The sequence below is a fragment of the Kitasatospora sp. NPDC086801 genome, from assembly GCF_044745805.1.
GTDB lineage: Bacteria > Actinomycetota > Actinomycetes > Streptomycetales > Streptomycetaceae > Kitasatospora.
The window spans coordinates 57,672-109,010 of record NZ_JBIVAX010000027.1 but is presented as its reverse complement, the minus strand read 5'-3'; the positions used below and the strand labels follow the sequence as shown (position 1 = coordinate 109,010).

The following is a 51,339-nucleotide window of genomic DNA, read 5'->3' as shown; positions in this document are numbered from 1 at the left end:
GCCTCCCCGCCGAGGCCGGCGATCCGGTCGCCCTCGACGGCCAGGCGGCCGCCCTCGACGACGCCGCCGGGCAGGACCAGCCGGGCGCCGGCCAGGAACATGCGGTCCGCAGTCACGCGGTCACCTCCGGCGCTGCTCCAGGCAGCCGCAGAACTGAGTGAAGTTGATTGTTTCCAGGCCATGATAGTCATATTCGAGCGGACGACCAGGCCTCTCGCCGGCCCTCCGAACAACCCGACACGGCGCCACCCAGGGAGTTGACTCCCGACCGGGCTAGAATCGCGTCATGCTCAAAGCTGATCGCGCCACCCGGATCCTCTCGCACGTCACCGAAGCGGGGAGCGCCGATGTGCACGCGCTCGCCGAGCTCCTGGACGTCTCGACCGCGACCGTGCGCCGCGATCTCCAGGAGCTCCACGAGCAGGGGCTGCTGCACCGCACCCGGGGCGGCGCGGTGACCGGCTCGGTCAACCTCGAACTGCCGCTGCGCCACCGCGGCGAGAAGCAGCGGGAGGAGAAGCGCCGGATCGCCCTGGCCGCGGCCGAACTGGTGCCGGAGGGCGCGGTGGTGGGCCTCAGCGGCGGCACCACCACCAGCGAGCTGGCCCGGGTGCTCGCCGAGCGCACCGGCATCACCGTCGTGACCAACGCGGTGAACATCGCGGCCGACCTGATCGTCCGCCCCGAGGTGCGCCTCGTGGTGATCGGCGGCATCGCCCGTACCGCCAGCTACGAACTGGTCGGTCCGGCGGCCGACCGGATGCTCTCGCAGTACCACCTGGACATCTCCTTCATCGGGGTGGACGGCCTGACGGCGCAGGACGGCTGCACCACGCACGACGAGATGGAGGCCCAGACCGACCGGGCGTTCCTGCGCAGCAGCGCGCGCTCGGTCGTGCTGGCCGACAGCACCAAGATCGGCAAGGTCACCTTCGCCCGGATCTGCCCGCTCTCCGACGTCCACGACCTGGTGACGGACGACGGTCTGACGGACGCCCAGCAGCGGGCCGTCACCGGCTGCGGCGTCCGGGTCCGCCGGGCCTGAGCGCCGACGGGCCGCAGGGCGTGGCCTGCGGATCAGGCCACGCCCTGCGGCTCCGGTTCAGGCCACGCCCCGGGGCTCCGGTTCAGGCCTTGACGCCGCCCGCCGTCAGGTCGGTGCGCCAGAACCGCTGCAACAGCAGGAAGGCCGCGACCAGCGGGAGGACCGAGACCAGCGAGCCCGTGACGACCAGGTTGTACGGGGTGTGGTCCCGGAGGCCGTTCCAGTAGTAGAGGCCGAGGTTGACCGGCCAGAGCTTCTGGTCGGAGAGCGTGACCAGCGGCAGGAAGAAGTTGTTCCAGATGGTGGTGAACTGGAACAGGAAGATCGTCACCAGCGCCGGTGAGAAGATCCGCAGGACCACCGTGAAGAAGATCCGGAACTCCCCCGCGCCGTCCATCCGGGCGGCCTCCAGGATCTCGTCCGGGACGGACGCGGTCGCGTAGATCCGGCTGAGGTAGACGCCGAACGGGCTGACCATGCTGGGCAGCAGGACCGCCCAGACGGTGTTGACCAGGTGGGCCTTGGACAGCAGCAGGTAGACCGGCAGGGCGAGGAGCGGCGCGGGGACGAGCACCGCGGCGAGGATCGTGTTGAACACCGCCTCGCGGCCCCGGAACCGGTACTTGGTGAGCGCGTAGCCGGCCATCGCCGCGAGCAGGGTGGCGGCCGCGGCACCGACACCGGCGTACAGCACGGTGTTGAGGAGCCAACGGAAGTAGAGGCCGCCGTTGGCGGTGGCCAGGTCGTGCAGGTTGTCGCCGAGGTGGAGGGTGGAGAACCAGAAGCCGCCGCTGCCGAACAGCTCGCTGCTGCTCTTGGTGGAGGCCACCAGCAGCCACCAGGCGGGCAGCAGGAAGTAGGCGGAGAGCACGAACAGGACGGCCGTGCCGAGGACGTTGGGCCGCTGGCGGCGGCGGAGGTCGGCGGTGCTCATGCGGTCACCCGGTTTCCGGTGATGCGCACCGAGAGGCGCAGGAAGGTGAAGGACAGGACGCAGGTGGCCAGGGCCAGCAGGACGGCGATCGCCGCCGCCTTGCCGTAGTCGTTGGTGCCGAACGCCGCGTTGTACGCCGCCATGTTGGGGGTGTAGTCGGCGGAGACGGTCGAGGCCAGCGAGTGCAGGACCATCGGCTCGGTGAAGAGCTGGAGGGTGCCGATGATGGAGAAGATGCCGGTCAGCACCAGGGCGGGGGCCACCAGCGGGATCTTGATGTGCCAGGCGGTCCGCCAGGGGCCGGCGCCGTCGAGGTCGGCGGCCTCGTAGAGCTCGCTGGGGATGGCTTGCAGGGCGGAGAGGATGACCAGCATGTTGTAGCCGGTCCAGGTCCAGGTGACGATGTTGGCCATCGACCACAGGACGGTGCCGGAGGAGAGGAAGTCGGCGTCGATGCCGATGTCCCTCAGTCCGGCGACGAGCGGGCTGGTGCCGGGCAGGTAGAGGAACGCCCAGAGGATGGTGGCCACGACGCCCGGGATCGCGTACGGGAGGAAGTAGGCGAGCCGGAAGAACTTCCGCAGCCGGGTGCCCTTGGCGTCGATCAGCAGGGCGAGGCCGAGGGCCAGTCCGAGCATCACCGGGACCTGCACCACGCCGAAGAGCAGTACCCGGCCGACGCCCGCGAGGAACGACCCGTCGCCCAGGGCCGCGGTGTAGTTGTCGATCCCCGCGAAGACCGTTCTGGCCGGGCCGAAGCCGAGGCCGGAGCGCTCCACGCGGTACAGGCTCTGCCAGACCGCGTACCCGATGGGCAGCAGGAACAGGACGGTGAACAGCAGGCCGAAGGGGAGCAGGAAGCCGAGGGCCGCGCGGTTGCGGGACGGCGTCCGTCGTGCGGTGGCGGCCTTCGGGCCGGTGCGGCCCGGCACCGCCGGGGTTGCTGCGCTCATCTGGGGTTCTCTCTCGTGCGGGCGGTGGTCGGTCCCTCGGGCGTGTCGGACGGGTCGGACGGGTCGGACGCGCCCGGGCCGGCGGACCGCGCGGGGTCCGCCGGCGGGCCGGTCAGCCGGCGGTGACCGTCAGCCCCTTGGACTTCATCGCGTCGACGGTCTTGTTCTGCACCGTGCCCAGGGCCGCCGTCAGGTCGCCGTGGGCGGCGACGGCCGCGCCGAAGGCGTCGGTGAGGTCGCTGGAGGTCTGGGTCATGGTCGGGCCCCAGCTCCACTTGGGGGCCTGCGCGGCCGACTGCTTGAAGACGTCGAAGATCGGCTGGTCGCCGAAGTACGCGCTCGGCTTCGCCAGCGCCGGCGCCGACGTGCCGCTGGTGGAGGCGGGGTAGATGCCGGCCTTGTCCACGAGGGTGCCGACGGCGGCGGCGTCCGTGCTCATCCAGTTGGCGAACCGCAGCGCCGCGGCGGTGTTCTTGCAGCCCTTGACCACCGCGGTGGACGAACCGCCGTCGTTGCCGACCGACTTGGTGCCGTCCTGCCACTGCGGCATCGGGGCGACCGCCCACTTGCCGGACGCCTGCGCCGCGTTCTGTTCGAGGATGGAGGAGAACCAGACCGGGCCGGGGTAGGCGGCGAGCGTGCCGTCCTGGAGGTCCTTGTACAGGTCGGGGCTGAAGCCCTGCTCGGACTTGACCTGGCCCTGGTCGATCAGGCCCTGCCAGTACTTCGCGACCTTGGCGGTGCCCGGGTCGCTCGCGAGCGAGACCTTCCAGCCCTTGCTGTCGGTGCCGAACCAACTGCCGCCGGCCTGGGCGGACATGCCGGCGAACCACCACGGGTCGTCCGGGTTGAACACGCTCAGGTACCCGTTGGGGTTGGCGGCGTGCACCTTGGCGGCGTCGGCGGCGAACTCCTCCCAGGTGGCCTGCGGCTTCAGGCCGTACTGGGCGTACAGGTCGGTGCGGTAGTAGAGCGCCATCGGGCCCACGTCGACCGGGATGCCGTACACCTGGCCGCCGACCTTCACCGCGTTCCAGGCGGCGTCCCCGTACTGCGACTGGTACTGCCCGGCCTCGCCGCTGACGTCCTGGACGGCGCCCTCCACGACGAAGCTGGGCAGCGACTCGTAGCCGACCTGGGCCAGGCAGGGGGCGTTGCCGGCCTTGACGGCCGCGAAGATCTTGGCGTAGCCGCCCTTGCTGCCCGACACGATCTTCTCGAACTTGACCTTGGCGTCCGGGTGGGCCGCGTTGTACTGGGCCACCGCCTCCTCGTAGCCCGGCGCCCAGCCCCAGAACGTGACCTCGGCGGAGCCTCCGCCGCCCGATGCGCCGTCACCGCTCGATCCGCAGGCCGCGATGCCGGCGAGCAGCGGCAGCGTCGCGGCGGCGGCCAGCAGGCGGGTGCGGATTCGTGTCTTCGCCATGAGGATCTCGTCCTTTACGTGTACAGGCCCTCGGCCATCGCGGCGCGGCGTCGGGTGGACGGCGGCTGGCGCGAGCGGGTGCGGTGGGGGTCGGCAGGGGGTGCCGCCGGGTCCGAACGGCGGTGTGGTCGCGTGCCCGTCGGACCATCCCCTGCTCCATGGTGCGCAGTTCGGATGAGTATTGCTCAATATCGAGCATCTTCCTAGGGCTTCGGAGCACGAAGCGGTCTCGGTTTCGACACGGCCGGCCACCCGGCCGACCGGGTCGCGAGCGGTGTCAGCCCAGGTCGGGCCGGGCCACCAGGTGTACGGCGGGTTCGGCGGACCGGTCGAGTTCGAGGACGGTGAGCTCGTTCGTCCCGCTGCGCAGAACCGGCCAGGGCAGGTAGAGCGTGCGCTGCGGGCCGCGGTCCCAGTAGCGGCCCAGCAGGAAGCCGTTGACCCAGACGTAGCCCTTGCCCCAGCCCGGCAGCGCCAGGTAGCCGTCGGCCGGCTCCCCGACCTCGAAGACGCCGCGGTGGAAGGCCGCGCCGGGGCCTTCCACCGGGCCGCCGGCGGTGTCCCAGGGGAGCCGGTCCGGTGTGCCGTCGGCCAGCGGCATCGGGTCGGCGGTCCACCCGTGCAGGTACTGCTGGGTGTGCAGGGCCCCGGCGATCCCCTTGCGGTCGCCGATCCCGGCGCCGTAGTTGACCCGGCCCATCGACTCGACCAGCAGCTCCAGCCGGGCCCCCGCGCCGGGCACCGGGACGAGCAGGGGCTCGTGCTCGGCGTCGCGCTCCAGGGTGGCGAGGTGGGTGCCGTCGACGCGGACGTGGGCCCGGTCGGCGAGCCCCTCGACGGTCAGCGGGTACGCCGTGCGCGGGCCGGGGATGGTGGTCCGGTAGCGGACGAGGCCGTGCGGGAGGCCGAGTTCCTCGAAGGAGAGCGGGACGGCGGAGCGGACCTCGCCGGTGGACAGGTGGTCCACCACGTCCGCCAGCGGCAGGGACCGGCCGAGCTCCACCCGGCACTCCGGCAGCGTGGCCGGGAGCTCCTCGGGCTCCGGCACCGGGCCGTCCGCGTACGCCGCCAGGACCTCGCGGAAGGCCCGGAACTTGGCCGTGGGGGCGCCTCGTTCGTCCAGCGGGGCGTCGTAGTCGTAGGAGGTCACGGTCGGCTGGTAGCCCCGGCCGGTGCGCGGATCGGCGGTGTTGGCGCCAGCCCAGGTGCCGAAGTTGGTGCCGCCGTGGGCCATGTAGAGGTTGACGGAGGCCCCGGCCGCCAGGATCTCGCGGAGGGCCGCGGCGGCGTCCTCGGCCGGGCGGGTGGTGTGCGGCTCCCCCCAGTGGTCGAACCAGCCGTTCCAGAACTCCATGCACATCGGCGGGTCCTGGGGGCGGTGGCGGCGCAGCTCGGCGAAGGCCTCGGTGGCGCGGCTGCCGAAGTTGACGGTGGCGAGGTGGCCGGGGAGGGCGCCGCCGGTGAGGAAGAAGTCCTCCGGCCCGTCGGAGGTGCAGAGCGGGACGTCGATGCCGCGGGCGCGCAGGCCGTCGGCGAGGTGGGCGAGGTAGGCCCGGTCGGTGCCGTAGGAGCCGTACTCGTTCTCGATCTGGACCATCAGGACGTTTCCGCCGCGCGTGGTCTGGTGCGCCGCCAGGATCGGGATCAGCGTGTCGTACCAGCGGTCGACGTGGGCCAGGAAGCGCGGGTCGCTGGTGCGCAGCGCCAGGCCGCGACCGGCCGGGCCCGGTTCGGCCAGCAGCCACCAGGGCAGGCCGCCGTTCTCCCATTCGGCACAGATGTAGGGGCTCGGGCGGACGATCGCGTGCAGTCCGGCGTCCGCGGCGGCCCGCAGGAAGGCCTCCAGGTCGGCGATGCCGGTGAAGTCGTACTCACCGGGGCGCGGCTCGTGCAGGTTCCAGGGGACGTACGTCTCCACGGTGTTGAGCCCCATCGCCCGCAGCATCCGCAGGTGGCGCGGCCACTGCCCGGGCAGGCTGCGGAAGTAGTGCAGGGCGCCGGACAGCAGGCGCAGGGGGCGCCCGTCGAGCGTGAACCCGGTCCGGGAGATCTGGAGCATGGGTGGTCCTTGAGGAGGTGGTTCGAGGGACGGTATCGGCCGGGGCGGGGTCATCAGGCCGCCCCCGCGACGACCGGCAGGAGCCGGCCGACGGCCTCGGTGATCGCCCCGCGGCCTGCGGCCAGGTACGCGCGGGGGTCGACGGCCCGCTCGTCCGCCGCCAGGTGGGACCGGACGGCGGCCGTCATCGCGATGCTCAGGGCGGTGCCGATGTTGACCTTGGCTATGCCGCCGCGGACGGCGCGGCGCAGTTCGTCGTCGGGGACTCCGGAGGAGCCGTGCAGGACGAGCGGGACGTCGAGGGCCGCGTGCAGGGTGGCGAGCAGGGCGTGGTCGAGCCGGGCGTCGCGGGAGGTCATGGCGTGGGAGCTGCCGACGGCGACGGCGAGGGCGTCCACGCCGGTCTCCTCGACGAAGCGCCGCGCCTCACCGGGGTCGGTGCGGGCTCCCGGCGCGTGGGCGTCCAGCGGCCCCTGGCCGTCCTTGCCGCCGACCTCGCCGAGTTCGGCCTCCAGCCAGAGCCCGGCGCCGTGCGCCCAGACGGCGGCCTCGCGGGTGGCGGCGACGTTCTCCGCGTAGGGCAGGTGCGCGGCGTCGTACATCACCGAGCTGAACCCGCAGTCGGCGGCCTGGCGGAGCAGGACGCCGGTCTTCACGTGGTCCAGGTGGAGCGCCACCGGGACGGTGCTCGGCTCGGCGCAGCGCACGGCGGCCGCGGCGAGCGGGGCCAGCCGCCCGCCGTGGAACCGCACCGCGTTCTCGCTCACCTGGAGGATCACCGCGGTGCCGGCGGTCTCGGCGGCGGAGACGACGGCCTCGACGTGCTCCAGGGTGACGACGTTGAAGGCGGCGACGGCACCGTGCCGGGCCGCGGCCCGGGCGACGAGGCCGCCGGTGGCTGCCAGGGGCATGAACTCTCCTGTCGGGTGGGGCTGTTCAGTCGGAAGGTGCTGAACCGGCGCTAGGGCTTGTCCGGCGGATCTTGGCGGGCCCGCGACGCCGGACACGCCCTAGGCGCGGCCGGGGTGACCCGGACCAGGGAGAGGTGGCCGCGGTAGGCCTGCCGGTCGAACCGGCCGGCGTACGGGGCCTGGACGGCGGCGGCCGACAGGGCCACCACGTGGGCCAGCGCCGCCGGCCACGGCGTGCGGTCGGCGAGGGCCACGGCCAGCGCCGCGACCGCCGCGTCCCCCGCACCGGTCGGGTTCCCCCGCACGACGACCTCCGGGGGCAGGCGGGCCCGCCAGGTGCCGTCCGGGGTGACGGCGAGGAGCCCGTCGGGGCCGAGCGAGGCGACCACCGCGCGGGCGCCGCCGTCGACGAGGGCGCGGGCCGCGCACAGCGGGTCGGCGATGCCGGTGGCGTGCCGCAGTTCCACCGCGTTCGGCTTGACGACCGTGGGCCCGGCCGCCAGCGCCGCGGTGAGCGCGGCGCCGTCGGCGTCCAGGACGACCGGCACGCCCTGGTCGTGGGCGAGGCGGACCAGGTCCGCGTAGGCGTCGCCCCGCAGGCCCGGCGGCAGGCTCCCGGACAGCACCAGGGCCCGGGCGGTGGGGAGCAGGCTGCCGACTGCGGTGCGCAGGGCCGACCAGTCCTCGGCGGACAGCGCCGGTCCGGGCTCGTTCAGCACGGTGGCGTCGACGGCGTCGACCACGGCGACGGTGCGCCGGGTCGAGGCGCCGGCGGCCAGCGGAACGCCCAGGCAGGCGATGCCGGCCCGGTCGAGGTCGGCCCGCAGCACTCCTCCGGTCGGCCCGCCGAGCGGCAGGACGGCCGTGGTGGGCCGACCGAGGCCGTGCAGCACCCGGGCCACGTTCACGCCCTTGCCGCCGGCCTGTTCGTGGACGGAGGCCACCCGGTGGCTGGTGTGCGGGCGCAGCGCCGACACGCCGTAGGTGATGTCCAGGGCGGGGTTCGGGGTCACGGTGACGATCACGGCGCCGGGCTCCCGTCCGGCGCCGCGCGGCCGGCCGCCGCGTCCAGGGCGCGCAGTCCGGCTCCCAGGCAGCCGGCGCGGTCCCCGAGGACGGCGGGCGCCAGGCGCGGCGGGGCCTGGATCCGGGCCCGGGCGGCCAGGGCGGCGGCCAGCGGCGTGAGCAGCAGGTCGCCGGACTCGGCGAGGCCCCCGCCCAGGACGACCAGCGGCGGGTCCAGCACCAGGACGGCCGTCAGCAGGGCGTCGGCCAGGGCGTCGACCGCCTCCTGCCAGACCGCGCCGGCCGCCCGGTCCCCCTCGGCGGCCAGCCGCGCCACCTCCGGTGCCGGGGCCGGCCGCCCGGTGGCCTCGGTGAAGCGCCGCGCCACGGCGGCCGCCGAGGCGTAGGTCTCGGCGCAGCCCCGGGCCCCGCAGGCGCACGGTTCCCCGCCCGGGCGCACCACGAGGTGGCCGATCTCCCCGGCCCGGTGGTGCGCGCCGGGCAGGGCGCGGCCGCCGGTCATCACGGCGGCGGCGATGCTCGTGCCGACCGGGACGAACAGGAAGCGCTCCTCGCCGCGCCCGGCGCCGAGCCGGGCCTCGGCCACGCCGCCGGCCCGCACGTCGTGGGTGACGACCACGGGCAGGCCGGTGCGCTCGACGACGAGGTCCCGGAACGGGACGTCCCGCCAGCCGATCGTGGCGGAGTACTCGCCCGTCCCCGTGGCCTCGTCGACGATGCCGGGAACGGCCAGGCCGACGGCGTCGACCTCGGCGCCCTGTCCCTCGGCCTCCCGCTGCACGTCCGCGACCAGGTCGACGATGGTGGCCACCACGGCCTCGGGGCCCCGTTCGCGCCCGGTGGCGCGCCGCACCTGGTGCCGGACGGCCGCCTCCCGGTCCAGCAGGGCGGCCTTGATCCCGGTGCCGCCGACGTCCACGGCGACGACCCGACGCCGGTCGGTCGTGAGCGGACGCTGATCGGTCGTGAGCTGACGCCGGTCGGTCGTGAGCCAGGGTTGGTCGGTCATGAGCTGACGCCGGCCCGTCGTGAGCCGGGGTTGGTCGGTCATGAGCCGGCGAGCACCACGGATCGGGTCAGGTTGCGCGGCCGGTCCGGGTCCAGGCCCTTCGCGGCGGCCAGCGCGGCGGCCAGCCGGTGGACCCGTACGAGTTCCGCGAGCGGGTCGAGCCGGCCCTCGATCCAGCGGGCGCCGGTGCCCCGCACCTGCTCGGCCAGGCCCACCGGTGCGGCGCCCAGCATCCAGGTGGCGGTGGACGGCGCGGCGATGCTGATCGGTCCGTGCCGGTACTCCATCGCCGGGTACGCCTCGCTCCAGGCGAGCGCGGCCTCGCGCAGTTTGAGGCCGGCCTCGTTCGCCAGCCCGACCGTCCAGCCGGTGCCGAGGAAGGTGAACTGGGTGCAGTCCACCAGTCCTTCCGGCAGCGGCTCCGCCAGGGCCTGCCGGCCGTCGCGCTCCACCGCCTCGGTGTGCAGGCCCAGGTGGGCCCGCAGCAGGGTGAGCGCGGTGGTGGCGAACCTGGTCTGCACCACGGACCGCTCGTCGGCGAAGTCCAGCACGGCGATGTCGTCGGCCGCGGTCATCACCGGGGTCCGCGGGTCGGCGGTGACGGCCGCGGTGCGGACCTGTCCGCGCACCCGCTCCAGCAGGGCCAGGACCTCGGTCGTGGTGCCGGAGCGGGTCAGCGCGATCACGCGGTCGTACGAGCGGACGCCCGGGAACTCGGAGGCGGCGAAGGCGTCCGTGACGCCCTGTCCGCTCGACTCCCGGAGCGCGGCGTACGCCTGGCCCATGAACAGCGACGTCCCGCAGCCGATCACCGCGACGCGTTCACCGGCCTCCGGCAGCGCCGTGCACTCCGCCGCGGCGATCTCCGCCGCGCGGCGCCAGCAGTCCGGCTGGCTGGCGATCTCGGCCTCGACATGGGTCGCCATCGGCCACCTCCACATGTTTGTTGCTGATACCTGCTTCTTTCTGGCCAGATTCAAGCAGCTTCAAGCACTTCATGGAACCCATCTGCGCAATTTGTTGCGCAGAGGTGTTGACAGTTGCGCGCAAGAGAGCCGGATACTGCATGCCATCGCAGGCCTCGGCGGTCGCGCCCCCAACGACGACCGGCGGGCCCGAGAAGCACCGAACACCCCGCCCCCGACGGTGCAGCACCGAAGGAGACCTCGTGTCCGCCCCACCCCGCAGAGCACTCGCCGCCGTTCTCGCCCCCGCGCTCCTGGCGCTGAGCGCGGGCCTCGCCCCGTCCGCGTCCGCCGCCCCGTCCGCGTCCGCCGCGCCGGCCCCGTCAGCCGCGCCGGCCCCGTCAGCCGCCCCGGCCGACGCCCCGTACACCGTGAGCGTCGGGAAGCCGGTCGGCTACGCCCACCCCACCGACACTCCCGCCGTCCCGTACACCGACAAGGACGGCACGTTCTACTTCCAGCAGTCCGCCGCGCTCTACGGCGCGAACGACCCGCGCTACTGGGACTTCTTCACCGGCACGGACTTCGACTCCGCCACCCGGTCGAGCGCGCTCAGCGAGGCCGTCAACCCCGCCAACCCCAAGGACCGCAACAACGACACCACCTGGCGCTGCAACAACAGCCCCACCGGCCTCACCGCCACCTCCGCGCCCGCCGGCTCGGGCTACGCCCAGAAGAACTACTGCGACCTCTCCGGCGTCTGGGTCGACCCGGACACCGGCGACTGGTACGGGCTGGTGCACAACGAGTTCACCCCGCAACCCTTCGGCGACGGCCTCCACTTCGACGCCATCGACTACGCGGTCTCCAGCGACCAGGGCCGGACCTGGACCATCAGGGACCACGCCATCACCTCGCCGTACAGCACCCGGCGGGGCGACACCGCGGCCTTCCCGAACCAGACCTTCGACTACGGGGACGGCGACCAGCGGCTGTTCGTCGACACCGCCTCGGGCTACTTCTACGTCTTCTACGGCTCGCGGATCGTCGACAAGGGCGGCAGTTGGAAGGCCTTCCACGAACACGTGGCCCGGGCCCCGATCGCCGCGAAGATGGCCCCGGGCTCGTGGCAGAAGTGGTACGACGGCGCGTGGTCGCAGCCCGGCACGGGCGGCCAGGAGACCAACCTGGTGCCCGCCGACTCCGCCCACCCCACCGGTTACACCCCGGTCTCCGACGAGTACGACCCGGCGAACACCGGTACCGTCGCCCAGCAGGTCGCGGCCGGCACGATGCCCCCGACCTCGCCGCTGTTCGTCATGGACATCACCTACAACGCCTACCTCGGGCTGTACATCGCCGAGCCGCAGGCCGTCGACCAGAGCGGATCGGCGCCCCAGCAGTACTACGCCACCGCCGACCTCGCCAGCCAGAAGTGGGTGCCGATCGGCGACACCGGCGGCTACCACACCGCGTCCTGGTACCGCTGGTTCCTCGACAGCGCGAACCGCACCAACACCACGATCGTCGGCAAGAGCTTCCGCTCGTACTGCGCCTTCGGCTGCTCCAACGGCGCGTCCGGCGAGTACGTGGACGTGACGATCAACGGCTCCGCGCCCGCCGCTCCCCCCGTCGACCCCGGCAAGACCTACCGGATCGGCAACGCCGACGGCAGGGTCCTCGCCCAGGTCGCCGGCGGCCCCGCCACCACCTCGGTCGCGGCCGGCACCGGCTCCGCCCTGGAGGCCTGGAGCTTCACCGCCGACGGCGACGGGTCCTACCGGATCACCAACGCGGCCACCGGCCGGCTGCTCGGCGTCGACTCCAGCGCCACCGCCGGCCGCACCTGGGGCGCCCGCCCCACCGCGGCCGCCGCCGGCCCGGGCGGGCCCACCGTCGGCCAGCAGTGGTTCGTCATCCCCGGGAAGTCCGCCGACGGAACCGCCGACGGCACGTTCAAGCTCGTCAACCGCTACAGCGGCCTCGTCCTCGGCCTCTCCTCCACCGGTGGCCGGTCCACCGAGACCACCCCCACCCGCAGTTGGACCGACAGCACCGGCAACCCCGTCGGCGGCACCCGCAGCGCCGGCGAGCAGACGCTCACCCTGACCGCCACCGGCACCGCGCCCAACCCCCCGCTGGACGGCACCCACACCCTGGCCGCCTCCGGCAAGGCCCTCGACGACCCCGGTCACTCCACCGCCCAGGGCACCCAGTTGGTCACCTGGACCCCCAACGGCGGCCCGAACCAGACCTGGGCCCTCACCCGGCAGGCGGACGGCAGCTACCAGATCGCCAACGGCGAGTCACACCTGTGCCTGGACGTCGACGGCGGCTCCACCGCCGCCGGCGCCAAGGTGATCCAGTGGGCCTGCACCGGCGGCGGCAACCAGCGCTGGCAGCTCACCCCGGCCTCCGGCGGCTACCGGATCACCTCCCGGAAGAGCGGCCTGCTCCTCACCACCGCCTCCACCGCCGACGGCGCCCGGACCACCCAACAGCCCGACACCGGATCGCCCCTCCAGCTCTGGGCCGTCAACTGACCACCCGCCCGTCGCGCCCGGCCGCACCGCCCTCCGCTGCCACCCCGGCGCCGGAAGACGCGCGTCCAGCCACACCCTGAACGACCGAGAGCGGGTACCCGGCATCCCGGGTACCCGCTCTCGCGCGCTCCAGGACCACCAACCACCGAAGGGAGAGATCACCGGTCATCCCGGCGGCGCGAAGCATCATCCGGCCCTGGAAGAACAACGGCAACAACCGCCACAGCAGCCGGGCGAAAACCGTGCCGATCGACGTCGGCAGCACATACTTACCCCGTAGGATAAGGCACTTGTCAAGGCGCCGAGGTGCGCCAGTCGACAATGACTTCAGGACACTGTCAAGGTCTTGGTTTTCATCACCCCTCAGGTGACGGATGCTTATACGGACGGTCTCTGTGCATGGGGTGCTGCCGCGTTATTCGCAGGCCGGTCCACGGAGCGTGCAGCAGAGTGCGCTGCTCCAGACGACGACTTTCGGGGTCGATCGCGACATCGAGGAAACCTCAGGAATTCGATAGCCGCCCCTGTGGAGACGGCATCCGAACCGACCGTCCAAGGAAAAACTCGAGAGGGAACGAGGGTAAACGTGAAGGCGCTCCTCTACCACTTCCATGGAATCGACGACTTCGATTTCTCGAGTATCTCGCCCGAGGATCTCCCCGAGGTCCAGAAGGCTGCGGAATCCCGCGAGTACGGGATCCTGCCGACCGTCTACCTGAGGCGGGAGAACCTTTCCCGCCTGGTGGAGGTCCTCCAGGAGTACCACCGGCTCGCGCAGCAGAACGCCGTGCCCAACATCGCCGGTTTCGCGATCGAGGGGCCGCTGCTGGGCCCGCAGGGAGGAATACCGCGAGCCGGACGGTGGTTCCCGTCGGCGAAGGAGTGGGACGTCATCGCGTCCCTCGGCCCGCTGGGCCTGCGCTACATCGTGATGGCGCCCGACGCCATGGCGCTGGACGAGCGCATCGACGCCGGCCCCACCTTCGCCGACCTGCTCACCAGCTTCTACGAGCAGGGGCTCCGGATCGCCGTGGGGCACTTCCACCGCGACGCGCCCGAGCGCAGTGCCACTCGGCTGCGGGACGTGCTCGAATTCCTGCACGGCCGCTACGAGTCCTCGCCGTACCTGGTCCTGACCGACCATCTGTACAACGACACTCCGAGGAATTTCAAACACACCTGGCGTACGCCGGAGGAGCGGGTTCACCGCGAAGTCGAGCTGCGACGCGTGCTCGATCCCGACTGGAACAAGACCGACCTCCGTGAACTGCTCGGTCCCGTTCCGGCCGAAATGCTGCGCTCCGCACGTGAGTCGCTCCTTTATCCGTGCATCAACTTCGACGGGTACCACGTCGACCTCGAGATCTGCCGGCGCACGGTCGAATACCTGGGCGTGGACCGCCTCATCGCGCTGACCGACCACACCGAGGTCGCCACGATGGCTCAGGAGCCGCTGACCCGGAGTGACCACAATCCGCTGTGGCTGCGTGACGACGGGGCCGTGGCGGCGGGGTCGAGCGGTTATGAGAAGCAGCGGCAGAACATCCTCTCCATCGGATTCGACGATGCGGCGGTTCAGCGCATGTTCGTCGACAATCCCGTGACGGCGATCGACTACCGCATCAAGAAGGGCGCCGCGTAAGAACTCGGAGGGCCGAGCTCGGGAAGACGTCGCGAGCGGAACCCGTGGATTCACGGCCACCCGGCCTCCACCACGGGATTCCGCGGCGTCGAACGCCGCAGCGCTCCGCAGGGGGAGACGCACGCGGACACAGCTCCGGCGTGTTCCCGGCCACCTGAGAAAAGGCCGACAGCCGCACCACGAGGGGCTGCCGACAGCGGGTGGCGGAGTCGGCCGGCGGGGGCGTCGACCGTGTCGTGCGGGCCGGGGACACGGTCGACGCCGCCCCCGCGGCGCACCTGGTCGCGTCCCCGGCAGCCGCCGGCCCGTACATCCTCCAGGGCGACTTCCAGCTGCGGCGGGGCCACCCGGATCCGCCGCGTGATCCGGCGGCTCCGGATGTGAAACACATGGGCGAACCACGAGAGGGGACAAGACATGAGCAAGGTTGTCGTCACGGGTGGCGGCGGGTTCATCGGCTCGCACATCGTCGACCGGCTGTGTGCGCAAGGACACCGCGTCATGGTGGTGGACGACTTCTCCACCGGCGATCGGGCGAATCTCGCCGAGAGCGAGGCCCGCTGGCCCGAGTTGAGCGTTCTCACGGCCGACGTGGTCAACGAGTCCACCGCGGCCGCGGTGGAGGGCTTCGCGCCCGAGGTGATGCTGCTGCTGGCCGCGCAGTTCAGCGTGAAGGTGTCGATGCGGGACCCTCTGCTGGACGCCCAGGTCAATGTCATCGGCCTGGTGCGGATGCTCGAAGCGGCGCGGCGCAGCCGGAGCCGCAAGGTCGTGTTCGCCTCCAGCGGCGGGACGATCTACGGGCCCGCCGGTGAGGACGGGGTGCCCATCACGGAGTCCACGGGCCGGGTGCCCAGTTCCTTCTACGGGCTGACCAAGTCCGTCGCCGTCGACTATCTGCGCCTCTACCACGAGACCTACGGCCTGGACTACGTCGCGCTCGCCCTCGGCAATGTCTTCGGCCCCCGCCAAACTCCCTTCGGTGAGGCCGGAGTCGTGTCCATCTTCGCGCAGCGCATGCTGTCCGGGCAGACCTGTGTCATCAACGGGGACGGGCTGCAGACGCGCGACTACGTGCACGTGAGCGATGTGGCCGACGCGTTCGTGCGGGCCATGGACCAGGGCCACGGGCTGATCAACATCGGGAAGGGCCGGGAGAGCTCGGTCCTGGACATCCATGCGGCGGTCGAGAAGCGGATCGGCCGTTCGCTGCCGCCCCGCTTCGGACCGCCGCTGGCGGGGGAGGTGCGCAGGGGGTGCCTGGATCCCGCCCGCGCCCAGGCCCAACTGGGCTGGACCGCCGGGACGACGCTGGAGGACGGGGTCGACTCCGTCGTGTCCTGGCTGACCTCCCGCCCCTCGCCGACGCAGGCTTCCACCGAGGCGGGGCAGGCGGGATGAGGCTGGCGGGGATGATCCTGGCAGCCGGCCGCGGCAGCCGGATGGGAGCACTCACCGCCCGGACGCCCAAGCCGCTCCTGCCCCTGGCGGGCAGGCCGCTGCTGGGACACCTGCTGGACCGGTGTGCCGAGACCGACGTCACGGACCTCTACCTCAATCTGCACTATCAGGCCGAGCAGGTCCTTCGCTTCCTCGACGGCACCACGGCGAAGGTGCCCGTCCACGCCCGGACCGAGCCCCGCCTCACCGGGCCCGCCGGAGCGCTGCGGCTGTTCCACGAGGAGCTGGCCGCCTTCGACGCCGTGCTCGTCACGTCCTGCGACGTCATCATGGGCGAGCCGCTCCAGCGGCTCGTCGATGCGCACACGCGCGGAGGACACGCCCTGACGTTCGCCTGTACGCGGATCCGGCAGGCACGCCGCTACGGAGTGCTGGACATCGACCCCGGTGGTCGGATCCGCGGCTCACGGGAGAAACCCGACGTCCCCGACGACGAGACGCACTGGATCAGCGCCGGGGCCTACTGCCTCGACCCCCGCATCATCGAGCACATCCCCGAAGGCGTCGTCTACGACTACGCCAGCGAGCTCGCCCCTGCGCTGATGGCCGCCGGCGAACCCGTCGGGGCGCACAGGCTCACCGGCTACTGGCGGGACGTGGGCACTCCCGATTCACTGCGCGAGGCCGGCGAGGACGCCGGTCGTGGGCTGATTCCCTGGCTCACCGAAGGGGTGGAGCGATGAAGGTCCTGATGCTGACCTCCAGTTACGAACCCCTGCACGGCGGGGCCGAGACCTATGCGCGGCTGCTGTGCGAGGGGCTCGTGGCCGACGGCCACGAGGTCGTCATCGCGACCGACGGGTCATGGCTGGACGACCTGCCCGGGGAGCGCGAGGAGATCGCGGGGCGGGTCCTGCGGCTGCGCGACTTCGCGGGCCGTCTGGACGCGCGGGACAAGGTGAAATGGCGACAGATGCAGTACTCCGTCCTCGACGAACTGGGGACCGTGCTCCAGGGCGAGAGCTTCGACGTCGTCCACGCCAACAGCCATGAGGCGCTCATCCTGGCGAGCATCGTGGCGCTCGAAACGGACGCCGCACTGGTGTGCTCGCTGCACGAGCAGAGCCCCGACCTGGAGCGGTTCGGCCGTGGCCGGTGCCGCCTGTCGTTCCAGATCCTCCCCGTCGACATGTATTTCGCCCCCAGCCGTTTCTTCGCCGAGCGCGCTGCCCGCTTCGGCGCCCCCGACGACCGCGTCAGACTCGTCCACAACGGCGTTCCCGACGCGCCACCGGACCACGTGGCCCGGCACCTGCGCTCCGCACTGCGCACGGAACTCGGCGTCTCCCCCGACCAACGGCTGATCGTCCTCCCGGGCCGGGTGTCCGCCCGCAAGGCCCAGCTCGACCTGGCCGCGGCACTGCCCCTGGTCGCGGCGGAGCTGCCCGAGGTGCGGGTGCTCCTGTCGGGGAGGGTCTCGGACTACGCGTACGAGAAGAGCGTGTGGGACCGGCTCGAACGCGACGGTGTGACGGAACTGGTCGCTCTCCGCCAGGACTTCGGCGCCGAGGCGATGCCTGCCGTCTACGCCGCGGCGGATCTGGTGGTCCAGCCCTCCCTGGCGGAAGGGCTTCCGTTCAGCGTGGTCGAGGCGATGCGCGCCGGCAAGCCCGTCGTCGGCACCCGTGTCATCGGCATCAGCGACGTCATCACCGATGGCGTCGACGGCCTGCTCGTGCCGGCGACCGACCCGCCCGCACTGGCCGAAGGGATACTGCGGGTGCTCAAGAACGAGTCGTTGGCCGCCGAGCTGGCGGCCAACGCGTACACCACGGCGGAACGAGAGTTCAGCAGCCGGAAGATGGTCGCGGACACCCTGGACGGCTACCGGGTGGCCATGGCGCGTCGTCGGCGGTCGGCGTCCCTGGCCGGGTCGTCGTGAAGCCCGCCCCCACCGGGAGGGCGGCACGCCGCCCGCAGCCCCGGCCCACCCGGTCAGTCCACGCTCGACGCCCGACCTCGTGAAGGGGTGACCGTGTCCGACTACGCGCGGCTGGTCAAGGCCTACGACATCCGCGGGGAAGTCCCCGCCGAACTGAACGGTGAGGTCGCGGAACGCATCGGCGGCTTGTTCATACGGTTCACCGCCGCCCCGCGGGTGGTGGTGGCCAGGGACATGCGCCCCTCCTCCGCCATGCTCGCGCGGGCGTTCAGCGACGGCGCCCGCCGGGCCGGTGCCGACGTCATCGACGCCGGGCTCGGCTCCACCGACTACCTCTACTACGCCAGCGGATCGCTCGGACTTCCCGGCGCCATGATCACCGCCAGCCACAACCCCGCGAAGGACAACGGCATCAAGCTGTGCCTGAAGGGCGCGGCCCCCCTGGGGGAGAACACCGGCCTCGGCCGGATCCGCGACTGGCTCGTGGCGGGGGAATCCGCCGGACCGGCCGCGTCCCGCGGCACCCGGACGGAGAAACCGCTCCTCAAGGAGTACGCGGCACACCTGCGTCAGCTCGTCGATCTCACCGGGATCCGTCCCCTCAAGGTCGTCGCCGACGCGGGCAACGGCATGGCCGGCCTGACCGCCCCGGAGGTCTTCGCGGGCCTGCCCGTCGACCTCGTCCCGCTCTACTTCGAACTCGACGGCACGTTTCCCCACCACGAGGCCAACCCCATCGACCCCAGGAACCTCGTCGACCTCCAGGCCGAGGTCCGCAGGCAGGGCGCCGACCTCGGGCTCGCCTTCGACGGTGACGCCGACCGCTGCTTCTTCGTCGACGAAGGCGGTCGGCCGATCTCACCGTCCGCCGTCATCAGCCTGATCGCAGGCCGGGAGCTGGCACGGCACCCCGGCTCGGCCATCGTGTACAACCTGATCACCGCGGAGGCCACCGTGCGGAGCATCCGCCGCCGCGGCGGACGCCCTTTCCGCTCCCGCGTGGGGCACTCCCACGTCAAGGCGCTGATGGCAGAGCACGACGCGGTGTTCGGCGGAGAGCACTCCGGGCACTACTTCTTCAGGGACTTCTGGCGCGCCGACAGCGGCATGCTCGCCGCGCTCCACATGTTGGCCGCCCTCGGTGAACAGGACCGGCCGCTGTCCGCCGTGATCGCCGCGCACAGTCACTTCGCCCTGTCCGGTGAACTCAACTGTGTCGTCGATGACGTTGCGGCCACGATCCGGGACGTGGAGGAGCGCTATCGACACCGGGCCGGGGCGAGCACGGACCGGCTCGACGGTCTGATGGTCGCCCTGCCGGGCGGAAGTCGGTTCAACCTGCGCCCCTCGAACACCGAACCGGTCCTTCGGGTCAACGTGGAGGCGGACGACCAGGAGACCATGGAGCGCCTTCGGGACGAGGTCCTCGCGTTGATCCGGTCCTGACGCCGACGTCGTCACGTTACTGTGTGTGTGGGGGTGCCTGACGGTGCGTCGAGGCGTGGTGGCGACCTGATCCAGCCTCGGCCCACCCCTGCCTACGGCACTTCGAAGAAGGGCATCCCATGGGCTTGGCCCCCTCCTGCGACCAGGTCGTCATCGGCGCCGGAACAGCCGGCTCCCTCCTGTCCGCACGCCTGAACCGGAGCCCCGACCGCTCGGTGCCGATCCTGGAGCCGGCCGTCGACGAAGGCGCGGGGGTGTCGCGATGACGGCGCCCGTCCCCCCGGGCACCGCGCGGCTGTTGACCGTGTGCGTCGCCTCCGTCGGGGGGCTGCTGTTCGGCTACGGAATCGGTGTGATCGCCGGAGTCCTGCGGCTGGTCGCCGAGACCTTCGCCCTGTCGTCGTGGCAGCAGGGGGCGGTCGTCTCGGCCGCCCTCCTCGGCGCGGCGCTCACCGCTCTCACCAGCGGGCGGCCGGCCGACAGGTTCGGACGCCGGCCGGTCATCGGCGCCGCCGCAGCCGTGTACGCCCTCGGAACGGCGGTTTCGGCGGCGGCCTCGGACTCCACCGCGCTCCTCGCCGGGCGGTTCCTCGTCGGACTCGCCCTGGGCGCCACCTCGTTCGCCGTCCCGCTGTACATCTCCGAGATCTCTCCGCCCGCCCAGCGCGGCGCGCTCGTCACACTGAACCAGCTCATGATCACGGTCGGGCTCCTGCTGTCCTACGTGGTGGCCTACCTCCTGGAACCCGCGGGGGCCTGGCGCTGGATGCTCGCTCTCGGGCTCCTGCCCGCGTGCGTGCTGCTGGCCGGCATGTGCCTGGTGCCCGAATCACCGGACTGGCTGCACACCAGGGGAGACGCCGCCCGGGCGGCGAGCGCCGCCCGGCGCCTGTCCCTGCCCGACCCGGGCGGCCCAGCCGACTCCCCCGGTGACCGCCCCGAGACGCACCCGGGCGCCCGGGTGCGGACCCACCAGCGCGCCTCCCCCGGTGTCCGCCCCGCGACGGCGACCGCCACCCGGCCCGCCGCCGGCCGCGCCGTGAGCCTCAGGCAGGCCTGCGCGCTGGCCGGTCCCCGCTGGGTGGCCCTGGGACTGGCGATCGCCGTCCTGGTCCATCTGACCGGTCTGAACACCGCGATCTACTACGTGCCGACCATCCTGGGGGGCAGTGGCGTGACCGCTGCCGGAGGCATCCTGGGAGCCGTCCTGGTGGGCTTGTGCAACGTGGCCGCCACCATCGTCACCATCGCCCTGCTCGACCGGGTCGGCCGCCGGAAGACGATGATCGGCGGGCTGCTGGTCATGGCGGTCGCGGCCGTCGGTATCGCGGTGGCGCAGCCGTTCGGGCTCACGGGGGCGCCGACCGCAGCACTGCTGTGCTTCTTCATCATGGCGGGAGCGGTGGGCCCTGCTGCCGTCTTCTGGGTCTACATCGCCGAGATCTACCCGGCAGGTGCCCGCGGAGTCCTGATGAGTCTGGCCACCGCGGCCCACTGGGCGACCGACTTCGTCGTGGCGACCACGTTCCTCCCCCTCGTGCAGGAGCTGTCGCTCGGCGGGGCGTTCGGTGTGTACGCGACGATCAGCGCGGCCTCCGCCCTGGCCCTGTCCCGCTGGATGCCCGAGACCCGTGGCCGGTTGCTGCTGTGAGTGCGCGTGCTGGTGATGTCGGGTGGGTGTCAGCAGGGCGGGGGTGGTGAGTGCCCGGGCCAGGGCCCCGTGGGCGGGGCCGTCCGCTCGCGCCCGGGCTGAGCTTCGCCCACCGGGACCGGACGATGCGCCAGACTTGCCGTCAGCCGAGCAATCTGCCGCGCGTCCCCGAAGGTAGGCATCATGACCCGCTACAGCGTCGACCCGAACCGGCACGAGCTCATCGCCACGTGGGGAACCGGCGAAGGCGACCTCGCCACCCGCATCACGGCCCTGCCGGCCGACGCGCCCACCGCCATGCTCCTGCGCCTGGCCGGCGCGCTGACCCGGCTGTCGGAGGCGGCCTGGCGGACCTACACCCACCCCGCCAGCGCCGCCGGCTCCCTGGACCCCGACACCGAGGGCTGGCGCCGTGAACAGGAACGCGACGGTTTCAGCGACGTCGCCGAGGCCGTGGCCGCACCGAACCTGCCCCACGGCGGCCTGCTCACCGTCTCCTACAGCCCCCTGCTGGAATCCGCCCACCAGGCCGGCCGCGCCCTGCACGCCCTCGGCGAACCCGAGTTGACGAAGGCCGTCCTCGCCGAGACCGTCACCGAACTCGCCGCCGTCGAGAGCGCCGAACTCGGCAGCCTCACCGGCCGCGCCCAGCAGGCCGTCCTGCTCAGCCGCGAGGACGCCTCCCCCGTCCAGGTCGCCGCCGCCGACCACCTGCTGGAGCAGAACCCCTTCGGCTCCGTCGCCCTCTTCTCCGACATCGACCCGACCGCCGCCGCCGTCGCGGCCGCGCACTGGCTCGCCGCCGCGGCCGAGGTCACCGCCGACGCCTCCGGCCACGACGCCACCGCCGTCCTCCTCGAAGCCGACGGCATCGAGAACCTCCCGCACGAGACCCCCACCCTCGTCCTCGAACTCCTCGACGTCGGCCACACCCCCCACGACGCCGTCACCGGCCTCGTCCGCCACGCACTCCACATCGCCGACGGCCTCCTCCCCGACCCCGCCGGCCTGCGCGAACAGCTCGAAGACCTCGACGAGGCCCTCGACGACTACGCCGACGACTACACCGACGACGAGGAGGCCGACCCGGAGGACACCGGTCTGCGCCTCACCCCCCTCGACCCCAAGCGCCCCGCCCGCGACCTCCTCGAAGACCTCCTCGCCGGCATCCACGGCTGCTGGCTCCTCCACACCGAGTACGACGACCTCGACGAAGCGCACCTCGACACCGGCGACGAGGACCCGGACGGCGAGGACCCGGACGGCGAACGGGCCGAACAGCAGCGGCACCGCAGCCGCGAAGGCTTCGCCCGCCTGGTCCGCGAAGCCGCCGCCCGCCACCGCGACCGGCTCCTCTGACCCCACCGCGCCACCCACGGGGAACGGCGAGCGACCGCCCGGCCACCGACCGCCCCCCACCGCCCTCCGACCGCCGGACATGCTCCGTGCCGTCCGGACGGCCCAGCACCGCTCGTCGTCCGGACGTGCAGAACAAAGCATGGAGAGCACGAACCGGGCGGCTGCGGGTCTGCATGTGTCCACCGACGGCCGGCCGGATGACCGGAGGGTTGTGCGTGATGCGTACGCTGTACACCAGCCAGGGCGGCGGCCCCCGGCTGCCGCGAAGGGTCGCCGCCCTCGCCGCGGCATCAGGAATGGTCGTACTCCTCGTGGCGTCGTGCTCATCCGGGGGTTCATCCGGGCCCGCGACGCCGACGAACGCGGCGGGGACGACGCTGTCGGAGGCACCCAACCCGTCGAGCTTCTCCGGGGAACCGCCCTCCGCCTTCGCTTCCGCGCTGGAGTCGGCCTCGGCCTCGGTGTCCGCACGCTCGGCCTCGGCGGCGGCTGCCGCCTCGGCGTTCGAGGCATCGGTGGACGCCCAGGCCGCGCAGAACCGGGCGAAGGCGGCCGAGGTGCTCAAGACCGTGGAGGGCCCCGGGAACGCCACCTCCGACGTCACCCTGACCGGCGTGCCGCGATCCACCACCGGCGGCCTCCACGCCGTCGTCGTGACCATCGTCAACGGCACCCGCGAGAGCGCGTCCTACGCGGTCCAGGTGGACTTCACCGATGCCTCGGGCCACGCCGTCGACACGGCGGTCGTCGGTGCCGAGAACGTGGCCCCGGGCGGGAAGGCCACGCCGATCGCCTTCAGCCGACAGCCGGCCGATCTGGCCCTGGTCCCGGTCGTGGTGAAGGCCCAGCGCTACTGAGCGCACCTCGACCGGACGACGCTCGACGACCCGCACCCCGGGCTCGGCTCCGAGGCGGTTCCGGTCGGTGACCGGCTCCGGCTCGAAAGCCTGCACCGGGGCGCGGGAAGTCAGCGGGAGGTCAGCGGGCGGTCAACGCCCCTGGAGGGACTTGACGTTGTCGCCGAAGGTCCAGCCCTTCGAGCCGTCCCAGTTGGCCGACCACGTCATGAGCCCCTTCAGCGCGCCGCCGAACGCGTTCCACGACTGGCTGACCAGGCCCGGGTCCAGGTAGCCACCACCCGCACCGGGCTGGGCCGGCAGGCCGGGCACCTGCTTGTCGTAGGGCACCTTGACGGTGGTGCCCTGGATGGTCAGGCCGTTGTTCAGGCACGTGGTCTGCACGGTGAAGCCCTGCACGGTACCGGCCTGGTAGGAGTCGCCGGAGCAGCCGTACATGCTGCCGTTGTAGTACTGCATGTTCAGCCACCACAGCTGCCCGTTGTCGGCGTACTTCTTGATGATCGGCAGGTAGGCGCCCCAGATCGACCCGTAGGTGACGCTTCCGCCGGTCACGTACGCGGTCTCGGGGGCCATCGTCAGGCCGAAGCCCGCGGGCATCTGGGCCAGCACGCCGTCGATGATGCGCACCAGGTTGGCCTGGGAGGCGGACAGCGTGCCGATGCTGCCGCTTCCGGACAGGCCGGTCTCGATGTCGATGTCGATTCCGTCGAAGTTGTACTTCTTGAGGATCGGGACGACGGTCGCCACGAACCGGTCGGCGACGGTGCTGGAGCTCAGGTCGATCCCTGCGGCGGCACCGCCGATCGACATCAGGATCGTCGCCCCGGCCGCCTTGGCCTGGCACATCTCGGCGGGGGTCGAGACCTTGACGTTGGCGTCCATGCCGTCCTGCCACAGGGCGGTGCCGTCCGAGAGGATCACCGGGAAGGCGGCGTTGATGACGTTGTAGCCGTGCGCGGCCATCCGGCTGTCCGTGATGGGGACCCAGCCCATGCCGGGGTGGACGCCGTTCGCGGCGCCGTCCCAGTTCTCCCAGTACCCCTGGAGGACCTTGCCCGACGGCCTGGGCTTCGTGGGGCAGGTGTCGCCCGACGGGGTGGTCGGCGGCGGAGTCGTGGGCGGCGGGGTAGTCGGCGGCGCAGTCGTGGGCGGCGGAGTCGTCGGCGGCGGAGTCGTCGGCGGCGCAGTGGTCGGCGGCGCAGTGGTCGGCGTGGGGCTGCTGCCGCCGGGGCCGGTGAGCGACACGTCGTCCGCGTAGTACGCGGGCTGCCCGTACCAGCCGTGCAGGTAGACCGTCACCGAGGTGGTGCTGGGCCCGGTGGTGAAGCCGACACTGAGCTGGCCGTACGACGAGTTGCCCGGTGTCCAGGTGGACGGGTCACTGGCGGCGCCGGTGCCGGTGGCGCCCAGGTAGACGTAGCTGCCCTGGACGTAGGCGCTCAGCGTGTACTGGGAGTTGGGCTGCACACTGACGGTCTGGGTGCACTGGGCGCTGTCTGGGCCGGTCGGCGTGGCCTTGAGCGCGGAAGCGCCGGAGTGGACCGGACTGGCGACGACCGCGCCGGAGCCGCTGGAGCAGGTCCAGTCGGAGAGTCCGTTCTCGAATCCGGGGTTGGCCACCAGGTTGGTGGTGGCGGCCCCGGCCGTGACGGAACCGGCCACGGCGACGCCGGCAGCGATGACGGCGGCGGCGCTCACCCCGGCGAGGGAGCGCCGCAGGACGGTCGGTCCGTGCTGGGCGCGGCTGGTCCGGTTCACCTGCGCTGCGCGTTCCACGGCCGCCCTCTGCGGGCGAGGAGCTCGGAACGGCTCGCTCCCGGCCTGGTCGCCTTCGAGGCGGCAAGGGTCCGGACTGGGGCGGAAGTCGCCCGACGGACGTGGAGGACGCGACCTTCGTCGGAACATGCTGTGCTCCCTTCCGGCCGGGCGTCATGGACATGACCGACGCGTGGGGGCGTGACGCCCGGCTGTGGATGAGGTGGGGACATGTGGGGCTGTGCCGGACCGGATCGTAGGAGGGGTGGCACGGCCCGTCAATAGGTCTGGACCAATAGCGAAGGGTGCGACTCGGTCGGGCGACGCCGGAACCCGGCGTCAGGCATTCGTCGACGTCCCGTCGGGGCGCGCCGCCTCGGGGCTCACCGGGCGCCAGGCGTCAACGCGGCGTTCGCGCCGCTCACCTGGGAGGGTGGATCGCCCCGCGTGTCCGTCGGTACGCCAACAGCCTGCTCCCCCGCGCTGCTACGAAGGTGCGCGGCTGCTCCGGTCGGGGCGGGTGTGCGCGGGGCCGATGCGGTGCGAGGCAGGAGCGGATGAAGGCTGACGACGAGGTCCGGACCGTTGCCGTCGCCGGGGTGGAGTTCGGGTGGGGCAGCTCCGGGAAGGTCAGTGCGGTGCTGTCCGCACTGCGGGGGCACCGGGGCGGGGGGTTGAGGTTCGTCGGGCTGGCTTCGGGGTTGGGGCGGCCGGTGCTGGCCGGTCAGCCGGTGGAGCGCTGGATCGACCTGCCGGACGGGGAGTTGGACGAGGCGGTCGCCGAGGCCGTCCGGGCGGAGCGGGTGCGGGCGGCGCTGGTGGTGCTGGACGGGCGGCTCGCGAAGGCGCTGCGTTCCTGCGGCGTGCCGGTGGTGTTCGTCGACAGCCTGCCGTTCCTGTGGACGGACGGGGACCGCGACGACCTGCCGCTGGACGCCGACGTCTACTGCGCCCAGCGGTGCGTCGAACTGCCGCCCGAGTGCGCCGGGGTGCTGGCGGACGTCCACCGGCTCCGCTGGGTGGACGCGGTGATCGCGAACGGCACGGCCACCGGACGTGCCACGCCGGCCCGTCCGCCCCGGCGGGCGCTGCTCAACCTGGGCGGGCTGCGAGCCCCGCACCTCACCGACTGGTCGGGCTATCCGCGGATCGTGCTGCCCGCCGCCCTGGAGGCGCTGACGGCGTACGGGGTCGACGAGGTGCACATCGCGGGCAACCTGCCGGCCGCGCTCACCGGGCGGCTGGTGGACGCCTGCTCGACGCCCGCCAGGACGACCGCCGGCGCACTGACCCACGAGGAGTTCCTCGACCGGCTCGGCACGTGCGACCTGCTGCTCACCTCGCCCGGGCTGACCACACTGCTGGAGGCGGGCCAGCTCGGGGTGCCGACGGTCTGCCTGCCGCCGCAGAACCTCAGCCAGATCTTCAACGGCCGCTTCCACAGCCGGGCGCTGGGCACCGACGTCCGCGTCGCCTGGCCCAAGACCGTCTTCACCGAGGAGGACGCGCTGACGCTGCGCTCCGACGGCGAGGGGCGTGCACTCGACCTGATCTACGGCGGGATCTCCCGCGCCGCCGAGCAGTACCGCCGTGAGACCGCAACGGCCGTCCGGCAGGCCCTCCTCGGCGTACTGCGCCGCCTGGAGGCGGACCCCGGCGTCGACTGGGGCGCACTGACCACCGCCGTCGGCACCGGGGGCGCGGCGCAGGTCGCCGACGCCCTGGTCGAACTCCTGGGGGCCGCCGCCCCCGTCCGTTGATCCCCCCGTCGAACCACGAGCCAGGAACGGTCCCGGGTGTCCTCCACCACGCGTACGCGCTCTCGCTACCTGTTCATCCGCATCCTCGAAGCCTGCAACGCCGACTGCTTCATGTGTGACTTCGCGCTCTCCCGCGACACCTTCCGCTTCCCGCTCGCCGACTTCGCCGACCTGCTGCCGAAGGCCCGCGCCGCCGGGGTGGACTACGTCCGGTTCACCGGCGGCGAGCCGCTGATGCACCCGGACGTCGTGGAGCTGGTGCGGTGCGGCGCGGCGGCCGGCATGAAGATGTCGATCATCACCAACGGATCGCTGCTCCCCAAGCTCGCACCGGAGTTGGCGGCGGCCGGGCTGGCCCAGGTGATCGTCAGCCTGGACGGCGCCTCGGCGGCCACCCACGACACCTACCGGCGCTCGCCCGGGATGTTCGACGGCGGGCTGCGCGGGCTGCGGCTCGCCGGGGAGCTGGGCGTGCTGCCGCGCGTCAACACCGTCGTCGGCCCGCACAACTACACCGAGATGCCGGAGCTCCAGCGGGTGTTGACCGAGGCCGGGGTCCAGCAGTGGGAGCTGTCGGCGCTCAAGCTGGACCGGACGATCCGCTACCCGGACCCGGACCACGTGCGCGCGGTCTGCGACCCGCTCTACGCGGCCGACCCGGACGCCGTGCTGATCCCGATGGGCAAGCGCTTCTACGGGGACACCCCGGAGGAGCAGGCCCGCTACTTCGAGGACTCGACCCCGCCCCGGGCCTCGCTGCCGCTCTGCCACGTCGCGGACGACGTGATCTACATCGACGGCAAGGGCGGCCGGATGCACGCCTGCAGCTGCATCCCGCACCGCGACGGCGCCGCCGGGCCGGGCGGCGCGCCGGTGCGCGAGAACGGGGTGCTGCTGCTGGACACGCCCGCCTTCCGGGCGCACGCGGACTACTTCCGCGAGCGCGGCCCGCAGGTGTGCGGCGGCTGCTCGACCACGGCGGCCGGGTACAGCGACGACGTCGCCCGGCTCGGGTCGGTGGCGCCGTGGCGGTACTGAACCCCCACGCCGGGCGGCAGCCGGCGCTGCTCCTGGCCTGCCGCGAAGGGCAGTTGGACTCGCTGCTGGCGCTGCGCCGGGTGGCCGCACACCTCGGCGACCTGCCCCGGACCGTGCTCACCTCCGAGGAGCCGCTGCCGCGCGCGGCGCTGGTCTGCGACGAGGGGGCCACCACCGCGCGGCTCACCGCGCTCGGCGTCCCGGTGCTGCACCTGGTCTCCGCGCCGGCCGCCGCCCCCGCTCCAGCCCCCGCCGCGCTCGTCCCCGTCTCCACCGACCGGCTGCTGTCCCGCGCGCACTGGCCCGGCTGGCTGGAGCACCGGGGCGGCGCACGGCCCACCGGGCTGCTCGCGCCCGCCCGGCTGGCCCGCGGCCGCAACCGCCGGGGGACACTGCTGCTGCTCTCGCTCTGGCAGGTGCCGCAGCCGGCGGCCGAGGCCTTCACCACCGACCGACTCCCGCTGCTCGCACGGGAGTCCGTCCGCCGCACCGGCTCCTGCACGGTGGTCTGCGACACCGCGACCGACCTGGTCCGCGCGGCCGTCTCCGGTCTGGCGGACGTGACGGCCGACCGCGCCGCCGACGTGGACGTGGACGCCCTGCACGCCCGCGCCGAACTGCTGATCGCCTCACCGACCCTGGCCGCCGTCGCGCTCGCCCAGGCCCGCCGGGCCCCGCTGGTCTTCCTCCCGCCGCTCGGCGCCGCCCAGCACGAGCTGGCCGAGCAGATCACCCGGCTCGTCCCGGTGCCGTCGGCGGCCGACCCCGCCGACCCGGCCGTCTGGCAGCCGCCGCCGGCGGACGCCCAGTGGGCCGCGACCGGCCCGGAGCTCGACGACCTGCGCGGCGCCCAGCACGTCGCCCGGACCGTCCGCCAACTGCTGCTCGCGCCGCTGTAAACGTCCCCCCACCTCGTACGGAGCCGCCATGTCCCCCGCCCCCACCGAACCAGGCCGGACCACCGAACCGAGCGAGAGCACCGAACCGAGCGAGAGCACCGAACCGGGCGGGACCACCGATCCGGGAGAGAGCACTGGGCCGGGTGGTGAGAGCGCTGGCCCGGCGGCCCGCGCCGGCGCCTCCGCCGCCGAGTGGGCCGACTGGCGCTGGCACATGCGCAAGCGCATCAACACCGCCGACAAGGCCCGGCAGTGGATCAACCTCACCGCCGACGAGGAGGAGGCCATCGTCGGGGTGGCCGGCCGCTACCGCTGGAGCGTCACCCCGTACTACGCCTCCCTCATGGACCCGGACGACCCGCTCTGCCCGGTCCGCCAGCAGGCCGTCCCGGCGGCCCAGGAGCTGGTGGAGTTCCCGGGCGCCGAGGTCGACCCGGTCGGGGACACCCTCTACCGCCGGACCAACCGGGTGGTGCACAAGTACCCGGACCGGGTGATCATGCTGATCACCGAGACCTGCCCGGTCTACTGCCGGCACTGCACCCGCAAGTTCCACACCACCGACCTCCAGGGCAGCTACTTCCGGGACGACGAGGGCGGCGCCTACGACGAGGACTTCCGCTACATCGCCGAACACCCGGAGATCCGGGACGTGCTGCTCACCGGCGGCGACCCGCTCTCCTACCAGGACGGCCGGCTGGAGGAGATCGTCGCCGGGCTCCGGGCGATCCCCAGCGTCGAGATCATCCGGATCGGCTCGCGCTTCCCCGTCCTGCTGCCGCAGCGGATCACCGACGACCTGTGCGCGATGCTCGCCCGCTACCACCCGGTGTGGCTGAACACCCACTTCAACCACCCCAAGGAGATCACCCCCGAGGCCGCCGCCGCGGTGGACCGCCTGCTGCGGCACGGCATCCCGGTCGGCAACCAGACCGTGCTGCTGCGCGGGATCAACGACGACGTGCCCACCATGCGCCGGCTGATGACCGAGCTGCTGCGGATCCGGGTGCGCCCGTACTACCTGTACCACTGCGACAACGTCACCGGGGTCGCCCACTTCATGACCTCCGTCGAGAAGGGCTGGGAGATCATGGAGGGCCTCCAGGGCCACATCACCGGCTTCGCCGTGCCGCAGTACGTCCTGACCACGAAGATCGGCAAGATCCCGGTCACCCGCCCCTCCTTCACCGAGACGCCCGACGGCGGCCTGCTGCTGCGCAACTTCCGCGACCAGCAGCTCCTCGTCGACGGCACCACGCACCCGATCACGGAGTCCGACGCCCGATGACCCTGCACCAACGCCAAGGCCAGCGCTTCCTCCCGTACGGCGCCAACTACCTCGACTGGTCGGACATGGCGGAGCTGAAGGAGGTGATCGACCACCAGGTGCTGTTCCGCTACCAGACCGAGCAGGAGAGCATGGCCTCCCGGCTGGAACGCCTGGTCGGCGAGCGGCTGGGCGCCGGCCACACCCTGGCCGTGCACAACTGCACCGAGGCGCTGCGGTTGGCACTGATCTCCACCCGGCCCTCCATCGGCGACCTGGTGTACGTTCCCGCCGTCACCTTCGTGGCGGTGGCGGGCGCGGTGCTGTCCTGCGGCCTGATCCCGGTGCTGGTGGACGCGGACGAGTCGCTCGGCATGGACCCGACCCTGCTGCCGGCGGACGCCCGGCGGGTGATCACGGCGCACATGGAGGGCTCGGTGGCCGCCCTACCCCAGGGCGTGCCGTACGTGATCGAGGACTGTGCGCAGACCCTCGGCGGGCGCTTCCCGGACGGCCGCCAGGTCGGCACGGCCGGCTACGCGGGGGTGTTCAGCTTCCACCACAACAAGGTGCTCACCTCCGGCGAGGGCGGGCTGGTGGTGACCGACGACGAGCAGGCCTGGTCGGCGATGCGCTGCTACCACGACCACGGTTCGGCCCGCGTCCCCGGCCACTACCCGACCTGGAACCAGGACGCCCACTACGGCGAGAACTTCGTCACCAGCGAGGAGGTCGCGGCCGTCCAGTGCCAGCAGTTCCGCCACCTCGACGAGGTGCTGGCCGGGCTGGAGCGGATGTACGGCCTCGCGATGGCCGACCTGCCGGACCGCCCCGACCTCCGGGCGCTCCCGCGCGCCGAGGGCGACGTCAAGGTGAGCCTGCGCTTCCGCTGCGAGTCGCGCGAACTGCGCGACGCCGCCGTGGCGGCCCTCACCGCCGAGGGCATCGCCAACTGGACGCTCGGCAAGTACCTGCTGCCCGAGCACCCGGTGCTGACCGGCCGCCGCTCGCTGTACGCCGACGGCTTCCCGTGGAACCACGCCCCCGAGGGGCCGCTCGCGCTCAGCCGCGACGGCTTCGCCCGCACCCGCGACCTGCTGGACCGCACGCTCTGCGTACCGCTCTCGCCCGAACTTCCGCAGGAGCAGCAGGCGTTCGCGGTCAAGGCGATCCGGCGCGTGCTGGAGGCGGTGTGAGCCCGCCCGAGCCCGTCCTGCTGATGGTGGACGACCGCGCCTCCTCCTTCGCCCGCCACGCGGCCCGCACGCTCCCCGACCACCTCGTCCTGCTGCGCTTCGACGAGCTGCGCGCCGACCTCTCCCCGGACCACCTGCGCGACACCGCGCACCTGCCCGCCTTCTGGGTGCGGGCCGGGGCGCCGCTGGAGCAGGAGGCCGAGCGCTACCGGCAGTGGGCGGCCGGGCTCCCCGTCGCGCCGAGCCGGTTCTGCAACCCGTCCGAGCCCCGGCAGGCCCTCGCCCAGCGGTTCGCGGCGCTGGCCGGGCTGCCGCACCTGACCGGGCAGCAGGTCTCCTGGGTGCGCGACAAGGCCGCGATGAAGCGGCGCTTCCGCGAACTCGGGCTGCGCACGGCCGAGTTCACCGAGGTGCGGGAGACCGGCGAGGTGACGCGGTTCGCCGCCGAGCACGGCTGGCCGCTGGTGCTCAAGCCGGTGGACTCCTTCGCCTGCGTGGACACCCACCGGCTGGACGGCCCCGAGGCGCTCGCCGCCGTCGACCTGACCGCCCGGGACTGGATGGTCGAGCAGTTCCTCGGCGGCGTCGAGTGGGAGGTGTGCGCGATCATCCACCGGGGCGAGGTGCTGGACGCCTGGCCGAGCGCGATGCCGTGCCGCCCGCTGGACATCGTGGACGGCGCGATGAACGCCAACATCAGCGTCGGCACCGACGAGGCCCCGCCGGTCGACCTGCGCGCGCTGGTGCAGCGGATCGTCACCGGCATGGGCGTCGACCACGGGTACGCCCACCTGGAGTTCTTCCTGATCGACGGCGAGCCGTACGCCGGGGAGATCGGGCTGCGGCTGGCCGGCTGCGAGATCCCGGCCAACCACGGGCACGCGTACGGCTTCGACGTCTTCGGCGCCACTCTGGACGTCTACCGGGGGCGGCAGCCCGATCTGAGATACCGTCAACGACGGTGTGCGGGCGACCTGTTGCTGCCGCTACCGGGGTCGGGAACGGTCCGCCGGATCACCCCGGTGGAGGAGCTGCTGCGGGCTCCCGGGGTGGTCGACGCGGTGCTCAAGGTCGGCGTCGGCGACGAAGTGTCGGCCCGGCGCGCCTCGCACAACGCCTCGGGGTACGTCCATGTGGTGGGAGCCTCGATCGAGGAGGTGGAGCGGCGGATGCGGGCGGTCCTCGGCGCCTTCGTCATCGAGCTGGCGCCCGCCCCCGCCCTGGAGGGCGGCCGGTGAGCGACACCCTGCCCCGCGACGCCTCCCCGCCGCCCGACACGCCGCCGTCGGCCGACGCCCCGGCGGCCCCGGACACCCTGGCGCACCGCGTCCGCTCGCTGCTGCGCCGCCCGCACGTGCGCGCCGTCGCCGGCTGGAGCGTGGTCTCCCGGCTGCCGGTCTACCTGATGTCGCTGGCCACCGTCCTGGTGGTGCGCGAACAGGGCGGCAGCTTCGCGCAGGCCGGACTGACCAGCGCGCTGTACACGGCCGGGATGGCCGCCGGCGGACCGCTGGTCGCCCGGCGGCTCGACCGCGCCGGGCGCCGACCGGTGCTGCTCGCCACCGGCCTGCTCTACCCGGCGGCGCTCGCCGCCCTGGCCTGGGCCACCCGGCCCGGCAGCTGGGCCCAGCTGACCGCCGCCGCCCTGGCCGGGATCGCGCTGCCGCCCGCCAACGCCTGCATGCGCTCGCTGTGGGCGCGGCTGCCGCTGAGCGACACCGAGCGCGACACCGCCTACCTCTGGGAGGCGGTGCTCACCGAGGTCCTGGTGATCGGGGCGCCGCTGATGCTGGCCGGGCTGATGCTGGCCGGTTCGGCCGCGCTGGCGCTGACCACGGTCGCGGCGGTCGGCGGCGCGGGCGCGCTGGGGCTGGCCCTGGTCCGGCTGCCGGCCGGCACCGACCCCCGGCCCGCCGACCCGGCCGGGCCGCGCGACCTGCCGGGGCCGCTGCGCAACCCGGCCATGCTGGCGCTGACCGGCATCATGGCGGCCTGCGCGGTGCCGATCGGGCTGCTCACGCTCGCCATCCCGGCCTTCGTCGCCGCGCACGGCTCCCCCGGCGGCACCGGCGCGGTCTACGCCTGCTGGGGCGTGGGCAGCGCACTGGGCGCCGTCTGGCTCGGGCGCTCGCAGTGCGCCGTCCCGGCCGCCGTGCGCTTCCCGCGCCTGGTCCTGGCGTACGCGCTGGGGACGGGGCTGACGCTGGCGGCCACCTCCCAGCCGCTGCTCGGGCTGGCGCTGGCGATCGGCGGCGCTCCGATCGCGCTGGTGTCCGCCGTCGAGATGACCCTGGTCGGCTCGGTGGCGGACGGCCGCTCGCTGGCGGAGGCGTTCACCTGGGCCTCACTGGCCACCGTGCTGGGGGACGCGGTCGGCCAGCAGGCCGGCGGCCTGCTGGTGGAGCCGCTCGGCCCGCGCGGGGTCTTCGCCGTGGCCTTCGCCACCGCGCTGGCCGCCGCCGCCCTGGCCTTCGCCTGCCGCCCGTTGCTCGACCGCGACCGCTCCGCCGCCGGGGAGGGCGCGGCGTGACCGGCTCCCGGCGCCGCCCGGCGGCCGTTCGCTCCCACCCCTCCCGCCCGCCCTTCCCCTCCTTCCCACGAGGTCATCGACGATGAAGCCCGCAGGCCCGCTCTTCCGGCCGGTCAAGTTCGCCCAACTACCCGCCACCGTCAAGGAGTTCCTGGACGCGCCGGACGCGGTCGCGGTGCCCGTCCCGGTCGAGGGCCGGGACGACCTGGCGCAGAGCACGGAACTCGCCGCCCGCCTCTACACCGCCCTCGACCGGCCCCGGCCGCTGGACCTGGGCGTCGTCCTCGGCGAGGACCAGCTCCCGGACGGCGTCGCCGACCTGGCCCGGCCGCTGGCCCGGACCTGGCTGCGCGAGGAGCAACTCGCCGACGCCCCGGCCTTCCTGCGCGACCACCCGGGCGGCCTGCTGCTGATCGGCTGCTACGACCGGCTCACCCTCGACCCGGTCCGCTCCCTGCTGCTGGCCACCTACCGCAGCCGCACCCACGCCCTCACCCTGCTGAGCGGCCGGGACGCCGCCTCGCTCGCCTGGAACATCGCCAAGCAGTACGCCCGCCCGAACACCGGGATCGACGCCCTCGGTCTGTTCACCGACACCGACCGGCCGCCGCACCTGCCCGGCGTCCAGGTCTTCGACGACCGGGACTTCGAGCGCGTCGACATCCAGTCCGCGATCCTCGGCACCCGCTGGCGCAAGGTCGCCTTCCAGGGCCACGGCAAGGACGACAGCGTCAACCTGGGCGAGTTCACCATCTGCGGCCTCAACCCGGTCGTCCCGTCCCGCCCAGGGCTGCTCGGCCCGCGCTGCGCCTACGGACTGCCCTGCTACAAGCCGGAGGACAAGCTCGTCCCGCTGCACCGGGTGACCGCCGTCGAGGTGGTGCTCAGCGCCTGCAACAGCGGGCCGCTGGCCGACCTCGCCCTGTACGACCCCAAGTACCAGCTGCTGCTCAACGCGCTGGACGGGCCCGCCCGCACCGTCGTCGCCGCCGTCTCGGTGCACGACTCCGACCGGCCGGAGAACGTCGCCTGGATGCGCTCGGCCCTCACCGGCGCCGACTCCGTCGACACCCTCAACGCCAGCCTGGCCGGCTCGCACCCGTACCCGGCCTTCCTGCGCTTCGGCCTGCCCGACACCCCGCACCCCGCGCCCGAGCCGGCCGACCACCGGCCCGACCCACTGGTGCTCACCGTCGGCCGCCGGCTGAACGCCCTGCTCGGCTCCGAACTCCTGCCGCACAACCACGGGTTGCGCCCCCGACTGACCAAGCTGGCCCGCAAGGTGGACCTCTGGGTGGCCCGGCCCACCCACCTGGCCGACCAGTCCGCCGACGAGATCCACACCTCGCTCACCGCCGACCTGCAGTCGCTCGACCACGTGATCGCCGGGCAGGTCGCGGCGAACCCCGAGGACGAGCTGATGAACTACCCGGCGCACTTCGGCGACCGCAGCTCGCTCGACCCCGAGGTCCGCGAGGTCACCTGCCACTGCGGCCGCCCCGCCCAGGAGTTCACCCGGCGCGGCCTGCTCCCGCACGTCCTGGACACCGCCTGCGCGGTCTGCATGCGCTGCGGCGACGTCACCTTCCGGCTGCCGGAGGCGCCCGCGCTGCTCGCGTACAGCGCCGACGAGGTCGAACAGGGCGGCGTCCTGGAGGTGCGCGCCGTCCTCGACGCCGCCCGCACAGGACCCGTCCGGCTCGGCCTGTTCGTGCCGACCTACCTGCGCGAGGACACCCGGGTCGAACCGGAGCTGGTCAAGGTGCGGGCCACCGGCGGGCAGCCGCAGGACGTCGGGTTCCGCGTCCGCTTCGACCCGGCCACCGCCCCGCAGGCGTACTACTTCACCGTCTTCGCCGTGCAGGACCTCGCCGTCTCCACCGCCCGGCGCCACTTCGGCGTCCTGCCCCGCTGACCGCCACGGCCCGCCACGGCCCGCCACGAGACCGATCCCCCGTCACGAAACCCGTCCCGCGTCACGAACCCCACTCCCGTCACGAACCCCGTCCCCATCACGAGACGCCCCCCCACACCACGAGAGAGACGACAGCCATGACGACGCCCGCCACCAAGCCCGACATCCAACTCATCGAGCAGGACGGCGAGGTGACCCTCAGCATCGGCGGCGAACAGGCCATGCAGGCCTGGGAGCGCGACCTGATGTGGGCCAGCGCCGACCTGCTCTGCGAGTACGGCCGGGACTTCTACGAGGTCGGGCTCGGCCTCGGCCTGTCCGCCCTGCGGATCGCCCGCAACCCGGCCACCCGCAGCCACACCGTCCTCGAACTCTTCGACGAGGTCGAGGAGTTGTTCCGCGCCAAGCACCCGGACCTGCCCGCCAACCTGGCCGTCGAACGCGGCGACTTCTTCCGGCGGATCTTCGAACTGCCCTCGGAGAGCATCGACGGCATGTTCTTCGACCCGGCCCTGGACATGGAGGTGTGGACCGACGCCGAGCTGTGGGCCAGGACCATGCCCGAGGTCGTCCGGGTGCTGCGCCCGGGCGGCGTGTTCATCCCCTTCTTCAGCACCAAGCCGGAGCTGCGCTGGCAGTACACGCCGCACTTCCGCTCCATCCGGGTCGAACGCCACCCGTACACGGCCTACGACACCACCGAGTACACCTTCGGCACCAGCGGCGACGCCTACATCCAGTGCTTCCTCAAGGACTGACCGCCATGACCACCCACACCAGCGCCCCGCCCCGGTCCATCTTCCTGGCCGGGCCGTTCATCCAGCTCCTCGACCCCGCCACCGGCCGGATGCCGGACGGCGCCCGGGCGCCGTTCGACCTCCTGATCAAGCACTTCGAGGCCCAGGGCGTCGCCGTGCACAACGCCCACCGCCGGGAGGCGTGGGGGGCCGAACTGATGCGGCCCGAGCAGTGCACCAAGCTCGACCAGGACGAGATCCGCAAGGCCGAACTGTTCGTCGCCCTGCCCGGGTTCCCGCCCTCCCCCGGCACCCACATCGAGATCGGCTGGGCGAGCGCCTTCGGCAAGCCGATCGTGCTGCTGCTGGAACGCGGCCGGGAGTACACCTTCCTGGTCCAGGGCCTGCACACGGTGGCGACCGTCGAACAGGTCGTCTACACCGACCTCGCCACCACGCTGCCCGCCGTCGACCGGGCGGTCGAACGGGTGCTGAGCCGGCACCGGGAGACCGCTCCCGGGCGCTGACGCCGGGAGACCGTCCCGGGCACCGACACCCGGGTCTCAACCCCCGACCCCCGACCGGCGACCCGGCGACCCGCGACCGGCGACCGGCGACCGGCGACCGGCAGCCGACAGCCGACAGCCGACAGCCGCCGACAGGAGCACGACCGATGCGACGAACCCCCATCCTGCTCGCCGCCCTCACCGTCCTCCTGTCGGCGGCCGCGGCCCCGCCACCGCGGCCCGGGCCCGACCCGGCCCGCACCCCGGCACACCCCGCCTACGCCGTCACCCTGCGCAGCGACGCCACCGGCGGCAGTTGGCGGGGCCACGAGCGGATCGCCTTCACCAACACCTCACCGGAGCCGCTGCGCGAGGTGTACCTGCGGCTCTGGGACAACTCCCGCGGCGGCTGCGCGGCCCCGCAGGTCCGGGTGTCCGGCCTGCCGGGCGACTACTCGGTCGGCTGCACCGCGCTGCGCGTCACCCTGCCCCGTCCGCTGCGCCGAGGTGCGTCCGGCGCGGTCGAGTTCGACCTCGCCATCGACGCCCCGGACACCGCCGCCACCGCCGACCGGTTCGGACGCGACGGCGCCTTCAGCTTCCTCGGCAACGCCCTGCCGGTGCTCGCCGTCCGGGACGGGGCCGGCTGGCACCTCGACCCGTACACCGGCAACGGCGAGTCCTTCTACGCCCTGGCCGCCGACTTCGCCGTCACCCTGGACCACCCCGCCGACCTGCTGGTCCCCGCCACCGGCAGCGCCGTCGACACCCCCGGCTCCGCGGGCCGGACCGTCACCCGGGCGGCCGCCCGCCAGGTCCGCGACTTCGCCTGGGCGGCCGGCCCGTTCACCCGGATCTCCGGCCGCTCCGCCGACGGCGTCCGGATCGGCGTCTACGCGGCCGCCGACGTCACCGCCGAGGACGCCCGCCGGATGCTCGACCTCGCCCTCACCACCATCGACGCGCACTCCGCCCGCTACGGTCGCTACCCGTACGGCGAGTTGGCCGTCGTCCTGGACAACGCCTTCTGGTTCAGCGGCATGGAGTACCCGGCCTTCGTCCTCGACCGGGTCAAACCCAGCGCGCTCGTCCACGAGTTGGCGCACCAGTGGTGGTACGGCATCGTCGGCGACGACCAGTACCGCTCCCCCTGGCTGGACGAGTCCTTCAGCGAGTACGCCACCGACCTCGCCCTCGGCCGCACCGGCGAGGGCTGCACCACCGCCACCCCCTGGGCGTCCGACGCCGAACGCCTCACCAACCCGATGAGCTACTGGGACGCCCACCCCACCCGCTACGAGGCCGTCGTCTACGACCACGGCGCCTGCGCCCTGCACGAACTGCGCCGCCTGCTCGGCCCCGACACGATGTCCACCCTGCTGCACGACTACGCCCGCGCCCACTGGTACGGCGTCTCCACCACCGCCGCCTTCACCTCCGCCGCCCAGGCCGCCACCGGCACCGACCTCACCCCGTTCTGGCGCGAACACCGCATCGACGGCTGACGGCACGCCGTGCGGTCCGGGATCCACACCGGGCGCAACACGCCTGCCGCGCCTTGACCTTCACACCGGCGTGAAGCCCGATGATGCTGCCATGACCTCCACCACCGCCTTCGACCCGTACGCGCTCCTCGCGGAGAGCCGGCTCGGGATCCTCGCCACGATCAAGGCCGACGGCCGCCCCCAGCTCTCACCCGTCATGCCCTTCTACGACCCCGAGGCGAACGCCATCCTCATCTCCACCCGGGAGGGCCTGGCGAAGACCGCCAACCTGCGCCGGGACGCCCGGGTCAGTCTGGAGGTGACCGGGCCGGACGGCCGGTCCTGGGCCACCGCCGAGGGCGTCGCCATCCTGACCGGCCCGGGCCCGGACCCCGACGGCGCCGAGGTCGAGGCGCTGGTGGCCTACTACCGCCGGGCCGCCGGGGAGCACCCCGACTGGGCGGAGTACCGCGCGGCGATGGTCTCCGACCGCCGCGTGCTCATCACCATCCCGGTCGACCACGTCTACGGCGCCCGCATCTGATCCGACCGCCCCCGGACGCGCCGTGCCACCCGCCGGCCCCGCCCGGCCACCGGGAGGCGGGGACGGGCCCGGGTGGCGGCCCGTCAGCGCAGGGTCGCGGTGACGACCGTCGCGTCCAGGTCCTCGCACCAGGTGTCGGCGGCGTCGAGGCCGGCCGCGCGGGCGACGGCCAGGGCCGTCGGCGTCTGCCGCTCGCTGGTCTCGAACAGCAGCGCACCGCCCGGGGCCAGCCAGTGCGGCGCCTCGGCGGCCACCCGGCGCAGCACGTCCAGGCCGTCGGCGCCGCCGTCCAGCGCCGGCCGGGCCTCGTGCAGCCGGGCCTCCGGCGGCAGCAGCGCGATGTCCGCACTGGGGACGTACGGGACGTTGGCGAGCAGCACGTCGATCCGGCCGCGCAGGGCGGCGGGCAGCGCGACGAACAGGTCGCCCTCGAAGACCGGAGCCCCGGGCCCGGCGAGGTTGCGGCGGGCGCAGCGGACGGCGACCGGGTCGACGTCGGCCGCGTAGAGCTCGACCGGGTGCGCGGCTGCGGCCGCCACGGCGGCGCCGAGGGCGCCGCTGCCGCAGCAGAGGTCGACGACCACGGCGCCCGGGCCGGTGAGCGCGGTGGCCGTGGCGGCCAGGAACTCGCTGCGGCGGCGCGGGACGAACACGCCCGGGTCGACGGCGATCCGCAGCCCGGCGAACTCGGCCCAGCCGACGACGTGTTCCAGCGGCCGGCCCTCGGCCCGGGCGCGGACCATCACGGCCAGGTCGGCCGGTGTGGCGGCGGCGGAGAGCAGGACCCGCGCCTCGTCCTCGGCGAACACGCAACCGGCGGCGCGCAGCCGGGTGACGACCGAGGAACGGAGAGCGGCGGAGGCAAAAACCGACAAGAGGACCCCTTGGGGGAATCGGGAGGAGGACGAAACGACTCCGTCAGGGCTCCCGCAAGGGCCGGCACCGCGCCGACGCGTCCGCGCTACGCGCGCGAGGCGCCCGCACGACCGCGCTCCGGGAGCACCCGCTCGGACCTACCGGTAATGGGGCTCACCTCCTTGAGTCGCGGTCATACACGGCGTCGGCCACCCTACCGCACCCCCCGCGCGGGCGATCAGCCAGTGCTCCGGGCCTCGTACGGAACAGGCCCTAGCCGAGCTGCTCGGCGACCAGGGCGGCGAACTCCTCCGGGGTCATGACGGGCACTCCGAGTTCCTCGGCCTTGGCCCGCTTGGAGCCGGCCTTCTCGCCCGCGACGAGGAGGGTGGTGCGCTTGGACACCGAGGAGGAGGCCTTGCCGCCGGCGCGTTCGATCAGCTCGTTCATCGCGTTGCGGGAGAGTTCGGCGAGGGCTCCGGTCATGCTGCCGGTGACGACCACGCTCTGGCCGGCCAGCGGGCCCGCCGCGGTGTCCTCCGCGGCCGCCGCGCCGCCGTCCGCGGTCTTGGCGGCGGGAGCGGTCGGCCCGGTCACCGCCGCGCCGACGCCCTGCGCCGCGAGCCGGTCCAACAGCGGTGCCACATCGGCGAGTTCGGCGACGATCACGGCGGCCTTCTCGGCGCCGATGCCGTCCACGCCGGCCAGCGCCTCGGCGTCGGCGGCGCGGATCGCGACCATGCTGCCGAAGTGTGCGGCGAGCCGGCGGGACATCGTCCGGCCGGTGCCGCGGATGCCGAGGGCGCAGAACACCCGGTTCAGCGGGCGGCTGCGGGCGGTCTCGATGGCGGCGAGCAGGTTGTCGGCGCTGGTGTCGCCCATCCGCTCCAGGGTGAGCAGCTGCTCCCTGGTGAGGGTGAACAGGTCGGCGAGGTCGCCGACCAGCCCGGCCTCGACCAGCTGGACGGCGCGGGTGCCGCCGAGGCCCTCGATGTCGAGCTGGTCGCGCCCGGCCGCGTAGATCACCGAGGCGACGGCCTGGCAGGCCCGGCCGCGCACGCAGCGCCAGCGCTGCTCGGAGGTGTCGATGGCGTCGCCGCAGCGCGGGCAGACCTCGGGGAAGGCGATCGGCTGCTCGGCGCCGGTGCGCTGGTCGACCAGCGGCGCCTCGACCCGCGGGATCACGTCCCCGGCCCGGTAGACGAACACCTGGTCGCCGATCATCAGCCCGCGGCGCCCGATGTCGGCCGGGTTGTGCAGGGTCGCGTAGGTGACGGTGACGCCGTCGATCACCACCGGTTCGAGGACGGCCCGGGGCGCGATGATCCCGGTGCGGCCGACGTTCCACTCGACGCCGAGCAGCCGGGTGACCTTGTGCTGCGCCGCCAGCTTGCGGGCGACCGCCCAGCGCGGTGCGCGGGACCCGGAACCGGCCGTCTCCTGGTCGGCCACCGCGTCCGCCTTCACCACGACGCCGTCGATCCCGAAGGGCAGCGCGGCACGCAGGCCGGCGATCTCGTCGATCCGCTGCTGCGCCTCGGCGAGGGTGGCGCAGCGGCGGGGCGCGGCGTCGGTGGCGGCGGCGGTGTTGGCGCCGAGGGCGGCGAGCCGGGCGAGCAGGTCGGCGTGGTCGAGGTCGGGCAGGCCGAGGGCGTCGTAGGCGAAGAAGGTGAGCTCGACGCGGTAGGGGCGGTCCTTGGCGCGCAGGGTGCCGGCCGCGCCGCTGCGCGGGTGGGCGAACGGGGTGGCGCCGTGCGCGGTGCGGACGGTGTTGGCCTGCTCGAACTGCTCGTGGGTGAGCAGCACCTCGCCGCGCAGCTCGACGTCGACCGGCTCGGCGAGCCGGGCGGGCAGGCCGAGCACCGCGTCGGCGGCGGCGGTGATGTCCTCCCCCGCCAGGCCGTCGCCCCTGGTCAGCACCTGGGTGAGCCGGCCGGACCGGTAGCGGGCGGCGACGGCGAGGCCGTCCAGCTTCGGTTCGACGCACCAGGCGGCGACCGGTCGGCCGAGTCGGCGCTCCAGGCCGAGCGCCCAGGACTCCAGCTCCTCGGGTGAGAAGACGTTGTCGAGGGAGAGCATCGGCACGCTGTGCGGGACGTCACCGACCGCCGCACCGCCGGCTACCTTGCCGGTGGGCGACTCGGGCAGCGCCTCGTCCGGGTGCTCGCGCTCGTAGGCCTCGATCGCCCGTACCAGGGCGTCGTACTCGTCGTCGCCGAGCGGGGCGGAGCCGTCGGCGTAGTACGCGGCGGCGGCCCGCACGGCGGCGGCGACGGCGTCGGCGTAGGCCTGCGGGGAGGCCAGGGCGGCGGGAGAGGCCATGGTGGCTGCGTCCTTCATACCGCCATCATGGCGAGCCGCACTGACATTCGGCCCGTTCGAACGCGGGCCGCGCGGGCCGGGCCCGGCGGGGGCGGTTCGCGCCGGGCGGGGCCGTCGGTGACGGCCACCGACCAAAGGCCACCGGCCAAAGGCCCACCGAACAGGGCTCCGGTCAGGGCGTTGATCGAGGGCACCGGTCAGGGGCGTTGTTCGAGGGCGCCGGTCAGGGGCGCGAGCGGGGCCGCCCGGTCAGTCCGGCTGGGGCCGGGTGCGCCGGGCGTAGGCGCGGGCCGCGCGGGCGCGGTCGCCGCAGCGGGTGGAGCACCAGTGGCGCCGGCCGTGCCGCAGGAGGTACCGGGTGCACGGGGTGGAGCCGCAGGCGGTGAGGCGGGCGGCCTCGGGGCCGGTGAGCAGGTCCGCGGCGTCGGCGGCGAGGGTGGCCAGGGCGTGGTCGACGATCTCGGTGGTGGGGTGGGGGGCCGCCCGGTAGGGGCCGCTGCCGTCGTCCCACCGCAGCAGCCGGGCCGTGGGGAGGCGGGTCAGGGCGTCGTTGACGGCGGCCAGCGCGGAGGAGGGCGCGGGCAGTTCCGCGACGCGGGCGGCGAACAACGTCCTGACCTGTTCGCGCATCGAGCGCACCTGGGCCGTGCACATCTCCTGAAGACCGGCGTCGGCCGGGGCGAGGCCGTGCTCCAGGAGCCACCGGCCGGCGGCGGCCGGCGTGCCGAGGCGGTCGACGACGTGTCCGCCGGGCAGCGTGACAGCGCTGTTGACCAGGGCTAGCGAGGGGTACTGCTGCTCGCCCGGCGCGGGTGGCACGGCGGTCTCGTCGGTGGCGGTGTCCGCGGTGTCCGTCATGAGTCTCATGGTAGCGCTTGCGCTCATCCATGAGAACCGGTTAGCGTTCCTCACGGATAAACCGCTCCCAACCGTGAGGTTTGCTTCACCATGGCTTCTTCCGACACGACCGTCGAGCAGTTCCCCGTCCGCCTCTTCGGCGGCCCCACCGCCCTCTTCGAGTACGGCGGCCTGCGGTTCCTCACCGACCCGACCTTCGACGACCCGGGCGACTACCGGCGGCCCGGCGGCCCGGTGCTGACCAAGACCGCGCCCTCCTCCGGCAGTCCCTCCGACGCCGGCCGCATCGACGTCGTCCTGCTCTCCCACGACGAGCACGCCGACAACCTCGACGACTCCGGCCGGGCCCTGCTGGCCGACGTCCCGCTCACCCTCACCACCCCCGGCGGCGGCCTGCGCCTCGGCGGCACGGCCCGGGGACTGGCCGACTGGGAGTCGGTCACGCTGGACCGCCCCGGCGGCGACACCCTCACCGTGACCGGCGTACCCGCCCTCCACGGCCCGGGGGCCCGCGAAGAGGTGGAGGCGGCCACCGGCCAGGTCGTCGGTTTCGTCCTGACCGGGGAAGGGCTGCCCACCGTCTACGTCAGCGGTGACAACGCCTCGCTCCCGGCGGTCGAGGAGATCGCCGAACGGTTCGCGCCCGTGGACACCGCGATCCTGTTCGCCGGGGCTCCCCGCTTCCCCGCCCTCTTCGACGGTGCGCCCCTCGTCCTGGACAGCGTGCAGGCCGCCGAGGCCGCCAGGATCCTCGACGCCCGCCGGGTGGTCCCCGTCCACCACGACAGCTGGGCCCACTTCACCGAAGGCCGCGACGACCTGGTGGCCGCCTTCACGGCCGCCGGCCTGGCGGAGCGCCTCCACACCGCGTGACCGGGCCCCGGGCGGGGCGCTCCGCACGGAACGCCCCGCCCGTCCACCGGTGAGCCATCCGCACCGAGCGCTCAGCCTGGCAGCGGCGCCAGCGGCCTGGTCCGGTAGGCGTCGGAGGAACCCGGGGGGACGAGGCAGGGCAGCAGCCACTCCCACAGGGCGCCGACCCGGCGGGCGCGCTCCTCGCCCGGGCAGCCGTCACCGAAGACGACCTCCAGCCCGCAGGCGGCCGCGACGACCAGGGTCTCCGGGCCGGGGCCGCCCGACCGGTCGCGCAGCTCGCCGGCGCGCCGGGCACCGGTCAGCAGGTCCCGGACGACACCGGCCCAGACGCCGTGGAAGCCCCGCACGCCCGCGACCGGGGCACCGGAGGCGGACGCGGCGGGAGCGGGCACGGCGGTCTGCGACCGCCAGCCGCCCTCCCGGCCGAGGCGGAACGCCGCCCGGATCACCGCGTCCGACCCCAGGGCGTCGACCAGCCAGTAGTCGGCGTCGATCAGTGTCTGCAAGGGGGAGGAGGTGGCCCGCAGGGCGCCACAGGCGCCCCGCAGCGAGCGTTCGGCCTGCCGGAACACCGCCTGCGCCAGCTCCTCCTTGGACGCGAAGTGGAAGTAGAGCGCGCCCTTCGTCACTCCCGCCGCACCGGCGATCTCGCCGAGCGTGGCCCCGGCGTAGCCGCAGCGGTCGAACAGCACCGCCCCCGCCTCCACCAGCCGTCCGCGTGTCCGTTCCGACCTCTCCTGCACCACCCGACCCACAACCCCTCACAACGACGAGCACGTTCCGACCACACACGAGCAGCGTCCCGGCGGCGACGGCGCCTTCGGCGCGCCCTCAGCCGACCCGGGTGAACCGGGCGACGGGCGCCTCCGGCGAACCGGCCACGACCGCGTCGCGCTCCGGGCGCTCCGGGCCGGCCAGCAGGATGGAGCGCTGTAGCCGTCGCAGTCCGGTGGACGGCTCCATGCCCAACTCCCGCACCAGGGTGTTGCGCAGGCGCTGGTAGGCCTCCAGGGCTTCGCCCCGTCGGCCGGAGCGGTGCAGGGCGATCATGTACTGGCCGTGCAGGCTCTCGTGGGTGCGGTAGCGGTCGACCAGGACGGTGAGTTCGGCGAGCAGGACGCGGTGGCGGCCCAGCCGCAGGTCGGCCTCGATCCGCTGGTCCAGGGCGCAGAGCCGGGTCTCCTCCAACCGCTTGGCCTCGACGGCGAGTTGGCCGCCGGCCGGGACGTCGGCGAAGGCCGGTCCGCGCCACAGGCCGAGCGCCTCGCCGAGCATCCGGGCGGCCAGCGGGTGGTCCTCGCCGTCCATGGCCCGGTAGCCCATGCCGGCCAGGCGCTCGAACTCCCGGACGTCCGTCAACCCGCCGCCGCTGTTCAGCATGTAGCCGCCCGGCGAGGTCACCAGCACGTCCTTGGCGCAGGAGACCCCCGCCGCCGGGCCGACCTGCCCGAGCGCCCGGTCGATCATGTCGCGCAGTTGCAGCACGTACGTCTGCACGGTGGTGCGTGCGCTGCGCGGCGGGCGGCCCGACCACAGCTCCTCGGCCAGCACCCCGGCCGACACCACCTGGTCGGCCCGCAGGGCCAGCAGTCCCAGCACCTGACGCGGTTTCGGCGCCGATGGCACCACCGACACCCCGCAGACCCGGACGTCCAAGGCCCCGAGCACCCGAATTTCCACGATGACCACCCCAATCACACGGAACGCCGCAGGCGGATCCGCCGCGGCCGGCACCCGGGTCGACACCCCTAGGGCGACTGTCACCAGTCAAAAACAGGACGCGCGGTTTGTCAATACAAAACCGAACGCGCTGTTTGTTTCTGTGGGATGAGTGGCCTCCACCGGACGGGCGGACGCGACGACCACCCTGCGCCACGACCCGGGCACCACGCGCAGCGGAGGGCGGGCAAACCGAAGGCGGCGTCGGACCCCTGTGGATCCCGCGCCGCCACCAATTCGCCCGCACCCCGTACCGGCCCCGGCACCGACCGCCGACCGCCGACCACCACCCGGACGCCCCCGCACCCGGGGAGGCCCCGAACCCCGGTCAGCTCCACACCGGCCGAGGCGATTTCCGGCCGATGCCGGACCGTCAGCCCACGCCGACCTCGTTCGCGACCACCCGGGCCGCCGACCGCGCCCCGCTCTGCGCCCCGCCCCGCGCCTCGCCTCGCGCCCCGCCCTGCGCCTCAGCGCCCTCCGCCGCACGGGCGGCCGCCACCTCGGCGACCACCTGGGCGCCGCGGTCCGGGCCCATCTGCAGAGAGCCGAGCACACCCGGCACCGCGATGCTGGGCATCAGGTGCTGGAACAGCCCGGCGGCCCGCCGCTCCAAGTCCGCCCGCCCGGAGAGCTTCTGCGACTGGATCTGCACACCCGTCCACGCCGCCGTGACCAGCCACGCGGTGTCGGCCGGGACGACGTGCGGCAGCAGCTCGCCCCGCTCGCCGGCCGCGACCAGCAGCGCCTCCAGCCGGCTGATCCAGCCGGGGATCGCACCGCCGCCGAGGTCGTCGAAGACGTCCTGGCCCAGAGAGAGCCGGGCCCCCGCGCTCAGCAGCGGATCACGCGGCATCAGATAGGCCACCACCATCCCGGTGTCCACGAACTCCTGGAGCTTGCAGCCCCGTTCGGGCACACCGTCCTGGACGAACTGCTCCTCGACGACGCCCTGGGCCAGATCTCGCTTGGAGGCGAAATGGAAATACACCGCACCGCGCGTCACACCGGCCCGCGAGACCACCTCGCCGATGGTGGCGCCCTCGTAGCCGAACTCGTCGAAGACCGACGCCGCCGCCTCCAGGATCAGCCGACGCGTCCGGACCGCCCGCTCCTGCCGAACCACCGCAACCACCCCACCCAGAGCTCCCGGAAAACAAAACCAAACACCCCGTATCTTAGCTACCGGTGGCCTACGGACGACAAGATGATGTCGGGGAATCGCCTCAAACACTCCTTGCCCCCACCCGAATCCTCCGCATTTTTCCCACGGGCCGCCGCTCCCTCGTCGGACGGCCGAAAGCGGCACCAGCACCATGCATCGCCCACCCAGGAAAAATCCGAACGATCGGTTTCCTCATCCGCGAGGCCAAGAGGTCGCCGCCTTCTACGGCTCCTTCCACGAAGTCCGACCGGCCGGCTGCCTCGTCTCGACCTTCACCTTCGAGGGCCACCCGGACGGCGTCCCACTGGACACCGCCGTGTTCGAGCCCGCCGGCGAGGGCCGCACCCGCGTCACCGTGCTGTCGGTGGTCACCGGCAGGGAGGCCCGGGACGCCATCCTGGCCGGCGGCATGGAGCACGGCGTGGTCGAGGGCCATCAGAAGCTGGACGCCCTGCTCGCCACCTCCTGACCGCCAGGCCGCCAGGCCGCCAGGCGGCTGAGGCCACCAGGCCGCTGAGGCCGCCTGCGGGCGTCATGGCAGGACGGCCACCGCCTCCACCTCCACCAGCTGGTCGCGGTAGCCGAGCACCGACACCCCCAGCAGCGTGCTGGGTGCGTCGTGCTCCCCCATGTAGGTGCGGTACACGTCCCACACCGCGACCAGGTCGGCCTGGTCGGCGGAGGCCACGTACACCGTCGTCCGGGCCACGTCGGTCAGCCCGGCGCCGGCGTCCTCCAGCGCGGTCATCAGGTTCCGCATCACCTGGTGCGCCTGGCCCGCGTAGTCGCCGACGGCGACCGTCCGCCCCTCGGCGTCGAGCGGGCAGGCGCCGGCGAGCCAGAGCGAACGGGCCGGGGCGTCGACCAGAGCCGCGTAGGCGTAGTCGACGGCCGGGGCGAGGCGGGAGCTGCGGATCAGCTTGACGGCGCTGCTCATGGGGCACTCCGAAGGGTCGCGGCCGAACGTTCGCGCCCATCGTTGGACTCTCCTGAACAACCGTCAAACCATTTACCAGTGCTTTCCCCTCCGTCGCAGGCCCGGTGCCTCCACGATTCACCGTTGCGGGTGATGGCGGGCCGACCCACCCGGCCGGAATCCTGGTGCCCGCCACCCGAACGCGTCGACGCCGCGCCGACACCAGGAGGTCACCCATGGAACCCCGACCGCCGTACCGCGACGAGGCCTCCGGGGTCCGCCGGCGCCGGATGCTGGGCCTGGCACTCGGGGCGGGTCTCGCCCCGGCCCTCGCCGCGACCGCGACCGCCTGGGCCGCGAGCCCGGCGGTCGCGTCCGCCGCCCTGGGCCGGCGGGTCGCCGAGGTGGCCGCCGCCCAGCTCGGCGTGCCGTACGCCTGGGGCGGCGGCGACCGACTGGGGGCGGGCCTCGGCTTCTGCGACGACGAGAACGGCTACCTCGACGGCGCCTGCCTGGGCGAGAGCACGGTCGGGTTCGACTGCAGCGGCCTGTCCCTCTACTGCTGGTACCGGGCCAGCCACGGCACGGTCGAGCTCGGGCACTACACCGTCGCCCAGTTCCACCGCAGCTCCCCGGTGGAGCGCGACGCCCTCGCCCCGGGCGACCTGCTGTTCTTCTCCCGCCCGGACGCGACGCTGCACCACGTCGGGATCCACGTCGGCGACGGCGCGATGATCCACGCCGAGCGCACCGGGACGCTGGTCGCCCGGGTCGAGCACGTCCTCGACGTCCCGCGCTGGGCCGGCGAGTTCGCCGGTGCCCGCCGCCCCGGGCCGGTCGCCTGAGCGGTCGTCAGGGGCCGCGCCGCTCCCCCAGCCCCTGGTGGACGCGCACCAGCAGGCCGTGCAGCAGTTGGCGTTCCCGCGCGTCCAGCGGTGCCAGCACCTCGTCCTGCACCGCGCGCGCCCGGGTGTCCAGCTCCGCGAGCAGCGCCCGACCGGCGGCGGTGACCGACACCGAGACCCGCCGCCGGTCGGCCTGGTCCCGGATGCGCTCGACGTACCCGGCGGCGGCCAGCTGGTCCGCGACCTTGGCCAGGTCGCTCGGGTCGACGCCCAGCCGCTGGACCAGGTCCCGCTGGGCGTGCGGCCCGAAGTCGGCGAGTGCGGCCAGCACGGCCATGTCCCAGAGCCGGAGGCCGTGTTCGGCGAGCTGCTCGGCGAGGCGGCCCCGCGCGGTCCGGCCGATCCGGGAGAGCAGGTAGGTGCTGAGGTCGAGCAGGGTCGGCGGCAGGGAGGGGGCGGGGAGCGGGGGTTCGGAGGCCATGGCGCCAGTCTAGGGTTCACCCCTATAGTGGGTGTTGACCCACTAATATTCGGCCCACCAATATCCGACCCGCTGGATTTCGAGCCCGGGAGCTTCGACCGTGGACGCCCTGTACCCCCGCCTGCTCGTCACCCGTTTCGCCGAGTGCTTCGGGTTCTACCGGGCGGTCCTGCCGCCGCTCACCGGCGCCGCCCTGGTCAAGGGCACCCCAGACGGCCCCTACGCCAACTGGGACGTCGACGAGCAGGCCGTCCTCGTGCTCTACGACCGCGCCGCGATGGCTTCGGCCCTGGGCACCGCCGGCCTGCCCGAACGCCCGACCGCCCCCGCCCAGGACGGCGCGATGCTGGTCCTCCGGGTGGCCTCCGTGGACGACGCGTTCGCCCTCTGCCTGCGCCACGGCGGCACCCCGGTCGTCGGCCCGGCCGACCGCCCCGCGTGGGGCCCGAACCTGCGCAGCGCCCACCTGCGGGACCCGGACGGCCACCTGATCGAGCTCCAGTCCTACTGACCGGCCCGGCCGGCGGCCCCGATCGGAGCCGCCGGGCGGCCGCCTCCCCCGGTCCGGCCGACACGCCGCGAACCGCACCCGTCGTACGGATGCCTCCTGGTTGCGGCTCCGGCCGACCCGCTCAGCGCGCGGGGTCGGTCAGCGCGGGGTCGGTCAGCGCGGGGTCGTCCGCCCAGAGGTCGGCGCTGCACGCCGCCACCAGTGCGCCGATCCTGGCCCAGGCCTCCTCCGCGGGCAGCGGTTCGAGCCTGCGGCCGTCACGCAGCCGCAGCGCGACCCGGTCGTCCACGGCCTCCTCGGCCCCGATCACGGCCTGGTACGGCACCAGCCGCGCCGCCCGGATCCGGGCGCCCAGGCTGCCGTGTTCGGGCCCGGCGACCTCGGCGCGCAGCCCGAGGTCGAGGCAGCGCTGCCGGAGCCGCTCGGCCTGCGGCAGTTCGCCCTGGGAGACCGGCAGCAGGACCACCTGTGCCGGGGCCAGCCAGGCCGGGAACGCGCCGCCGTAGAGCTCGATGAGGTGGGCGACCACCCGCTCCACGCTGCCGATCACGCTGCGGTGGACCATCACCGGCCGGTGTTTCGCGCCGTCCGGGCCGATGTAGTGCAGGCCGAACCGCTCGGGCTGGTGGAAGTCGATCTGCACGGTGGAGAGGGTGAACTCGCGCCCGGCGCCGTCGGCGATCTGCACGTCGATCTTCGGCCCGTAGAAGGCGGCCTCGCCCTCCGCGGCCTCGAACGGCACGCCGGAGCGTTCCAGCACGTCGGTGAGCAGCGCGGTGGCCCGTTCCCAGAGGGCCTGGTCCGCCACGTACTTGCCGCCCGCGCCGGGCAGCGAGAGCCGGTAGCGGACCGGTTCGACGCCGAGCGCGCGGTGTGCCGCGCGGATCAGCTCCAGTGCGGCGACGGCCTCGTCGGCGGCCTGCTCCGGGGTGCAGAACACGTGCGCGTCGTTCAGCTGGATCGCCCGCACCCTGGTCAGCCCGCCCAGCACGCCGGACAGCTCGGAGCGGTACATGCCGCCCAACTCGGCCATCCGCAGTGGTAGTTCCCGGTAGCTGCGGGGGCGGGAGCGGTAGATCAGGGCGTGGTGCGGGCAGAGGCTCGGCCGGAGCACCATCTCCTCCGAGCCCAGTTCCATGGGTGGGAACATGTCCTCGCGGTAGTGCGCCCAGTGGCCGGAGATCTCGTACAGTTCGCGTTTGCCGAGCACCGGCGAGTACACGTGGCGGTAGCCGGCCCGGCGCTCGCGCTCGCGGATGAACTCCTCCAGGGTGTGCCGGATCGCGGCGCCGTCGGGCAGCCAGTAGGGCAGGCCGGAGCCCATCAGCGGGTCGGTGTCGAACAGGTCGAGTTCGCGGCCGAGCTTGCGGTGGTCGTGCATGGGGTGGGCGGGCACGGGGTGGTCGTGCATGGGGTGGTCTCCACTCGGGTCGGCGGGCGAGTGGTCCGGAAACGGCGAAGCCCCGGGGCACTCGCCCCGGGGCTTCGGACTAGGTCAGCAGTCAGCGCGCCGGGACTCTCTCCGGCGTCGTCGTGGCGAGTGCAGCGCGCTTCATGCGATCCACGATAACAGGGCCCCGGCCGTCGTGGTGATCTTTGTCCGGGCCGCTCAGAACAGGACGGCGCAGCCGCGCGCGCCCAGCGCGTCGAGCAGCCGCGGCGAGGGGTGCACCTCGTTCCACCGCAGGTCCAGCTTCTCCAGCGCGGGCAGTTCGGCCAGCCAGTGCGGCAGTTCGGTGATCCGGTTGCCCCGCAGGTCGAGCCGGCGCAGCAGCGGCAGCCCGGCGAGCACCGGCGGGACCTCGGCGAGCGCGTTGTCCCGCAGTTCGAGTTCGCGCAGGGCGGTGAGCCCGCCGAAGGTGTCCGGCAGGGCCGCCAAGTCGTTCCCACAGAGCCAGAGTTCGCGCAGGGCGGTCAGTTCACCGAAGCGGTCGGGCAGCGTCGTGAGCCGGTTGCGCTGGGCGCGCAGCTCGACCAGGGCGGTCATCTCGCCGATGGTGGAGGGGAGTTCGGTGAGCCGGTTGTCGCCGATGTTGAGGTAGCGCAGC

Annotated in this window: 47 protein-coding genes (1 of these 47 cut by a window edge); 27 read left to right on the top strand and 20 right to left on the bottom strand. The window is 73.4% G+C overall.

Annotation, left to right across the window (positions count from 1 at the left end):
* Positions 1 to 286: 286 nt before the first annotated feature.
* Positions 287 to 1,045 carry a DeoR/GlpR family DNA-binding transcription regulator gene (locus tag ACIPLC_RS25500; RefSeq protein ID WP_400475335.1) on the top strand — a complete coding sequence of 253 codons (759 nt, stop codon included), beginning with the start codon at positions 287 to 289 and terminating at the stop codon, positions 1,043 to 1,045.
* Between the two features lie 82 nt (positions 1,046 to 1,127).
* On the opposite strand, the gene ACIPLC_RS25495 is transcribed toward ACIPLC_RS25500, so the two are convergent.
* The 8 genes from ACIPLC_RS25495 to ACIPLC_RS25460 form a co-directional block, all read right to left on the bottom strand.
* Positions 1,128 to 1,979 (bottom strand): carbohydrate ABC transporter permease, encoded by an 852-nt coding sequence (locus tag ACIPLC_RS25495; RefSeq protein ID WP_400475334.1) that lies wholly within the window; start codon positions 1,977 to 1,979, stop codon positions 1,128 to 1,130.
* Positions 1,976 to 2,932 (bottom strand): carbohydrate ABC transporter permease, encoded by a 957-nt coding sequence (locus tag ACIPLC_RS25490; protein ID WP_400475333.1) that lies wholly within the window; start codon positions 2,930 to 2,932, stop codon positions 1,976 to 1,978. The genes ACIPLC_RS25495 and ACIPLC_RS25490 overlap by 4 nt, the downstream gene beginning before the upstream one ends.
* 112 nt (positions 2,933 to 3,044) lie before the next feature.
* Positions 3,045 to 4,358 (bottom strand): extracellular solute-binding protein, encoded by a 1,314-nt coding sequence (locus ACIPLC_RS25485; RefSeq protein WP_400475332.1) that lies wholly within the window; start codon positions 4,356 to 4,358, stop codon positions 3,045 to 3,047.
* Between the two features lie 277 nt (positions 4,359 to 4,635).
* Positions 4,636 to 6,417, bottom strand: coding sequence for a glycoside hydrolase family 35 protein (locus ACIPLC_RS25480; protein ID WP_400475331.1), 1,782 nt, complete (start codon positions 6,415 to 6,417; stop codon positions 4,636 to 4,638).
* A 53-nt stretch (positions 6,418 to 6,470) separates the two neighbouring features.
* On the bottom strand, positions 6,471 to 7,328 hold the full coding sequence (locus ACIPLC_RS25475) for a ketose-bisphosphate aldolase (protein WP_400475330.1): 858 nt from the start codon (positions 7,326 to 7,328) through the stop codon (positions 6,471 to 6,473).
* A 50-nt stretch (positions 7,329 to 7,378) separates the two neighbouring features.
* Positions 7,379 to 8,353, bottom strand: a complete 975-nt coding sequence (locus tag ACIPLC_RS25470; RefSeq protein WP_400475329.1) for a 1-phosphofructokinase family hexose kinase — start codon at positions 8,351 to 8,353, stop codon at positions 7,379 to 7,381.
* Positions 8,350 to 9,363 (bottom strand): ROK family protein, encoded by a 1,014-nt coding sequence (locus tag ACIPLC_RS25465; RefSeq protein ID WP_400475328.1) that lies wholly within the window; start codon positions 9,361 to 9,363, stop codon positions 8,350 to 8,352. The genes ACIPLC_RS25470 and ACIPLC_RS25465 overlap by 4 nt, the downstream gene beginning before the upstream one ends.
* A gap of 38 nt (positions 9,364 to 9,401) precedes the next feature.
* Complete coding sequence (locus ACIPLC_RS25460; protein WP_400475327.1) at positions 9,402 to 10,289, bottom strand: SIS domain-containing protein; 888 nt, start codon at positions 10,287 to 10,289, stop codon at positions 9,402 to 9,404.
* 242 nt (positions 10,290 to 10,531) lie between these two features.
* Between ACIPLC_RS25460 and ACIPLC_RS25455 the strand changes: the two genes are divergently transcribed.
* Positions 10,532 to 12,811 carry an RICIN domain-containing protein gene (locus ACIPLC_RS25455; protein ID WP_400475326.1) on the top strand — a complete coding sequence of 760 codons (2,280 nt, stop codon included), beginning with the start codon at positions 10,532 to 10,534 and terminating at the stop codon, positions 12,809 to 12,811.
* On the opposite strand, the gene ACIPLC_RS25450 is transcribed toward ACIPLC_RS25455, so the two are convergent.
* On the bottom strand, positions 12,804 to 13,076 hold the full coding sequence (locus ACIPLC_RS25450) for a hypothetical protein (protein WP_400475325.1): 273 nt from the start codon (positions 13,074 to 13,076) through the stop codon (positions 12,804 to 12,806). The two genes, ACIPLC_RS25455 and ACIPLC_RS25450, sit on opposite strands and share 8 nt — an antisense overlap.
* A gap of 321 nt (positions 13,077 to 13,397) precedes the next feature.
* Here ACIPLC_RS25450 and ACIPLC_RS25445 point away from each other — a divergent pair, with 321 nt between their 5' ends.
* The 9 genes from ACIPLC_RS25445 (at position 13,398) to ACIPLC_RS25405 (ending at position 23,109) form a co-directional block, all read left to right on the top strand.
* Entirely contained in the window at positions 13,398 to 14,453 is a 1,056-nt protein-coding gene (locus ACIPLC_RS25445) for a hypothetical protein (protein WP_400475324.1), read from the top strand.
* A gap of 417 nt (positions 14,454 to 14,870) precedes the next feature.
* Entirely contained in the window at positions 14,871 to 15,854 is a 984-nt protein-coding gene (locus ACIPLC_RS25440; RefSeq protein WP_400475323.1) for an NAD-dependent epimerase/dehydratase family protein, read from the top strand.
* 11 nt (positions 15,855 to 15,865) lie between these two features.
* Positions 15,866 to 16,597: an NDP-sugar synthase gene (locus tag ACIPLC_RS25435; RefSeq protein WP_400475322.1), complete on the top strand. Its 732-nt coding sequence runs from the start codon at positions 15,866 to 15,868 to the stop codon at positions 16,595 to 16,597.
* The gene (locus ACIPLC_RS25430) at positions 16,594 to 17,796 is read left to right on the top strand and encodes a glycosyltransferase family 4 protein (RefSeq protein ID WP_400475321.1); all 1,203 of its coding nucleotides are present in this window, start codon (positions 16,594 to 16,596) and stop codon (positions 17,794 to 17,796) included. Before ACIPLC_RS25435 ends, ACIPLC_RS25430 begins: the two co-directional genes overlap by 4 nt.
* Before the next feature lie 93 nt (positions 17,797 to 17,889).
* Positions 17,890 to 19,242 (top strand): phosphomannomutase/phosphoglucomutase, encoded by a 1,353-nt coding sequence (locus ACIPLC_RS25425; protein WP_400475320.1) that lies wholly within the window; start codon positions 17,890 to 17,892, stop codon positions 19,240 to 19,242.
* A 119-nt stretch (positions 19,243 to 19,361) separates the two neighbouring features.
* Positions 19,362 to 19,508, top strand: coding sequence for a hypothetical protein (locus ACIPLC_RS25420; protein WP_400475319.1), 147 nt, complete (start codon positions 19,362 to 19,364; stop codon positions 19,506 to 19,508).
* Positions 19,505 to 20,893, top strand: a complete 1,389-nt coding sequence (locus ACIPLC_RS25415) for an MFS transporter (RefSeq protein ID WP_400475318.1) — start codon at positions 19,505 to 19,507, stop codon at positions 20,891 to 20,893. Before ACIPLC_RS25420 ends, ACIPLC_RS25415 begins: the two co-directional genes overlap by 4 nt.
* Positions 20,894 to 21,076: 183 nt before the next feature.
* A complete protein-coding gene (locus ACIPLC_RS25410) occupies positions 21,077 to 22,252 on the top strand; it encodes a hypothetical protein (RefSeq protein WP_400475317.1) in 1,176 nt (391 codons plus the stop codon).
* Between the two features lie 218 nt (positions 22,253 to 22,470).
* Positions 22,471 to 23,109 (top strand): hypothetical protein, encoded by a 639-nt coding sequence (locus ACIPLC_RS25405; RefSeq protein WP_400475316.1) that lies wholly within the window; start codon positions 22,471 to 22,473, stop codon positions 23,107 to 23,109.
* A 132-nt stretch (positions 23,110 to 23,241) separates the two neighbouring features.
* On the opposite strand, the gene ACIPLC_RS25400 is transcribed toward ACIPLC_RS25405, so the two are convergent.
* Entirely contained in the window at positions 23,242 to 24,888 is a 1,647-nt protein-coding gene (locus tag ACIPLC_RS25400; RefSeq protein ID WP_400475315.1) for a carbohydrate binding domain-containing protein, read from the bottom strand.
* A 536-nt stretch (positions 24,889 to 25,424) separates the two neighbouring features.
* Between ACIPLC_RS25400 and ACIPLC_RS25395 the strand changes: the two genes are divergently transcribed.
* From ACIPLC_RS25395 to ACIPLC_RS25340, 12 genes are all read left to right on the top strand, one after another.
* Positions 25,425 to 26,627: a hydroxymethylcytosylglucuronate/cytosylglucuronate synthase gene (locus ACIPLC_RS25395; RefSeq protein ID WP_400475314.1), complete on the top strand. Its 1,203-nt coding sequence runs from the start codon at positions 25,425 to 25,427 to the stop codon at positions 26,625 to 26,627.
* 36 nt (positions 26,628 to 26,663) lie between these two features.
* Positions 26,664 to 27,665, top strand: a complete 1,002-nt coding sequence (blsE, locus tag ACIPLC_RS25390; RefSeq protein ID WP_400475313.1) for a cytosylglucuronate decarboxylase — start codon at positions 26,664 to 26,666, stop codon at positions 27,663 to 27,665.
* Positions 27,653 to 28,564, top strand: a complete 912-nt coding sequence (blsF, locus tag ACIPLC_RS25385) for a CGA synthase-related protein (protein WP_400475312.1) — start codon at positions 27,653 to 27,655, stop codon at positions 28,562 to 28,564. Before blsE ends, blsF begins: the two co-directional genes overlap by 13 nt.
* A 28-nt stretch (positions 28,565 to 28,592) precedes the next feature.
* Positions 28,593 to 29,852, top strand: coding sequence for an arginine 2,3-aminomutase (blsG, locus tag ACIPLC_RS25380; protein WP_400475311.1), 1,260 nt, complete (start codon positions 28,593 to 28,595; stop codon positions 29,850 to 29,852).
* Complete coding sequence (locus tag ACIPLC_RS25375) at positions 29,849 to 31,027, top strand: DegT/DnrJ/EryC1/StrS family aminotransferase (RefSeq protein ID WP_400475310.1); 1,179 nt, start codon at positions 29,849 to 29,851, stop codon at positions 31,025 to 31,027. Before blsG ends, ACIPLC_RS25375 begins: the two co-directional genes overlap by 4 nt.
* Positions 31,024 to 32,265 (top strand): ATP-dependent carboxylate-amine ligase, encoded by a 1,242-nt coding sequence (locus ACIPLC_RS25370; protein WP_400475309.1) that lies wholly within the window; start codon positions 31,024 to 31,026, stop codon positions 32,263 to 32,265. The genes ACIPLC_RS25375 and ACIPLC_RS25370 overlap by 4 nt, the downstream gene beginning before the upstream one ends.
* On the top strand, positions 32,262 to 33,557 hold the full coding sequence (locus ACIPLC_RS25365) for an MFS transporter (RefSeq protein ID WP_400475308.1): 1,296 nt from the start codon (positions 32,262 to 32,264) through the stop codon (positions 33,555 to 33,557). The genes ACIPLC_RS25370 and ACIPLC_RS25365 overlap by 4 nt, the downstream gene beginning before the upstream one ends.
* Positions 33,558 to 33,639: 82 nt before the next feature.
* Entirely contained in the window at positions 33,640 to 35,472 is a 1,833-nt protein-coding gene (locus tag ACIPLC_RS25360; RefSeq protein WP_400475307.1) for a hypothetical protein, read from the top strand.
* A 137-nt stretch (positions 35,473 to 35,609) separates the two neighbouring features.
* Positions 35,610 to 36,230, top strand: a complete 621-nt coding sequence (locus ACIPLC_RS25355; RefSeq protein WP_400475306.1) for a class I SAM-dependent methyltransferase — start codon at positions 35,610 to 35,612, stop codon at positions 36,228 to 36,230.
* A 5-nt stretch (positions 36,231 to 36,235) separates the two neighbouring features.
* Positions 36,236 to 36,736 carry a nucleoside 2-deoxyribosyltransferase gene (locus ACIPLC_RS25350; protein ID WP_400475305.1) on the top strand — a complete coding sequence of 167 codons (501 nt, stop codon included), beginning with the start codon at positions 36,236 to 36,238 and terminating at the stop codon, positions 36,734 to 36,736.
* A 146-nt stretch (positions 36,737 to 36,882) separates the two neighbouring features.
* Positions 36,883 to 38,220, top strand: a complete 1,338-nt coding sequence (locus ACIPLC_RS25345; RefSeq protein WP_400475304.1) for a M1 family metallopeptidase — start codon at positions 36,883 to 36,885, stop codon at positions 38,218 to 38,220.
* A gap of 91 nt (positions 38,221 to 38,311) precedes the next feature.
* On the top strand, positions 38,312 to 38,743 hold the full coding sequence (locus ACIPLC_RS25340; protein WP_400475303.1) for a PPOX class F420-dependent oxidoreductase: 432 nt from the start codon (positions 38,312 to 38,314) through the stop codon (positions 38,741 to 38,743).
* An 83-nt stretch (positions 38,744 to 38,826) separates the two neighbouring features.
* Here the strand turns inward: ACIPLC_RS25340 and ACIPLC_RS25335 are convergent, their stop codons facing one another.
* The 3 genes from ACIPLC_RS25335 to ACIPLC_RS25325 all read right to left on the bottom strand — a co-directional run bounded on the left by ACIPLC_RS25335 (position 38,827) and on the right by ACIPLC_RS25325 (position 42,778).
* The gene (locus ACIPLC_RS25335) at positions 38,827 to 39,618 is read right to left on the bottom strand and encodes a putative protein N(5)-glutamine methyltransferase (protein ID WP_400475302.1); all 792 of its coding nucleotides are present in this window, start codon (positions 39,616 to 39,618) and stop codon (positions 38,827 to 38,829) included.
* A 253-nt stretch (positions 39,619 to 39,871) separates the two neighbouring features.
* Positions 39,872 to 41,938, bottom strand: coding sequence for an NAD-dependent DNA ligase LigA (gene ligA / locus ACIPLC_RS25330; RefSeq protein ID WP_400475301.1), 2,067 nt, complete (start codon positions 41,936 to 41,938; stop codon positions 39,872 to 39,874).
* Between the two features lie 231 nt (positions 41,939 to 42,169).
* On the bottom strand, positions 42,170 to 42,778 hold the full coding sequence (locus ACIPLC_RS25325; protein ID WP_400475300.1) for a CGNR zinc finger domain-containing protein: 609 nt from the start codon (positions 42,776 to 42,778) through the stop codon (positions 42,170 to 42,172).
* A gap of 90 nt (positions 42,779 to 42,868) precedes the next feature.
* Between ACIPLC_RS25325 and ACIPLC_RS25320 the strand changes: the two genes are divergently transcribed.
* Entirely contained in the window at positions 42,869 to 43,651 is a 783-nt protein-coding gene (locus ACIPLC_RS25320; protein ID WP_400475299.1) for an MBL fold metallo-hydrolase, read from the top strand.
* 71 nt (positions 43,652 to 43,722) lie between these two features.
* On the opposite strand, the gene ACIPLC_RS25315 is transcribed toward ACIPLC_RS25320, so the two are convergent.
* The 3 genes from ACIPLC_RS25315 to ACIPLC_RS25305 all read right to left on the bottom strand — a co-directional run bounded on the left by ACIPLC_RS25315 (position 43,723) and on the right by ACIPLC_RS25305 (position 46,499).
* On the bottom strand, positions 43,723 to 44,397 hold the full coding sequence (locus ACIPLC_RS25315) for a ScbR family autoregulator-binding transcription factor (protein WP_400475340.1): 675 nt from the start codon (positions 44,395 to 44,397) through the stop codon (positions 43,723 to 43,725).
* A gap of 88 nt (positions 44,398 to 44,485) precedes the next feature.
* Positions 44,486 to 45,334: a BTAD domain-containing putative transcriptional regulator gene (locus ACIPLC_RS25310; protein ID WP_400475298.1), complete on the bottom strand. Its 849-nt coding sequence runs from the start codon at positions 45,332 to 45,334 to the stop codon at positions 44,486 to 44,488.
* Positions 45,335 to 45,746: 412 nt separating this feature from the next.
* The gene (locus tag ACIPLC_RS25305; protein WP_400475297.1) at positions 45,747 to 46,499 is read right to left on the bottom strand and encodes a ScbR family autoregulator-binding transcription factor; all 753 of its coding nucleotides are present in this window, start codon (positions 46,497 to 46,499) and stop codon (positions 45,747 to 45,749) included.
* 355 nt (positions 46,500 to 46,854) lie between these two features.
* On the opposite strand from ACIPLC_RS25305, the gene ACIPLC_RS25300 reads away from it, so the two are divergent.
* Positions 46,855 to 47,007, top strand: a complete 153-nt coding sequence (locus ACIPLC_RS25300) for a hypothetical protein (RefSeq protein WP_400475296.1) — start codon at positions 46,855 to 46,857, stop codon at positions 47,005 to 47,007.
* A 63-nt stretch (positions 47,008 to 47,070) separates the two neighbouring features.
* Here ACIPLC_RS25300 and ACIPLC_RS25295 read toward each other — a convergent pair whose 3' ends face one another.
* Complete coding sequence (locus ACIPLC_RS25295) at positions 47,071 to 47,475, bottom strand: RidA family protein (protein ID WP_400475295.1); 405 nt, start codon at positions 47,473 to 47,475, stop codon at positions 47,071 to 47,073.
* A gap of 215 nt (positions 47,476 to 47,690) precedes the next feature.
* On the opposite strand from ACIPLC_RS25295, the gene ACIPLC_RS25290 reads away from it, so the two are divergent.
* Positions 47,691 to 48,299, top strand: coding sequence for a C40 family peptidase (locus ACIPLC_RS25290; RefSeq protein WP_400475294.1), 609 nt, complete (start codon positions 47,691 to 47,693; stop codon positions 48,297 to 48,299).
* A 7-nt stretch (positions 48,300 to 48,306) separates the two neighbouring features.
* Here ACIPLC_RS25290 and ACIPLC_RS25285 read toward each other — a convergent pair whose 3' ends face one another.
* On the bottom strand, positions 48,307 to 48,780 hold the full coding sequence (locus ACIPLC_RS25285; protein ID WP_400475293.1) for a MarR family winged helix-turn-helix transcriptional regulator: 474 nt from the start codon (positions 48,778 to 48,780) through the stop codon (positions 48,307 to 48,309).
* A 100-nt stretch (positions 48,781 to 48,880) separates the two neighbouring features.
* On the opposite strand from ACIPLC_RS25285, the gene ACIPLC_RS25280 reads away from it, so the two are divergent.
* Entirely contained in the window at positions 48,881 to 49,291 is a 411-nt protein-coding gene (locus tag ACIPLC_RS25280; protein ID WP_400475292.1) for a VOC family protein, read from the top strand.
* Positions 49,292 to 49,412: 121 nt separating this feature from the next.
* On the opposite strand, the gene thrS is transcribed toward ACIPLC_RS25280, so the two are convergent.
* Positions 49,413 to 50,672 carry a threonine--tRNA ligase gene (gene thrS / locus ACIPLC_RS25275; protein WP_400475339.1) on the bottom strand — a complete coding sequence of 420 codons (1,260 nt, stop codon included), beginning with the start codon at positions 50,670 to 50,672 and terminating at the stop codon, positions 49,413 to 49,415.
* 228 nt (positions 50,673 to 50,900) lie between these two features.
* Positions 50,901 to 51,339: the 3' portion of a leucine-rich repeat domain-containing protein gene (locus ACIPLC_RS25270; protein ID WP_400475291.1), read on the bottom strand. It continues 293 nt past the right edge of the window; 439 of the gene's 732 nt are visible here — the last part of the coding sequence; the start codon falls outside the window, past its right edge; its stop codon occupies positions 50,901 to 50,903.

Bases quoted from the DNA above. Each gene is read 5' to 3' on its own strand.
- ACIPLC_RS25500 (WP_400475335.1), top strand. From the start codon at position 287: ATGCTCAAAGCTGATCGCGCCACCCGGATCCTCTCGCACGTCACCGAA.
- ACIPLC_RS25495 (WP_400475334.1), bottom strand. From the start codon at position 1,979: ATGAGCACCGCCGACCTCCGCCGCCGCCAGCGGCCCAACGTCCTCGGC.
- ACIPLC_RS25490 (WP_400475333.1), bottom strand. From the start codon at position 2,932: ATGAGCGCAGCAACCCCGGCGGTGCCGGGCCGCACCGGCCCGAAGGCC.
- ACIPLC_RS25485 (WP_400475332.1), bottom strand. From the start codon at position 4,358: ATGGCGAAGACACGAATCCGCACCCGCCTGCTGGCCGCCGCCGCGACG.
- ACIPLC_RS25480 (WP_400475331.1), bottom strand. From the start codon at position 6,417: ATGCTCCAGATCTCCCGGACCGGGTTCACGCTCGACGGGCGCCCCCTG.
- ACIPLC_RS25475 (WP_400475330.1), bottom strand. From the start codon at position 7,328: ATGCCCCTGGCAGCCACCGGCGGCCTCGTCGCCCGGGCCGCGGCCCGG.
- ACIPLC_RS25465 (WP_400475328.1), bottom strand. From the start codon at position 9,363: ATGACCGACCAACCCTGGCTCACGACCGACCGGCGTCAGCTCACGACC.
- ACIPLC_RS25460 (WP_400475327.1), bottom strand. From the start codon at position 10,289: ATGGCGACCCATGTCGAGGCCGAGATCGCCAGCCAGCCGGACTGCTGG.
- ACIPLC_RS25440 (WP_400475323.1), top strand. From the start codon at position 14,871: ATGAGCAAGGTTGTCGTCACGGGTGGCGGCGGGTTCATCGGCTCGCAC.
- ACIPLC_RS25435 (WP_400475322.1), top strand. From the start codon at position 15,866: ATGATCCTGGCAGCCGGCCGCGGCAGCCGGATGGGAGCACTCACCGCC.
- ACIPLC_RS25430 (WP_400475321.1), top strand. From the start codon at position 16,594: ATGAAGGTCCTGATGCTGACCTCCAGTTACGAACCCCTGCACGGCGGG.
- ACIPLC_RS25420 (WP_400475319.1), top strand. From the start codon at position 19,362: ATGGGCTTGGCCCCCTCCTGCGACCAGGTCGTCATCGGCGCCGGAACA.
- ACIPLC_RS25415 (WP_400475318.1), top strand. From the start codon at position 19,505: ATGACGGCGCCCGTCCCCCCGGGCACCGCGCGGCTGTTGACCGTGTGC.
- ACIPLC_RS25410 (WP_400475317.1), top strand. From the start codon at position 21,077: ATGACCCGCTACAGCGTCGACCCGAACCGGCACGAGCTCATCGCCACG.
- ACIPLC_RS25405 (WP_400475316.1), top strand. From the start codon at position 22,471: ATGCGTACGCTGTACACCAGCCAGGGCGGCGGCCCCCGGCTGCCGCGA.
- ACIPLC_RS25395 (WP_400475314.1), top strand. From the start codon at position 25,425: ATGAAGGCTGACGACGAGGTCCGGACCGTTGCCGTCGCCGGGGTGGAG.
- blsG (WP_400475311.1), top strand. From the start codon at position 28,593: ATGTCCCCCGCCCCCACCGAACCAGGCCGGACCACCGAACCGAGCGAG.
- ACIPLC_RS25375 (WP_400475310.1), top strand. From the start codon at position 29,849: ATGACCCTGCACCAACGCCAAGGCCAGCGCTTCCTCCCGTACGGCGCC.
- ACIPLC_RS25360 (WP_400475307.1), top strand. From the start codon at position 33,640: ATGAAGCCCGCAGGCCCGCTCTTCCGGCCGGTCAAGTTCGCCCAACTA.
- ACIPLC_RS25355 (WP_400475306.1), top strand. From the start codon at position 35,610: ATGACGACGCCCGCCACCAAGCCCGACATCCAACTCATCGAGCAGGAC.
- ACIPLC_RS25350 (WP_400475305.1), top strand. From the start codon at position 36,236: ATGACCACCCACACCAGCGCCCCGCCCCGGTCCATCTTCCTGGCCGGG.
- ACIPLC_RS25345 (WP_400475304.1), top strand. From the start codon at position 36,883: ATGCGACGAACCCCCATCCTGCTCGCCGCCCTCACCGTCCTCCTGTCG.
- ACIPLC_RS25340 (WP_400475303.1), top strand. From the start codon at position 38,312: ATGACCTCCACCACCGCCTTCGACCCGTACGCGCTCCTCGCGGAGAGC.
- ligA (WP_400475301.1), bottom strand. From the start codon at position 41,938: ATGAAGGACGCAGCCACCATGGCCTCTCCCGCCGCCCTGGCCTCCCCG.
- ACIPLC_RS25325 (WP_400475300.1), bottom strand. From the start codon at position 42,778: ATGACGGACACCGCGGACACCGCCACCGACGAGACCGCCGTGCCACCC.
- ACIPLC_RS25320 (WP_400475299.1), top strand. From the start codon at position 42,869: ATGGCTTCTTCCGACACGACCGTCGAGCAGTTCCCCGTCCGCCTCTTC.
- ACIPLC_RS25295 (WP_400475295.1), bottom strand. From the start codon at position 47,475: ATGAGCAGCGCCGTCAAGCTGATCCGCAGCTCCCGCCTCGCCCCGGCC.
- ACIPLC_RS25290 (WP_400475294.1), top strand. From the start codon at position 47,691: ATGGAACCCCGACCGCCGTACCGCGACGAGGCCTCCGGGGTCCGCCGG.
- ACIPLC_RS25285 (WP_400475293.1), bottom strand. From the start codon at position 48,780: ATGGCCTCCGAACCCCCGCTCCCCGCCCCCTCCCTGCCGCCGACCCTG.
- thrS (WP_400475339.1), bottom strand. From the start codon at position 50,672: ATGCACGACCACCGCAAGCTCGGCCGCGAACTCGACCTGTTCGACACC.